Genomic DNA, 49,820 nt, shown 5'->3' on the forward strand with positions numbered 1-49,820 from the left:
GGTTCTAGGTTCTAGGTTCTAGCATTAATCTAACAGCCCTAACCTTTATTACTCATTTATATTTTTAGAATTTCTAAGAATGTGTAAGTGCTGTGGACTATGACTCTTTTCTGATTCCCTGAGAAAATTTATATATCACTTAATTGAAGGGCTAAAGCCCGAACTACAAAATAAAACTTTTTATTCTTTACCGTCAGCGAAGCATTCGCCTCTGCTTTGCCTTTCCTAGTCCCTAGGATCTTTCTTAGCTTTTCCTAGTACCTTCTTCACCATAACAAAAACAATCAGAGGTGTGGTCATTCACCATTCCGACCGCCTGCATAAAGGCATAACAAATTGTTGGCCCTACGAAATTGAAGCCCATCTTTTTAAGTGCTTTAGACATAGCTTCTGATTCAGTGGTTTGTGCTGGAACTTGTTGCACCGACTCAAAGTGGTTCGCCTTGGGACTACCACCAACAAACTCCCACAAGAATTTAGAAAAATCATTGCCCTGCTCGGTATAAACCAAATAAGCTTTAGCATTTTTAATGATTGAATTTACTTTGAGGCGATTACGTACAATTCCAGGATTGAGCATTAGCTCTTCAACTTTCTCATCATCAAAAGTCGCAATAATCTTAGGCTCGAAATTAGCAAATGCGGCCTCATAATTTTGCTGTTTTTTGAGGATAGTAATCCAAGATAATCCCGCTTGTTGGCCATCTAAACACAGCTTTTCAAACAGCTCTCGGCTGTCATAAACCGGCCTGCCCCAAACTTTGTCATGGTACTCTTGATAGATAGGATCTTGTCCTACCCAAGCACAACGTGTCACTTCCATTGCTATTTCCCTAATTTTTTAACCTAACAGATAAAAAATAACCTACATAAGCGTAATTCTACAAGGTATAATCGATACCATTTTCTATTAAAGCTTCCAGGCAGTAGACAAGCGGATATGACGACCAAACACGACGTAAAAACATTCCAGGGTTTTATTATGACCCTACAGGAATACTGGGCGCAGCAAGGTTGCGCAATTGTTCAACCATTAGATATGGAAGTCGGTGCAGGCACATTCCACCCTATGACTTTCCTTAGAGCGCTAGGCCCAGAGCCGATGAGTTGTGCCTATGTACAACCAAGTCGTCGTCCTACCGATGGCCGCTACGGTGACAACCCAAACCGTCTACAGCACTTTTATCAGTATCAAGTAGTACTAAAACCTTCTCCTGATAACATCCAAGAGCTATATCTTGGATCGTTAGAAGCTGCAGGCATCGACATGGACATCCATGATGTTCGCTTTGTTGAAGACAACTGGGAATCACCAACTCTTGGTGCCTGGGGTCTAGGCTGGGAAGTTTGGTTGAACGGCATGGAAGTCTCTCAGTTTACTTACTTCCAGCAAGTCGGTGGACTTGAGTGTAAACCGGTCACGGGTGAAATCACATACGGTCTAGAGCGTCTTGCTATGTATATCCAAGAAGTGGATAACGTTTATGATCTAGTATGGACTGACGGCCCAATGGGCAAAGTTATGTATGGCGATATCTTCCATCAGAATGAAGTTGAGCAATCTGCTTATAACTTTGAACATGCCAATGTTGAAGTCTTATTTAGAGCATTTGATGACTGTGAAGTTGCTTGTCAGCACCTTCTCACATTAGAAAAACCTCTCGCCTTGCCTGCTTATGAGCAGGTAATGAAAGCCTCTCACGCATTCAACCTACTTGATGCTCGCCATGCAATCTCAGTTACTGAGCGCCAGCGTTACATTTTACGCGTTCGCACCATGGCTAAAGGCGTGGCTGAAGCTTACTATCAATCTCGTGAAGCACTTGGCTTCCCTATCGGTAAGTAGAGGATTAACTGATGAATTTTGAAAACTTACTGATTGAAGTCGGTACAGAAGAACTACCTCCAAAGTCACTGCGTAAACTAGCTGAATCATTTCTAGCTAATTTTACTGAAGAGCTAACTAAAGCTGAATTGAGCTTTGAGTCTGCAGTATGGCACGCTGCGCCACGTCGCTTAGCTATTTGTATCAACCAACTTGCGCTAGCACAAGCAGACAAAGTGGTTGAAAAGCGCGGTCCAGCGGTAGCTCAAGCTTTTGATGCTGACGGTAACCCGACTAAAGCCGCTATGGGCTGGGCTCGTGGTAACGGTATTACTGTTGAGCAAGCTGAGCGTTTAAAGACGGATAAAGGCGAATGGCTACTGCACCAAGCTCGCGTTGTTGGTGTTGAAACTAAAAGCCTAATCGCCGATATGGCGCAGCGCTCATTAGACAAGTTACCGATCCCAAAGCCAATGCGCTGGGGTAGCAACACAACTCAGTTTATCCGCCCTGTTCACACTGTAACTATGCTACTGGGTAGTGAAGTGGTTGATGGCGAATTACTAGGTATTAAATCTGACCGCGTTGTTCGTGGCCACCGCTTTATGGGTGAATCTAGCTTTGAGCTAGATCATGCAGACAACTATTTAATCGCACTTAAAGAGAAAGGCAAAGTACTCGCAGATTACGAAGCACGTAAAGCGATTATCAAAACTGATGCTGAAGCGGCTGCCACTAAAATTGGCGGTGTAGCTGATCTAGAAGATGATTTACTGGAAGAAGTGACTTCACTCGTTGAGTGGCCTGTTGTGCTTACAGCAAGCTTCGAAGAAAAGTTCTTAGACGTACCAGCAGAAGCCTTGGTTTACACCATGAAAGGTGATCAAAAGTACTTCCCTGTATTTGATAAGACTGGCCAACTGCTACCTAACTTTATCTTCGTGACTAACATCGAATCTAAAGATCCACAGCAGATTATTGCAGGTAACGAGAAAGTGGTTCGTCCACGTCTTGCCGATGCTGAGTTCTTCTTTGAAACCGATAAGAAAGACACACTAGAAGCTCGCCTTGCTAGCCTAGAAACAGTTATTTTCCAAAAGCAACTTGGCACAATTAAGCAACGCGTTGAGCGTATCTCTGCTATGGCAGGTTACATTGCTACTAGCATTGATGCTAACAGCGAAGAAGCCGCACGTGCAGGTCTATTATCAAAGTCAGATTTGATGACTAACATGGTAATGGAGTTTACTGACCTTCAAGGCACCATGGGTATGCATTACGCACGCCTAAACGGTGAAACTGAAGCGGTAGCTGTAGCACTGTCTGAACAATATAAGCCTAAGTTTTCTGGCGATACCGTACCAACTGCACCAATCTCAATTTGTGTGGCATTAGCTGAAAAGCTAGATACATTAGTAGGTATCTTTGGTATTGGCCAAGCACCAAAAGGTGCTGCGGATCCATTTGCACTGCGTCGTGCTGCAATTGGTGTGCTTCGTATCTGTTTAGAAAACAATTTACCACTAGATCTTGTAGACCTAATTGCTAAGGCACAAGAGCTACACGGTGAAAACCTAACTAACGATGATGTTGCAGAGCAAGTGCTTGAGTTCTTTATGGCTCGCTTCCGTGCTTGGTATCAAGATCAGGGTGTAAGTGTAGATGTGATCTTAGCCGTACTGGCTCGTCGCCCTACTGCTCCTGCAGATTTTGAAAGCCGCATTAAAGCTGTTGCTCACTTCAGAACACTTGAGCAAGCTTCTGCTCTAGCTGCTGCTAACAAGCGTGTATCTAACATTTTAGCTAAAGTTGAAGGTGAGCTACCAGCTGCTATCGATGACAAGCTACTTGTTGAATCTGCTGAAAAAGCACTGGCTGAAAAGCTTGCAGAATTACACCCACAATTGGCGCCGCTATTTGCTGCCGCTAACTACCAAGAAGCATTAGCACTCCTAGCAAGTCTACGTGAAAGTGTTGATACCTTCTTTGAAGATGTGATGGTAATGGCTGATGATGAAGCACTTAAGAACAACCGTTTAGCACTACTTTCTAGCCTACGCGAGCAGTTCTTACATGCCGCGGATATCTCGTTACTTCAATAAGTAATAAGCAGATATAAAAAACGCGCCTAAGGCGCGTTTTTTTATTGTTCTAAGTTACACTATCAAAATAGTACCAGCTTCTCATGCAATAGATTAAATGTATCACTGTCTATACCTGCATCATATAACAACCTATCTAATTGCTCTGGCTGTAACTTACCCGCCTCAATTAACATAGAGCATTCACTAATTAGATTAGCACGCCAAATCACGTCAGCAAGGCCCCCAGCAGGCTTGGTATCAACAACTGCAAGTCGACTAAGCTCTGATTCAAACAACGATGGTAGCTCCCAGTAACGGGCAAGTAAGGCGCTCAAACTTAAAGACTTAGTGGTCATAACCTGTCTAAACAAACTAGAACATGGCTGTTCACCAGGTTCAGCCTGTTTAAAGGCTTCTAACAATAATTTAAAAATAGCTATCTTACCCACATCGTGCAGTAAGCCGAGTAGAAATGCACTATCAGGATCTTCGTCTGTTAACTCACTTGCGAGGTAAGCCACTTGCATTGAATGACGCCAAATTTGGCTACCAAAACGCCTAAAGTATATTGGTTTAACTTCAATAATCTTGCGCATCATAACGCTAGTGACAAAACGGCGGATCTGGTCTCTTCCCAGCTGAACCAATGCTAGTTGCAGGCTAGTGACTTCTTTATCACTGCGTTTAAATAATGGTGAGTTGCACAGTTTAAGCACTTCGACACTTAATACAGGATCTTTCTCTATTAATGCCAATAGCGCTTTAGTATCACAACTTTCATCCGCAAGTTGCTTGTCTAATGCGGCAACCTGAGTTGGCATTTTAAGTACGCGCTCAGCAATTGCCTTAGGCGAGGCTAACGCAGCCTCTACGCGTCTAAAAACGCTTTTTTCAAGCTCATTAGCGGTACCGTTTAACTGTGTGCTTGGAAATAGTAAGCTATAAAACAATGCAGAGAGGTCGATAGCTACAACAGGATTATCAACTTTAGATTGAGCTGCTACTGTTACACGGGGAGTTTCACTCGATATAGGCTGAAAATGCTCCATAGAGCCACTAAAACTCTTTGGCTTTTCTATTACCACCTGCTCTCTGATATTAAATAGTTTTCTGAACGCTTTACTGAACAATTTATTATGACCGGGTACTGGGTTGTTAACAAAAAAATCGGTGCCTATAGCACCGATTTTACTCTATCGTTAAGTTTACCTACAAAAATAAACTTAAACGTCGAGGTTTGCCACATTAAGCGCATTAGCTTCAATAAAGTCGCGACGCGGCTCAACTTGATCACCCATCAAACAAGTAAACAGCTGATCAGCTCCAATCGCATCTTCAATTGTTACTTGCAACATACGGCGAGATTCTGGATCCATTGTAGTTTCCCACAATTGCTCAGGGTTCATTTCACCCAATCCTTTATAACGCTGGATGTATAAGCCACGCTTAGACTCGTTCATCAACCAATCTAATGCTTCGACGAAGCTCACGACATCTTTAGTACGCTCACCACGTTGCACATAACCACCGTCTTCAATTAGGCCATTGATTTCAGCACCCATCTTAACGATGCGCTGGTAATCAGTAGACTGGAAGAAGTCGTATGAGAACATATAGTGGGTATCAATACCATGCTTACGAATCGTAATCTTAGGCAGATAAACTTGACGCTCAGGATCTAGAACTGGCTCAGCACTATATAAAATACCGCCAGTTTCTTTATCTATAAGATCAGCAACAAATACGTCAGCCCAAGCTTTAACTTGTGCTTCATCAGCTAACACTTCATTGGTAATAGCTGGATGATAAAGCATTAGATCAGTGATGTTGGTTGGGTAACGTTGCTCTAAACGAGCAATGATAGCTTCCACTTCACGATACTGATTAACCAAACGCTCTAATGGCTGACCAGACATGCCTGGTGCACCTTGCGATGGGTAGATATTGGCATTATCAAGTGCTTGAGTTGTTAAGTACTCTGTCAATGCAGGATCATCTTTCAGATACTGCTCTTGCTTACCCTTTTTAACCTTATATAGCGGAGGCTGTGCGATATACACATAACCACGCTCAATAAGCTCAGGCATTTGACGGAAGAAGAAGGTCAACAGCAATGTACGAATGTGCGAGCCGTCGACGTCAGCATCGGTCATGATAACGATGTTATGGTAACGAGTCTTATCTGGGTCGTATTCGTCACGGCCAATACCACAACCTAGTGCAGTAATTAGCGTGGCAACTTCTTGAGAAGATAGCATCTTATCAAAACGTGCTTTTTCAACGTTTAAGATCTTACCTTTTAGTGGCAGAATAGCTTGGTTCTTACGGTTACGTCCCTGCTTGGCGCTACCGCCAGCAGAGTCCCCTTCCACTATGTAAATTTCAGAAAGACCAGGATCTTTCTCTTGGCAGTCAGCAAGTTTACCAGGCAAACCACCTAAATCTAATGCACCTTTACGGCGAGTCATTTCACGTGCTTTACGTGCGGCTTCACGAGCACGCGCAGCATCGATAATCTTACCAACAATCATCTTAGCTTCGTTTGGATGTTCCATTAGGTAATCACCCAATTGTTCACCCATTGTCTGCTCAACAGCTGACTTTACTTCACTTGAAACAAGCTTGTCTTTCGTCTGAGAACTGAACTTAGGATCTGGAACTTTAACAGAGATAACAGCAGTTAGACCTTCACGTGCATCGTCACCCGTTGCACCAGTCTTACCTTTCTTGTTATAGCCTTCACGTTCCATGTAGTTGTTCAAGTTACGTGTCAACGCACCACGGAAGCCAGCTAAGTGGGTACCACCATCGCGCTGAGGAATGTTGTTAGTAAAACAGAAGATGTTTTCTTGGAAGCCATCGTTCCACTGCATAGCGACTTCAACAGTAATACCGTCGTCACGCTCTTGGATAAAGTGAAACACTTCTTTGTTTACTGGTGTTTTATTAACGTTTAAGTAGTCAACAAATGCACTGATACCACCTTCATACTTGAAGAATTCATCGCGGTTATCACGCTCATCAACTAAACGAATACCAACACCTGAGTTCAGGAAAGATAATTCACGAACACGTTTAGCTAAAATATCGAAGTGGAACAAGACATCAGAGAAAGTCTCTGCGCTTGGCCAAAAACGGATTTCAGTACCCGTCTTCGTTGCTTCGCCAATAGCAGTAATTGGCGCATCAGGTACACCATGAGTGTAAAACTGCTCATATACCTTGCCGTCACGACGAATAGTCATCTGCAGCTTAGAAGATAGCGCGTTTACAACTGACACACCAACACCGTGCAAACCGCCCGATACTTTATAAGAGTTATCATCGAATTTACCACCGGCGTGAAGTACGGTCATAATAACTTCAGCAGCAGAGATACCTTCCTCTTCGTGGATAGATACCGGAATACCACGACCGTCATCGCGAACCGATACAGAACCATCTGCATGGATTGTGATAATAACGTCGTTACAGTGGCCCGCTAACGCTTCATCGATAGAGTTATCGACTACTTCGAATACCATGTGATGTAGACCTGTACCATCATCAGTATCACCAATGTACATGCCTGGTCTTTTACGTACCGCATCAAGGCCCTTTAGAACCTTAATACTCGAAGAATCATAACTATTCTCTGACATATTATTCTCTCGTCGGTTATTCAATTACCGTTACACAACCGTGTTCCACATGGAACATCTTACTTGGCGGCGTGATTAACGAATCCACTATCGCTGCAGGCTCAATAGCCGTGACAAAAACTTGTGCCCCGGTATCAGCTAATTGCTGTAACAATAGTTTTCTATGCTTTGCATCCAATTCCGATGGAAGGTCATCCACCAGATAAATACTTTTTTTATCTATTTGTTGTTTTAGCAACTTTCCCTGTGCAATGCGTAATGCACAGACTAATAATTTCAGCTGACCACGAGATAAAGCGTCTTGTGCCGGTAGGGTTCCTACCCGCAAACGTAAATCGGCTTTATGTGGCCCACTGACGGTATAGCCTGTGGCTAAATCTCTAGGATATTGCGTCTCGAGTAGCTGTGCATACTCGGTTTTAGCATCCCATCCTCGGGTAAAAGAAACCTTAACATCAACCTGAGGTAAAAACTCTCCGATTATACCCTTAAGTAGCTCATTTAACGAGTCTACATATTGCTTTCTTATGTCAGTTACCAGTTCAGCATAGCGAATAAATTCTTTATCCCAGAATTGTATTGAACTATAGGGTGAACCATCTCTTAGTAGCTGATTTCGCTGTTTTAAAATTCGGCGAACATTGACCCAAGCGGCATAAAAGCGTGGATCAGAATGAAATGCCCCCCAATCAATAAACTGCCGTCTTGATTTTGGCCCTTCAAAAAGTAAAGAAAAGCTTTCAGGGGTGATCACCTGAATAGGTAAAGTTTCAGCTAATGTCGATAAACGTTTTACTTTATCACCATTAATTTTAACTTCAATATCACCACTTCTAAAACGACGTAAGCCAATTTTGCTCAGCTCTTCTCCGCTTTGCATATTAGCAAATAGCGTTAAAGCATCTGAGTCATTATTGATAACCCTTTGCGATAAATGACTGCGAAAAGAACGTCCCATACCAAGAAAGTAAATAGCTTCTAAGATACTGGTCTTGCCACTACCGTTGTGGCCATAAATAAGATTTAAACCATCACTCGGCTCTAGTTTGGCAGAGGTTATATTGCGAAAAGATTCAATATGAAGACGGTTAAGACTCATTAATAACCTTATGACTGCGAGGGGGAAAAGCTAAGGGGAGTAATACAATTAACCAGATAAAGACATTAGAGTCGTTTATCTGGTTAACCATATACGAAGATATAACAGCGTAAGTACTACAAACGCATTGGCATAACAACATACATAGAATCTTGTTCTATGTGATTGTCGATTAATGCACTTGAGTTACCATCAATCAAGGTAATACGCACATCATCAGAAGGCAGGTTATTCAATACGTCGAGTAAATAACTAACGTTAAAACCAATCTCTAATGGTGTGTTTTCATATTCAACATCTAAGATCTCTTCCGCCTCTTCCTGTTCAGGGTTATTAGCAGTGATCTTAATTAAATTGTTTTCCAGCTGGACACGTACACCACGGAACTTCTCATTCGACAGAATAGAAGCACGCAGTAATGCTTGCTTTAGCTGTAGTCGGCTGGCTATCACTATCTTGTCGCCACCTTTGGGTAGCACTCGACGGTAATCAGGAAAACGACCATCAACCAACTTACTGGTAAATACCGCTGTAGCAGTTGTCGCTCTAATCGCATTGTCACCAATTGCAATCGTTACGTCTAGATCGTCAGCTTCAAATGAACGCATTAGTTCTAGCACACCTTTACGCGGCACAATCACTTGCTTTTCAGGCAACGTAGCTTCGATTTGGCGATGGCTTAATGCCAAACGATGACCATCCGTAGCGATTGCACGCAGTACATTACCTTCAGTTTCAAGTAACAAACCATTTAAGTAGTAACGTACGTCTTGGTTAGCCATAGAGAACTGCGTTGAATCAATCAACGACTTCATCGTACCTTGCTTGAGCGTAAACTCAATTTCCGCTTCAAATGCTTCTACATTTGGATATTCTTCAGCAGGCAAAGTCGCTAATGTAAAACGACTACGACCTGAGCGTAATAATAAGCGATTTTCTTGCTGCTCAACCTTAAGCTCAACCTGATCGGGTAAAGACTTAACAATATCCAAAAACTTCTTCGCAGGAACTGTTGTACGACCTTCAACGATGTCGCCTTCAAGTTGTACTTCACCGACTAATTCAACTTCTAAATCAGTACCGGTCAACTTAAGTGAGTGATTACTCACTTCAACTAAAAGGTTTGCCAGGATTGGCAAGTTGTGACGTCTTTCTACCGCACCACTAACAAGTTGTAACGGTTTTAGTAAGGCGTCCCTATCAATTGAAAATTTCATTGGTTCAATATCCCTGATATTAAGAAGATAAAGTTCTTATCAAGTTAGCATAATCTTCTTTAATGTCATGACTTTCTTCACGCAACTGCGCAATTTTACGACAAGCGTGTAATACAGTTGTGTGGTCACGACCACCAAATGCATCACCAATTTCAGGTAAGCTTTGGTTAGTTAACTCTTTAGATAACGCCATTGCCATCTGTCTTGGTCGTGCCACACTACGTGAACGACGCTTAGATAACATGTCAGCCATCTTAATCTTGTAATATTCTGCGACTGTTTTTTGAATATTATCGATAGTAACTAACTTCTCTTGTAGAGCCAGTAAGTCACGTAGTGCTTCACGCACAAAGTCGATAGTAATCGGACGACCAGTAAAGTTAGCGTTGGCAATAACACGATTCAATGCCCCTTCAAGCTCACGTACGTTTGAACGTAAACGCTTAGCAATAAAGAAAGCCACTTCATCAGGTAAGTTAATGCCACTCTCTTGTGCTTTTCGCATCAAGATCGCCACACGGGTTTCTAACTCTGGTGGCTCAATAGCAACCGTTAGACCCCAGCCAAAACGCGATTTAAGACGATCTTCTACACCATCGATCTCTTTCGGGTATTTATCCGACGTCAAAATGATCTGGTGATTACCTTCTAACAATGCGTTAAAGGTATGGAAGAACTCTTCTTGAGATCTATCTTTGTTAGCGAAGAATTGGATGTCATCAATAAAGAGAGCATCAACGCTACGGTAGTAACGCTTAAACTCTTCGATAGCGTTATTTTGTAACGCCTTAACCATGTCTTGCACAAAACGCTCAGAATGCATGTAAACCACTTTTGCATCTGGCTTATTTTTAATAATTCCATTACCAACAGCATGCAATAGGTGAGTCTTACCTAGACCCGTGCCGCCATAAAGGAACAACGGGTTATAAGCACCACCAGGATTTTCAGCCACCTGCAAAGCAGCCGCTTTACCTAATTGGTTTGATTTACCTTCAACAAAGTTATCAAACTGGTAAGTCGGATTAATGTTACTGCGATGATTAGCATTAGCCATTGGCTCTGCGTGCGGAGTATTAAAAGAAGGTTTAGCGACTTCTCTACTAGCAGGTCTGCTAGTTCTTACTGCAGCAGTGGCCTGAACAACTGGTTTAGCCGACGGACGGCTACCGATATCAAAACGCAAACTTGGCGCATCGTTACCCATTTGTTCAGTAAAAAATTGGTTGATGATATTTAGGTATTTATCCCTAACCCAATCCAACACAAAACGATTAGGCGCATAGATGACGAGCGTATCGCCTTCCATTTCTGCTTGTAACGGTCTTATCCACATACTGAATTGCTGAGCAGAAAGCTCATCTTGCAGCCTTGCGATACATTGTTGCCAAAGTGAAACCGCCACTAGTTATCCCCAAAAGATCATACAAAAGAGGCCTATTCTATAATGAGATCACGCTGATCGCTATCCTTTAAATAGATTTATCCCCAGATAGATCAACTATTCATTAAGATCACGATCTTAAAAGATCCATTGCGATCAAAAAATATCAATTTCACAGCAAATCCAGCTTTATAAAGCGATCCAGTTCGATCTATAATAAATAGCTTTCGATCTGCTATTTGATCTACAAAACCACAAGATGTAGTGGTAACTCACAGAGTTATCCACACATTATAGTGGAGTAAAACAGTCGAAGTATTTCCTGAGGAACTAATATTTAATCACTTGCACTGATTGATAGTTGACGTGCATAACTAAAGTGATTACAATTCGGCCTCTTTTTTGCCCTTAGTTCTATTTTATAGGATTTAAGGATTATTAACCTAACAAAGACGGATTGCCATAATGAGTAAACGTACTTTTCAACCTAGCAACCTGAAGCGCAAGCGTTCTCACGGCTTCCGCGCTCGTATGGCTACTGTAGGTGGCCGTAAGGTCATCGCACGTCGCCGTGCTAAAGGTCGCGCTCGTCTTTCTGCGTAATCGTAGAAATGCAAGTGACTAGCTATACCTTTACGCGGGAGTTACGTTTGTTAACTCCCGCGCAATTTAAATCTGTATTTACCAAACCTATCAAAGCGTCCTCCGCTGAAATAACCTTACTTGCAATTCCTAATTCTGAACAACATCCTCGTTTAGGACTAACTGTTGCCAAGCGTTATGTCAAAAAAGCAAATCAACGTAACCGTATTAAACGTGTCATTAGAGATAATTTCCGTTTACACCAGCATGATCTACCCGCTGTGGATATCGTTGTACTTGTCAGAAATGGCGTGCTTGATATGGAAAACGCAGAACTTAAAAACTTAGTAGAAAAGCTATGGCGAAAACTCTCTCGCCGTTACAATGGCTAGCAACTACGATTATTCGTGGTTACCAACTACTCATAAGCCCCATGCTGGGGCCTCGTTGTCGCTTTAATCCAACGTGTTCACATTACGCAATCGAAGCAATTCGTTTGCATGGAGTGGTGAAAGGGTGTTGGTTTGCAGCAAAACGCATATTAAGATGTCACCCTTTACATCCGGGCGGTGAAGACCCCGTCCCTAACAAAAAACATAGGTGCGATAAATAGGTTATGGAATCTCAACGCAATATATTGCTGATCGGTTTGCTGTTTGTCAGCTTTCTACTGTGGCAACAGTGGCAAGCAGATCAAGCGCCTCAACCAGTGGCAGCAGCTCAAACACAATCTTCTATCCCAGCTTCTACTGTAGCTGACGCCCATAGTTCAGACGTACCTGACGCTGATTCAGCAGTGCCTGAAGCGACTCCAGCATCTAAAGAACTAATCACCGTATTTACTGACCAACTAGAAATCAAAATTGATCCAGTTGGCGGTGATATTGTTTATTCTGCACTACTTTCTCATAAACTTGAGGAAAACGGTGACGACCCATTCGTCCTGCTAGAGCAAACAAATGATATCTATTACATCGCGCAAAGTGGCCTTATTGGTCGTGACGGTATCGACAGCAGTGTAAAAGGTCGAGCTCACTTTGATAGCGCTTCACGTGAGTACAAATTGGCTGATGGCCAAGACACTCTTAACGTGCCACTAACTTATGTTAGTGATAAAGGCGTGACTTATACCAAAGTTTTCGTTTTCACTCGTGGTAAGTACAACATCGCTGTTGATTATAAAATCAACAACACTTCTGATGCTCAGCTTCAAGTTCAAATGTATGGACAAATCAAGCACAGCATTAAGAAGAGCGAAAGCAGCATGATGATGCCTACTTATCGTGGTGGTGCATTCTCTACAGCGGATACTCGCTACGAGAAATATAGCTTCGATGATATGGCAGATAAAAACCTCGACAAGTCAACACTTGGCGGCTGGGTTGCGATGCTACAACATTACTTCGTATCTGCATGGGTACCACCTGCGAATGATAAGAACATTATCTTCTCAAGTGTGAGTGCTGGTGGCCTAGCTAACATAGGTTTCCGTGGTGCGCTATATGATATCGCACCGGGTACAGAGCAAAGCATTAAAGCTGAATTCTATGTAGGTCCTAAAGATCAAGAAGCTCTTTCTGCGCTATCAGATTCTTTGAATCTCGTAGTTGATTACGGTTTCCTATGGTGGCTAGCAGTTCCTATTTACAAACTATTGATGTTCTTCCAGTCAATCGTAGGTAACTGGGGTCTTGCAATTATTCTAATCACACTTACAGTTCGCGGTATGTTATACCCGCTAACGAAAGCGCAATACACCTCTATGGCGAAAATGCGTAATCTACAGCCTAAGCTTGCTGAACTGAAAGAGCGTTTTGGTGATGACCGTCAGAAGATGGGTCAAGCTATGATGGAACTGTACAAGAAAGAGAAAGTTAACCCTATGGGTGGCTGTCTTCCAATCTTGCTACAGATGCCAATTTTCATCGCACTGTATTGGGTATTACTAGAAAGTGTTGAATTGCGTCACGCACCGTTCATGCTTTGGATTACTGACTTATCAGTACAAGATCCATACTATGTAATGCCAATCTTAATGGGTATCTCGATGTTCGTTATGCAGAAAATGCAGCCAATGGCACCGACTATGGACCCAATGCAAGTTAAGATGATGCAGTGGATGCCAGTAATCTTTACCGTATTCTTCCTATGGTTCCCAGCAGGTCTGGTTCTATATTGGTTGGTAGGTAACTTAGTAGCGATTACTCAGCAAAAAATTATCTATGCGGGTCTAGAGAAAAAAGGGTTAAAATAACCCTTAGCTCAGACTAACAAAAAGCGGTCAATACTGAGTATTGACCGCTTTTTTGCTTTCTATGTAGACATAATATTTTTATATACTTAGCTGATAAAACCATTATCCAAGATGATACAAACCAATAGTGGCTGCTTAGTATAAGCAAATAACTGAAAATCAGATTAGGAAAACAGTAATGACAACCGATACTATCGTGGCACAAGCAACCGCACCAGGGCGCGGTGGTGTAGGTATTATTCGTGTATCAGGCGACTTAGCCACCAATGTTGCAATGACAGTTTTAGGCCATATACCTAAAACTCGTTATGCTGATTACTGTGACTTTAAAGATGATAACGGTGAAGTCATCGATCAAGGTATCGCGTTATTCTTTAAGGGGCCTAACTCATTCACCGGTGAAGACGTACTGGAGCTACAAGGTCACGGCGGCCAAATAGTTCTCGATATGCTGATTAAGCGTGTTATGGAAGTCGAAGGTTTACGTATCGCCAAGCCAGGTGAGTTCAGTGAACAAGCCTTTATGAATGATAAGCTCGATCTGACTCAAGCCGAAGCGATTGCCGACCTAATTGACGCCACCAGTGAACAAGCAGCTAAGAGCGCGCTTAACTCGCTTCAGGGCGAATTTTCAACTCAGGTACATGACTTAGTCGAAAAGGTCACTAACCTACGTTTATACGTCGAAGCAGCCATTGATTTTCCAGATGAAGAAGTCGACTTCTTATCAGATGGTAAAATTGCCGCTTCTTTAAATGGCATTATTGGCCAATTAGATGGAGTACAGGCCAGCGCTAAGCAAGGTTCAATCATCCGAGAAGGCATGAAAGTCGTGATTGCGGGTCGTCCAAATGCTGGTAAATCAAGCTTATTGAATGCGCTGGCAGGTAAAGAATCGGCAATCGTAACCGAAATAGCCGGTACCACACGTGATGTATTACGTGAACATATCCATTTAGATGGAATGCCATTACACATAATTGATACTGCTGGTTTACGAGATACCATCGACACCGTAGAGAAAATTGGTATCGAGCGTGCTTGGGACGAGATTAAAACCGCCGATCGCGTGCTGTTTATGGTGGATGGCACCACAACCGCAGCCGTAGATCCTCATGAAATTTGGCCAGACTTTATCGATCGTCTGCCAAATAATCTAGGCGTAACCGTTGTTCGCAATAAAGCGGATCTAACAGGTGAAGATCTTGCTGTGACCCAAGAAGCTGGCCATAGCGTTTATCGCATTTCAGCTAAAACAGGTTTGGGCGTTGAAGAACTGAAGCAACACCTCAAATCACTAATGGGTTATCAAAGTAACCTTGAAGGTGGCTTTATCGCCCGTCGTCGTCATTTAGAGGCATTGGATTTAGCAAGCAGCCACTTAATGCTAGGCAAAGAGCAGTTAGAAATTTATCTAGCTGGTGAGTTACTGGCTGAAGAGCTACGCATGTGCCAAATGGCATTATCAGAAATCACTGGTAAGTTCACATCAGATGACCTCCTTGGCAAAATATTCAGTTCATTCTGCATTGGTAAATAAAGCGCACAAAACAAGCACAATATAGCTAAATACTAAGCCACTGTAGCGTTACCTACTGTGGCTTTTTGTTTCACTAAATAGTGATCCTTTGAATTAGTGCGATCAATAATGATCTAAGCCAGAAAATAATGATCGAGATCACCAAATCATAGATAACTATCAACAGAGATATCAACAAGCTAAATAGATCTGTGGATAGATCTATAACCAAACGCCCTCACAACTCTAACCCTTTGTCTAAAAAGGAATATTACTCTAATTAAAAACATGTTCACCTACTTGATAAACTAAAAATATAGATCTTTCAAGATAAGTTATACTCAGAAAAAACGGCAAAAGATCGAACCTCGATATCCACAGGATTTAAAAACAGCAAAAGATAATTTAGACAGCTAAAGTCTGATCAAACTTTTGATTTACTTTACTCAAAAATTGTTGCTCTAAAACTCGACAACAAATCCTCAGAAAAGCGCAGAGGCTTAATCCAAATAAAATAAAAAACCTGTGTCTCATCAGCGAATTAAACGAGCTACTAATAGCCCAAAAAATTAGCGAAGTCTTTTTCGATAAATATCCCTGTAAGTTCCACGTGAAACCTATTACCTATCTCTTATATAAAATTACTATTTACTTTCAATAACATAAACCTATAACAATAAAGTATCTTTGGTAGATAGCCGACACTTTCAATTTTTAATTAACACCCAGAATCGATAATTTCAAATACAGGAGGAATTGTGGGACTCTTCGCCTCTGTGTATTTAAGGTAACAATTATCACCTACAAACTTCTTGGATTGAGTCATAAATTGAATGAAATCATCATTGCCGTTATTTTGAAAATACCAATCAGCAGGTCGTTCAGGGTTAAATTGCGAGTCTTCAAACTTAGCCAATATAAGCTTACTCCAACTATTAGCTGAATCAGCCGCAGGGTAGCCATAAACCAAATCAACTTTTACCCCATCAATAACGATATAGTTTTCTTCACCTTTATTCTTATCAGCTTTAGGTTTATCAGCTAGCCCTTGTATAACCGACTTTGGATAGAGTACATTCATCACTCCGTGCATTTCAGCTTTTAAACCTTTTAGTGACGAAGCTCGAGCATCTGCTTGTAAATCCATAAAACGAGGGGCTGCAACCACTCCAAGAATGGCCAAAATAATAATAGTTACAACTAACTCTATAAGAGTAAAACCATTTTTAAGCATTTAAGTGACAATTTTGTTTAACAGTAGTGGAGCAATAATTATATAAAATAGCGTGTTTTTATAAACTAATTAACGCTTCTATTTCACACTTACTTGCGCCAAAACAAAAAATGATATGAGAATCTAGCAAAGTCAGGCAATCAATTTAGAGTATTTGACCTAGCGTAAACAAAGCCTGCCAATTTAGTCCCCGCTTTTACAAGCTGTATCACTTTCATTCCAATTCGATCAATGTAGAATCCGCGCCTTGTTTCAATCGCAAATTTTGACCCTATATATTTATGATGATCGACTTAGCCTTATTACCACTTTACCTAACAACAGTTGTTGCGCTACTACTTATCCCTGGGCCAGACATGCTGTTAATAGCCAGCTCAAGTTTAAGCTATGGTAAGAAAGTCGGTATTTATGCCAGCTTTGGCAATGCCACGTCAGGGTTGATATTGACATTAGCGGCTGCAATGGGAGTTTCAGCCGTAATAGCAATGAACCCCATAGCATTAGAGATATTAAGAGTCTTAGGTGGAGCCTATCTATTAAAAATGGGCTGGGACTGCATGCGCAGCTCTGCGGCCGAAGCGCCTGAAATAACGCAACAAAAAGATCTCGCTAAGCTATTATACCGACGCGCGGTGTTTAGCAATTTACTTAATCCAAAGGCGTTAATATTCTTCGTATTATTTTTGCCTCAGTTTGTTTCAACTCAGCTCACAGCCAGCTCTGGTGAACAAATGCTGGCACTCGGTTTATTGTTAAACGTAATGGGCTTATTATTTAATTTATTGCTAGTAGCATTGGTGGGTTCAGTAGGAAAACCACTACTGAAAAATGAAAAGTTTAGAACTTATCAAAATAAGTTTATGGGCATAATATTTTTTGTTTTAGCAATATGGCTACTGGCATCACAAGTACAAAATATTAGCTGATTAACGCAAATTATTGACATAAAAAAGCGAGGATAATCCTCGCTTTTTTATTGTCTGCAAACTAAGTCGATCAATGACTAAATAGTCCCATAATCGACAATTGTGTCACGGTAAAGCTTTAGCAACTCTTGATCTCTAACAGCCACACCAACTTGCTGAGCACGCTTTGATTCCCAATCATCGTGTAAGTGCTTACGCCCATCAAACTTTTGAATAGTTAGCCCTTCTGCTGGTCCATCAGTAACAACCCGAATAGGTCCTTCACGAAGGGTAAATAGAGTCGGATCGATAACATAAGCAATAGCAGATGGATCATGAACATGACAACCTTCTAAGCCTACTTTCTCAGAATAAAATTTAAGATAATAGCGGCTAATATCCCAAATAAACTGGCCCACTTCACCCGCATCATCTCGTAACTGATCAAGATAATCTTTGGTAAAGAAGCTCTCTTCCGTAACATCTAGACCAATAACAACAACAGGCCAAGACCCAGTAAAAACGATATCAGCAGCATGAGGATCATCGTGAATATTGGCTTCAGCAAACGGTGTTACGTTACCACGGTGACCGTTCATACCAAATGCGCCCCCCATAATAACCACTTCTTTAACCAAATCAGCAATTTCAGGGGCAGCCTCAAGTGCTAACGCTAAGTTTGTTAACGGGCCAACTGCAACTAAAGTAATCTCACCAGGCTCAGCTTTTACTGCATCAATAATATATTGGTAAGCAGAACGCGAGTCCGCTTGTAAATCTGTAACCTTTGGTGCATGAACATCACCAAATCCGGTTTCACCATGTACAACCACAGTAGCACCGACAGGCTCACGAACCAGAGGCTGGCTAGCACCTTGAGCAACATCAGCTTTAAAATTATATTTCTGTTTTAAAAACAGAGCATTATTAGTTCCATTTTCTATCGTAGCATTACCGTAAACGGTAGTTATAGCCTTCAAATCAATAGCTGGGTGAGCTTCAGCAAACAAGATAGCCATTGCATCATCTATTCCAGGGTCAGTATCCAGAATTATTTTATTTATCATTTTCCAAATCCTATCAGTACATTACTTTTTGTATGGGTAGCAGACTAAAATACCTTTATCACCGATTTATAAACGTGATGCAGGGTTTAAGCTAATAAAAGCCATATATAGAGGTAGCTTATTTGCTGAAAAAACAACCTCCAAAAGGGGCGGTTTAAATGCTTATATAATCTAACTAAGCCTCAAATTAACAATACTTCAGGCATTCATACACCGATATTAATGCATGTAAATCAGCGTAAGTGACAAGATTAGCAATCCAATTTCACTTATGATGCACACAAACGCTAAGCTCTATATGACACTATTTTGAAATATAGTGAGCCAATTTAGCGTTATTTAATATCAATAATTAGGATAGAAAATGGCAAAAGTAGAGATTTTAGTGGGTACGACACTCGGCAGTGCGGAATATGTTGCTGATGAAATATCCGATCAATTAAGTGATTTAGGCCATCAAACCATGGTGCATTTGGCACCAAATTTAAGCGATCTTAGCTTAAATTCATTATGGATTGTCGTTTCATCAACCCATGGTGCAGGAGATCTTCCAGACAATATAGTGCCTTTTTTCGACGAAATAAGTCTAAATAGCCCCGATCTAAGTGACGTAAAATTCGCATTATGTGCAATTGGTGATTCAAGCTACGACACTTTCTGCCAAGGTCCAGAAAAGCTCATTGAGCAGCTAAGTCAGTGCGGCGCAAAAGTCTATGTGGATAAGATCCAAATAGATGTTCAATATACTCCGATCCCAGAAGAACCTGCATTATCATGGCTTAGCGGCTGGCAAGAACAACTTTAAGATCCGATAAAAATCGATCATTATTGCGGTTCTTAGTAATAACACACAGATTAGATCATACTTATCCACATAAAACTTATTAATTTAATAAATATGTGGATAAGCTATTATTTAGATCTGATCAACTTCTGCATTAATTCACATCCGATCTGCTCAATGATCCACCTTGTGGATAACTAGGCGATCTACCCACAAGCTTAAGTCAGTTAGATCGCGATCAGATCACAAGATCTTTTTAACGCTAACTACTGATTTTAATAGCTTTATAGAGTTATCCACCGAAAACAGCGATCCTAATAGTAAACATAATAAGAGATCTATATAAAGATCTTAAGATCTATTAAGGCGATCCACCCTGATCAAAACAAGCGAAATAGATCGTTCACCTTCAGCGAAGCAAATGCTAAAATGATCTGCTCAGAAACAATTTATCCTTTTAAAAATCGAAGGCTGTCGAAATGCAATTTCATGAACGGTTTGATGTAATCGTTGTTGGTGGTGGTCATGCTGGTACTGAAGCAGCTTTAGCTTCTGCTAGAATGGGCTCGAAAACACTTTTACTGACCCATAACATAGACACTTTAGGACAAATGTCCTGTAACCCTGCTATCGGCGGCATTGGTAAAGGACATTTAGTTAAAGAAATTGATGCACTTGGTGGAGCAATGGCTGTTGCTACCGATTTTGCAGGTATTCAATTTCGTACATTAAATTCAAGTAAAGGCCCAGCTGTTCGTGCTACTCGTGCACAAGCGGACAGAACCTTGTATCGCAATAAGATCCAAGCGATCTTACAAAACCAACCTAACTTACGTATTTTTCAACAAGCTGTAGACGATCTTGTTGTTGAAAATGAAAAAGTTGTTGGAGTAGTAACCCAAATGGGTTTAGCGTTTGAAGCACCAGCTGTTGTACTAACTGCAGGTACTTTTCTAGGCGGTAAGATCCACATTGGTCTAGAAAACTACAGTGGTGGTCGTGCCGGTGATCCACCAGCTATCGCCTTAGCTCACAGACTAAGAGAACTACCAATCCGTGTTGGCCGTTTGAAAACGGGAACTCCACCACGTATCGATGCTAACACCATTGATTTTTCATTGATGACAGAGCAAAAAGGTGATGATCCATTGCCTGTTATGTCTTTCATCGGGGATGTAAACGATCATCCTGAACAAGTTTCTTGTCATATCACGCATACCAACGAGCGTACTCACGATATTATTCGTGGTGGATTAGACAGAAGCCCTATGTATTCAGGGGTTATCGAAGGTATTGGTCCACGCTACTGCCCTTCTATCGAAGATAAAGTTAATCGTTTTGCCGATAAAACATCGCATCAGATCTTTATTGAGCCTGAAGGTCTAAATACCACTGAAATTTATCCAAATGGTATTTCTACCAGTTTGCCATTTGATGTGCAGTTGAATTTAGTTCGTTCAATCAAAGGTATGGAGCATGCAGAGATCATGCGTCCTGGCTATGCGATTGAGTATGATTATTTTGATCCGCGCGATCTTAAAAACTCACTAGAAACTAAAACCATTGCAGGTTTATTCTTTGCTGGACAGATCAACGGTACTACTGGCTACGAAGAAGCTGGCGCGCAAGGCTTATTGGCCGGTATGAATGCTTCACTACAAGTGCAAGGTAAAGATGCTTGGTGTCCACGTCGTGATCAAGCGTACCTTGGTGTATTGGTTGATGATTTATCGACATTAGGTACCAAAGAACCGTACCGTATGTTTACTAGTCGTGCTGAATATCGTTTGTTACTGCGTGAAGATAACGCTGATTTACGCTTAACTGAGAAGGGTCGTGAATTAGGCTTGGTTGATGACAAGCGCTGGGCAATGTTCAGTGAAAAAATGGAATCAATTGAGACTGAATTACAACGTCTTCGTGGTCAATGGATCCATCCGAACTCACCTTTGGTCGAAGCATTAAATCCACATTTGAATACGCCTATCACTCGTGAAGCGACGTTTGAAGATCTGTTACGTCGTCCAGAAATGGATTATCCAAAACTGATGTCAATCGAAGGCTTTGGTCCTTCACTTGAAGATCAGCGCGCAGCAGAGCAGGTTCAAATTCAAGTTAAATATTCGGGTTATATTCAACGTCAGCAAGGTGAAATCGACAAAGCTATTCGTCATGAAACCACCTTACTGCCGCTAGATCTGGATTACCAAGAAGTACCTGGGTTATCTAACGAAGTGATTGCCAAGATGAACGAACATAAACCGGAAACAATTGGACAAGCCTCACGTATTTCAGGTATGACGCCAGCGGCGATTTCTATTTTGCTGGTTCATCTTAAAAAACGTGGTTTATTACGTAAAAGCGCATAGTTCGCCACATATTCGGTAGTTTTGCATGATAAAGGGAAGTCTCAAGACTTCCTTTCATCTTTTCAGCACTTCATAATACCTATTGATTTCTGATTCGCTTTATTTTGAGGATACACTGTGTTATCTGCCCAATTAAATGATTATTTAGCCGAAGTCGGCTTAACTGCTACAGAGCAGCAAAAACAGCAGCTGGTAGATTTTGTTGGCATGCTCAATAAATGGAATAAAGCGTTTAACTTAACGTCAGTGCGCGATCCAGAGCAAATGTTGATCCGTCATATTATGGATAGCTTAGTGGTATCACCGCACCTAAAAGGATCGCGCTTTATCGACGTTGGTACAGGTCCAGGTTTACCGGGGATCCCGTTAGCGATCTTAAATCCTGATAAGGAATTTGTATTGCTAGATAGCTTAGGTAAGCGTATTCGTTTTCAAAAGCAGGTACAGTTTGAGTTGGGGATCAACAATATTTCTTCAGTAGAAAGCCGTGTAGAGGCTTACCAACCAGAAGAGTTGTTTGACGGTGTGTTGAGCCGTGCGTTTGCGTCAATTCAAGATATGTTGCATTGGTGCCATCACTTACCAAAAAACGATGGTTGCTTCTATGCACTAAAGGGGCAATTGAGCGAAGATGAGATGTCACAGTTACCTGCAGGCTTTGTGGTAACTGACACTATTGAACTTAACGTGCCAAAGCTTGATGAGCAGCGCCATTTATTGCGCGTTATAAAGCAAGACTAAGTCATTAAAATGCAGCCCTATCTAATTTTGGGTTGTAAGCTTGTTTGTCTTCGCCGCTATTAATCGTGGCTAGATAGAGTAAGCTATTGTGATTAAAGCGCTTAGGAAGTTGCAATCTTTCGGTGCTTAAAGCAACTTATTACTAATAACCGTTAGATTTGTGCGCTAATTTTCTAAGCGAAGGCTTGTTTAGAAATATAATAAAAGTGACTTACAGGGTGATATTGTGGGTAAAGTAATTGCCGTGGCCAACCAGAAAGGTGGCGTCGGAAAAACAACAACTTGTGTAAATTTAGCTGCTTCCTTGGCTGCAACTAAACGCCGTGTTTTGTTGATCGATCTTGATCCACAAGGCAATGCAACTATGGGTAGTGGTATTGATAAATATACTGTCGAAAACACAGCTTATGAGTTGTTAGTTGAAGAAAAGCCATTTGAAGATGTTGTCTGCCGAGATACGAACGGCAAATACGATCTGATTGCCGGTAACGGTGATGTGACGGCAGCTGAAATCAAGTTAATGGAGTTTTTTGCTCGCGAGATCCGACTGCGCAATGCCCTCGCCCCAATTAAAGATGACTACGATTTTATTTTCATCGATTGTCCACCATCATTAAACATGCTTACCGTAAATGCAATGTCGGCTGCTGACTCGGTATTAGTGCCTATGCAATGCGAATATTACGCATTGGAAGGTTTAACAGCATTGATGGATACCATTAGCAAACTAGGTGCTATGGTTAACCCTGGTCTACATATCGAAGGAATCTTACGTACCATGTATGATCCTCGTAACCGACTTTCTAATGATGTTTCTGATCAATTGAAACAGCATTTTGGTGAAAAAGTTTACCGTACCGTGATCCCAAGGAATGTTCGTTTAGCTGAAGCGCCAAGTTTTGGAGCTCCAGCAATGTATTATGATAAATCGAGCGCAGGGGCCAAAGCCTATCTAGCACTCGCAGGCGAAATTATTCGTCGTGCAGAGCAGCTCACTCAGGCTGAGCAAGTTTAAGGATTAGAAATGACATTGAAAAAAAGAGGCTTGGGTAAAGGGCTTGATGCACTGTTAAGTACCAGCCAAGCTGCAAGTAAGCGCGCAGATCCTATTGCTGCCAATGAAGAACAAGATATCAAGAATGATGATCTAATTACTTTAGATATAGATAGACTGCAGCCTGGTAAATATCAACCGCGTAAAGATATGTCGTCTGAAGCGCTGGAAGAGCTGGCTGAGTCAATTCGTGCCCAAGGTGTTATACAGCCAATCGTCGTGCGTAAAGTCTCTCCTGAAAGCTATGAAATTATTGCTGGTGAGCGTCGTTGGCGTGCATCGCAATTGGCTGGGTTATCATCGATTCCTTGTATTGTTAAGCAAGTGCCTGATGAAGCCGCTGTTGCTATCGCGCTAATCGAAAATATTCAGCGTGAAGACTTAAATGCAATGGAAGAAGCGATTGCATTGAACCGTCTTATTGAAGAGTTCGAGTTAACTCATCAGCAAATTGCTGATGCTGTTGGTAAATCTCGTGCAACTGTCTCAAATTTACTACGACTCAATGGATTAAATGAGCCTGTTAAGCGTATGCTTGAATATGGTGATATCGACATGGGACACGGTCGCGCACTACTAGCAATTAGCGGTGATGAGCAGACAAATCTAGCTCGATTGGTTGTTTCTAAAGAATTAACAGTTCGCGAAACAGAACGAATAGTCAACAAAACCTTAAACGAAACTGAAATCGTCGAAAAACCAGCTAAAGATCATGATGTAGTGCGTTTAGAGACCCAACTAATTGAAAGACTTGGTGCCAAGGTTACGTTAACCCATAACAAGAAGGGTAAAGGTAAAATGGTAATAAACTACCAAGATCTGGCTGAATTAGAGGGTATTATCAGCAAAATTCGTTAAATAAACAAAGTTAACACTATATTATGTAATTTTGTGACATTCGTTAATCTTACCTTTTTAGACTTTTGGCGTAGATCACGCTAAAAGTCTCCTTTTTCTAACACTTAAACTTGCTTTGAAAGCCTGAAACGGTATACTTTCGCAAGCTTTTTGTACCTCGAGTTTTTACGGATATTTGTAATCCGGTCATCGAAACAAGAAGTTATAATGCGGAGAAGTTAAATTGAGCAAGGTTTTAGCACGTCGTGGCCGGTGGACAGCCTATAAATTAGTGTTGCTACAGGCAGCGATGACTGGATGTGTTTCAGTTTTCTTTTTCGCTATGTGGGGGGGACCGTATGGCTTATCTGCTTTGGCAGGTGGTGCTATTGCTGTACTCCCTAATTTTGTGTTCGCAACCCTAGCTTTTTCCCATGCGGGAGCACAAGCATCAGGAAAAGTCGTACGGTCTTTTTTCCTGGGGGAAGCGGTAAAGTTGCTGTTAACCATTGTGTTATTTTCGCTTGCATTTGGTTTGATGAAATCGTCATTTATGCCGTTATTCACCAGTTATTTGCTTGTGTTAATCGTACCTTGGACAGCCCCTTTATACTTCAAACAAAATTAAGTGAGATTAATCATGGCGACAACTGGGGATGACACGTTAACCATAACGGCTTCCGACTATATCCAGCATCACCTGACTAATGCGAAAATGTGTTCCGCTGATGGCGGGATTGCTTTTAACTATGCATGTCAAGATGCTGGATTTTGGACTTGGCACATTGACTCACTTTTGTTTTCAGTTGGTCTAGGGGTTCTATTTTTGTGGTTATTCTACAAAGTAGGACAGAAGGCAACAATTGGCGTTCCAGGCAAGCTTCAATGTTTCGTTGAAATGTGCGTGGAAGGTGTAGATAAAATTGTAAAAGACTCATTCCATGGGAAAAATGCAGTTATCGCACCATTAGGTCTTACTATTTTCGTCTGGGTTTTCCTGATGAACTTAATGGACTTGATCCCTGTTGACTTTGTACCTGAGGCCGCAAACAGATTATTAGGCGTACCTTACCTAAAGATTGTACCTACAACTGACTTGAACGTTACTTTGGGCTTAGCTCTAAGTGTATTCGCGTTAATTGTTTTCTACAGTATCAAGGTTAAAGGTGTTGGTGGGTTCACTAAAGAACTGACTATGCAGCCTTTCAATCATTGGGCACTAATTCCAATCAACTTTGTTTTGGAAACAGTAACCTTGGTTGCGAAGCCGATTTCATTATCGCTTCGTCTGTTTGGTAACCTGTATGCAGGTGAGTTGATCTTTATTCTGATAGCACTGATGCCTTGGTGGGCTCAGTTTGCATTATCAGTGCCTTGGGCCATTTTCCATATTTTGGTGATTGTGCTACAGGCGTTTATCTTCATGATGCTTACGATTGTATATCTAAGCATGGCACATGAAGACCATTAATTTATTAAAATTAGATACTTATCGGAGATAAAATGGAAACTGTAATTAGCTTTACAGCAATCGCTGTTGCAATTATGATCGGCTTAGCAGCGCTAGGTACTGGTATTGGCTTTGCTATTCTAGGTGGTAAATTCCTAGAAGCTTCTGCTCGTCAACCAGAGCTTGCTCCTGCACTTCAAACTAAAATGTTCATCGTAGCTGGTCTACTTGATGCGATCTCTATGATTGCAGTTGGTGTTGCATTATTCTTCGTATTCGCTAACCCGTTCTTAGGTCAATTGGCAGGCTAATCGTCCCCCTTAGAAGGAGTTGTCGTTATGAGTATTAACGCTACCCTGCTAGGCCAAGCGATTTCTTTTCTTCTCTTTGTGTGGTTTTGCATGAAGTTTGTATGGCCGCCATTGATGAACGCTATCGAAGAACGCCAGAAGAAAATTGCTGATGGGCTAGCTGATGCAGGACGTGCTGCAAAAGATTTAGAGCTAGCTCAGGTGAAAGCCACAGAGCAGCTGAAAGACGCTAAAGCAACAGCAAACGAAATTATTGAGCAAGCAAATAAACGCAAAGCTCAAATCGTTGATGAAGCAAAAATTGAAGCTGATACCGAGCGTGCGAAAATCATCGCTCAGGGACATGCTGAAATTGAAAACGAACGTAATCGCGTGAAAGAAGATCTACGTAAGCAAGTAGCTGTATTAGCTATTGCTGGCGCAGAGAAGATTCTTGAACGTTCGATTGATGAAGCCGCACACAGTGACATAGTTAATAAACTTGTTGCTGAACTTTAAATAAGGAGCTTGAGTTATGGCTGAAATAACCACCATCGCTCGTCCTTACGCAAAGGCAGCTTTTGAGTTCGCTCTTGAACAGAAAGCAGTAGAAAGTTGGGCAGAAATGCTTAACTTTGCCGCATTAGTTAGTGAAAACGAAGCTATGCAGCCATTACTGTCTGGCGCTATGGCCAGCAATAAGCTTGCAGAACTCTTTATTGGAGTTTGTGGCGAGCAAATCAACGAGCAAGCTCAGAACCTGTTAAAGGTAATGGCTGAAAACGGTCGTTTAGTTGCGCTACCTGCTGTTGCTCAACAATTTGTTGAGATGCAACGTGAGTACGCGAAAGAAGTTGAAGCGCAAATCGTTTCAGCGACTGAGCTAAACTCAGAGCAACTACAAGAGCTGAGCGCTTCTCTAGAGAAACGTCTAGCACGCAAAGTTAAGCTGAATTGCAGCATAGATACCAGCCTTATTGCTGGTGTAATTATCACGGCAGGAGACTTAGTCATTGATGGCTCGGTCCGCGGAAAAATTTCGCGTCTGTCTGATACGCTGCAGTCGTAATTGGGAGTTTGAGCATGCAACTGAATTCCACTGAAATCAGCGATCTGATTAAACAGCGGATCGAGCAGTTCGAAGTCGTTAGTGAAGCTCGCAACGAAGGTACTATCGTTGCAGTAAGTGACGGCATCATCCGCATCCACGGCCTAGCCGACGTGATGCAGGGTGAAATGATCGAGCTGCCTGGCAACCGTTTTGCAATCGCGTTGAACTTAGAACGTGATTCTGTCGGTGCCGTAGTAATGGGCCCTTATGCCACTTTGGCAGAAGGCGACAAAGTTAAAACAACAGGCCGTATTTTGGAAGTACCTGTTGGCCGTGGTCTATTAGGCCGCGTAGTCAACACGCTAGGTGAACCAATTGACGGTAAAGGACCTATCGATAGCGATGGTTTCTCTCCTGTTGAAGTAATTGCACCTGGTGTAATTGAGCGTAAATCAGTCGATCAGCCAGTGCAAACTGGTTATAAAGCTGTTGACTCTATGATCCCAATCGGTCGTGGACAACGTGAATTGATCATTGGTGACCGCCAGATCGGTAAAACCGCTCTAGCGATTGACGCGATTATCAACCAAAAAGATTCTGGCATTAAGTGTGTATACGTAGCGGTAGGCCAAAAGGCTTCTACCATCGCTAACGTTGTACGTAAGCTAGAAGAGCACGGCGCTTTGGCGAACACCATTGTTGTTGTTGCTACAGCTTCTGAAGCTGCTGCACTGCAATACTTGGCTCCATACTCTGGTTGTACAATGGGTGAATACTTCCGCGACCGCGGTGAAGACTCACTAATCGTATATGATGATTTGTCTAAGCAAGCAGTTGCTTACCGTCAAATCTCATTGCTTCTTAAGCGTCCACCAGGACGTGAAGCATACCCAGGTGATGTATTCTATCTTCACTCTCGTCTGTTGGAACGTGCTTCACGTGTTAACGCCGAGTATGTTGAGAAGTTCACTAAAGGTGAAGTTAAAGGCCAAACTGGTTCTTTGACTGCTCTACCAATTATTGAAACTCAAGCTGGTGACGTTTCTGCATTCGTACCGACTAACGTAATTTCGATTACCGATGGTCAGATCTTCCTTGAAACAGATCTATTTAACTCTGGCTTACGTCCAGCTGTTAACCCAGGTATCTCTGTTTCTCGTGTTGGTGGTGCTGCGCAGACTAAGATCATCAAGAAACTGTCTGGTGGTATCCGTACCGCACTTGCACAGTATCGAGAGCTTGCAGCGTTCTCACAGTTTGCATCTGACTTAGATGATGCAACTCGTGCTCAGCTTGAGCATGGTGAGCGTGTTACCGAACTAATGAAGCAAAAGCAATATGCTCCAATGAGTATCGCTGATCAGTCTGTGTCTATTTTCGCAGCTGAAAAAGGTTACTTGAAGAGCGTTGAGCTAAGCAAAGTTGGTAACTTCGAAGCGTCTCTGCTCTCTTTCATGAACAGTGAACATGCTGACCTAATGAAGACCATCAACGATACTGGCGATTATAACGCTGACATCGAAGGTGAGTTGAAGGCTAGCTTGGACAAGTTCGTAGAAACCCAAACCTGGTAAATTTTAGAGGTGCCTCTGGCACCTCAGGTCCAGAATTGGAGAGTAAAGATGGCCAACGCTAAAGAGATTAAAACCAAGATCGCGAGTGTTCAAAACACTCAGAAGATCACGTCTGCAATGGAAATGGTTGCTGCGAGCAAAATGCGTAAAGCACAAGATCGCATGTCAGCTAGTCGTCCGTATGCAGAAAATATGCGTAAGGTGATCGGTCACGTGGCGCAAGGTTCTCTCGAATATAAGCATCCATATTTGGAAGTGCGAGAAGCTAAGCGTGTTGGTTACATTGTTGTGTCAACCGACCGTGGTCTTTGTGGTGGTCTGAACGTCAACCTTTTCAAGAAGGTTGTCGCAGACGTGAAGAAACAGCGTGATGCTGGTGCAGAAGTTGAATTCTGTACAATTGGTGCACGTAGTGCCCAGTTCTTCAATAGCTTTGGCGGACAAGTATCTGCTTCTGCTTCAGGTTTAGGCGATGCTCCAAAGCTAGCCGACTTGATCGGAACAGTACGTGTGATGCTAGAAGCATACAACGAAGGCAAGCTGGACCGTTTGTACGTAGTATTCAACAAGTTTGTAAATACTATGACTCAAACCCCGGTGATCGAGCAGCTGCTACCTTTGCCTAAGTCAGAAGAAGATGAGTTTACTCATCAGTGGGATTACATCTACGAGCCAGATCCAAAGTTATTGTTAGATACTTTGTTGGTTCGCTTTGTGGAATCTCAAGTTTATCAAGGTGTTGTTGAAAACATCGCATCTGAGCAAGCAGCCCGTATGGTTGCTATGAAAGCTGCGACAGACAACGCTGGTGAACTTATCGGTGACTTGCAGTTGGTCTATAACAAAGCCCGTCAGGCTGCGATTACGCAAGAACTTTCGGAAATTGTTTCAGGTGCTGCCGCCGTTTAGGCTAGGTAACGAATACAAGTTTTAGAGGATTAATCATGAGCACAGGTACTGTTGTCCAAGTAATTGGCGCGGTTGTGGACGTAGAGTTTCCACATGATGCCGTACCTCAGGTATATGACGCTCTAGAGATCAAAAGTGAAGGCTTGGTGCTGGAAGTTCAGCAGCAACTTGGTGGTGGTGTAGTTCGTACCATCGCTATGGGTTCTTCAGATGGTCTGCGTCGTGGCCTAGAGGTTGTAAACTCTGGTTCACCAATTACTGTTCCGGTTGGGTCTGCGACCCTAGGCCGTATTATGAACGTATTGGGTGAGCCTGTTGATGAAGCGGGCCCTATCGGTGAAGAAGATCGCTATGTGATCCACCGTGAAGCTCCTTCATACGAAGATCAGTCAAACACAACTGAACTTTTAGAGACTGGTATCAAGGTTATCGACCTTGTATGTCCATTCGCTAAGGGTGGTAAAGTTGGTCTGTTTGGTGGTGCTGGTGTTGGTAAGACCGTTAACATGATGGAACTTATTAACAACATCGCTAAAGCACACTCAGGTTTATCAGTTTTCGCTGGTGTAGGTGAGCGTACTCGTGAGGGTAACGACTTCTACTACGAGATGGAAGATTCTGGCGTTCTAGATAAAGTGGCCATGGTATATGGTCAGATGAACGAGCCTCCAGGAAACCGTCTACGTGTTGCACTGACTGGTCTAACAATGGCTGAGAAGTTCCGTGACGAAGGTAAAGACGTTCTTTTCTTCGTAGATAACATCTATCGTTACACCTTGGCGGGTACTGAAGTATCTGCACTGCTAGGCCGTATGCCATCAGCAGTAGGTTACCAGCCAACATTGGCTGAAGAGATGGGTGTTCTTCAGGAGCGTATTACATCGACTAAGACAGGGTCTATTACCTCTGTTCAAGCCGTATACGTACCTGCGGATGACTTAACGGATCCATCACCAGCTACAACCTTCGCTCACTTAGATGCGACTGTTGTATTGTCTCGTAACATTGCTTCGCTAGGTATTTACCCAGCGGTTGACCCATTGGATTCGACTTCACGTCAGCTAGATCCACAGGTTGTTGGCCAAGAGCATTACGATGTTGCTAACGGTGTTCAAACCGTACTTCAGCGCTACAAAGAGCTGAAAGATATCATTGCGATCCTAGGTATGGATGAATTATCTGATGAAGATAAGACAACTGTATTCCGTGCTCGTAAGATTGAAAAATATCTTTCACAGCCATTCTTCGTAGCTGAAGTATTCACCGGTTCTCCAGGTAAGTACGTTTCTCTTAAAGACACAATTCGTGGCTTCAAGGGCATTCTAGATGGTGAGTTCGATCACCTTCCAGAGCAAGCGTTCTACATGGTTGGTTCAATCGACGAAGCCGTTGAGAAAGCTAACAAAAAATAACTAAGTCTTTGATTTAGTTTAAGGAGAACGGATGGCAGCCATGACAGTACAGCTTGATATGGTAAGTGCAGAGAATCATATCTTTTCCGGTCGCGTAGCTCAGCTACAAGTATCAGGAACAGAGGGTGAGTTAGGTATTATGCCTGGTCACGCGGCTCTGCTTACAAGTATCAAGCCTGGCATGGCGCGCATCGTCAAGCAAGATGGAAGCGAAGAAGTGTTTTACCTTTCGGGTGGTATCCTGGAAGTACAACCTTCTTCAATTTCAGTATTGGCTGACGTCGTTATGCGTGCCGATGAGATTGACGAGCAAGCAGCTGCAGAAGCTAAGAGCCGTGCCGAAGCCTCAATGGCGGGTGCTGGCGCTGACTTCAACTATGCAGCAGCAGCGGTTGAGCTAGCTCAAGCAGTTGCTCAGTTACGCGTTGTCGAGACCATCAAGAAGAACATTGCCAGATAAGGTTATTGTTTGATGAAAAAAGGCGTTCACTTAGGTGAGCGCTTTTTTGTTTTTAGGGCTTTATTATCATTTTCGCTTTTATCTTTTTACCACCAGCTAAAGCTTCTTCGGCTATCGGCTTTGGTTTTACTTCCTCACTTCAAATGCATCTACACTAGTTTTGTGCTTCAACGTGATCAGTATGTCGCTTTAAATCAAGCTTGAGTGTTACTCTCTGGCGATAATCAATTGCAAGAGTCTCACTATGCAACACGTACTTATTATCGTTAATGACGCGCCTTATGGCTCAGAAAAGCTGTTTAATGCACTTCGTTTAGCTATACAGCTTAATGAGCAAGATTACTCACCTGTAAGAGTGAGTCTATTTCTATTGTCTGATGCGGTAACCGCTGTACTGCCTAAACAGAATCCAATAGAGGGTTATAACATCCAGCAAATGCTAGAGATTGTGATAGCTCAAAAAGCCCAAGTGAAGTTTTGCGGATCATGCATGTCAGCTCGTGGACTTACCGAACTCAATATGATTGAAGGCTGTGAAATGGCGACAATGGATGATTTGGCACAATGGGTGTTGGTGGCCGATAAAACAATTACCTTTTAAAAAAGCTTGCCGAGTCGCTTTTAATTATCCTATCGCTTAAAATCGGTAACCAAATAACGACCTCATTTTTAGCTTAACTATTCGCTAATTCAAGCATTAGCTCAAGGATATAAACCAATGGCACTAAATGTAGTGATTTTGGCCGCAGGCAAGGGAACCCGCATGCGCTCAGATCTTCCTAAAGTTCTTCACCCTATCGCCCATAAAAGCATGGTGCAGCACGTTATCGATACAGCGCATCAAGTCGGTAGTGACGCTATTCAGTTAGTTTACGGTTATGGGGCTGAGCAGCTACAAACAAGATTGGGTGAACAGCAACTTAATTGGGTGCTACAAGCAGAGCAGTTAGGTACAGGTCATGCGGTAGCGCAAGCCAATGACAACATTGCTGACGATGATACTGTATTGATCCTTTATGGTGATGTGCCATTAATCCAAGCGGCTACGCTTGAGTCTTTATTAACAGCTCGTGAAGCAAACGGCTTAGCTATTTTAACTGTAAACCTACCTAACCCGGCTGGTTACGGCCGTATCGTACGTGAGCAAGGTAACGTTGTTGGTATTATTGAGCAAAAAGATGCCAATGCTGAGCAACTTGCAATTAATGAGATTAATACCGGCATTATGGCGGCACCTGGTAAGCAATTAAAAGCTTGGTTAGGTCAATTGTCATCAGATAATGCACAAGGTGAGTATTACTTAACTGATATCGTTGCTATGGCACATCGAGATGGTGTGGCTATTACCACTGCACAGCCTGAGTCGGCAATTGAAGTTGAAGGGGCTAACAACCGTGTACAGCTTGCGCAGCTAGAACGTGCTTACCAAGTGCGAGCGGCTGAAAAGCTCATGCTTGAAGGGGCTAACCTGCGCGATCCTGCACGCATCGATATCCGCGGTGACGTCACAGTAGGTATGGACGTGATGATCGACGTTAACGTGATTATAGAAGGCACAGTGACTATCGGTAATAACGTGACTATTGGTGCGGGCGCGATTCTTATTGATTGTGACATCGCGGATAACGCAGTAATTAAGCCATATTCGATTATTGAAAGCGCTAAAGTCGGTGTCTCGGCTAGTGCTGGCCCATTTGCGCGTTTACGCCCAGGTGCTGAGTTACAAGAAGATGCGCATATTGGTAACTTCGTTGAAATGAAGAAAGCCGTATTAGGTAAGGGCTCAAAAGCGGGTCACTTAGCCTATATTGGCGATGCGACTATTGGCAGTGGTGTTAATATTGGTGCAGGTACTATTACTTGTAACTACGATGGTGCCAATAAGTTCCAAACTATTATTGAAGATAACGTATTCGTTGGTAGTGATACACAATTAGTGGCGCCAGTTACTATTGGTAAAGGCGCTACACTAGGCGCGGGTTCAACTATTACCAAAGATGTGGCTGCAGATGAGCTAGTCATTACTCGTGTTAAGCAACGTCATTTAACTGGTTGGGCAAGACCTGTTAAGTTGAAAAAGTAACTAATAAAGATATAGAAAAGGCGACCAATTGGTCGCCTTTTTGTTTGTTCGCTGGCTTAAGCTTTTAGTTAAATTTGCTTGAAAAAAAACTCATAAAACCTGATACGTATTGATACTTTTGTGTTTGTTTATGTTGCGTTATTCGTGTTTATTAGAGGTACGTCACTGCCCATTGTAAAGAACTGTAAAGAAGCTTAAATAAAAATAGTTCTCATTTATATTGCGACTCAAATATTACATTCATGTTTCATTGTTGGGGTTGGATATGTCTGTTGGGACGTCATTTAAGTTTTCTCGCGTAGGATTAGCAATTGTTGCTGCACTAGCTTCATCATCTGTTTTAGCTGAAGAAGCTGCAACAGAATCTCAGGTTACAGTTGATAGCAATATTGAACGTATCGTGGTGACAGGTCGTAGCTTTAACGACTATAAAGTAGGTTCATCATCTGGTGCTATGCGCGGTGACATCGATATTATGGACACGCCACAGTCTGTAACCGTTATCCCAGACTTCGTAACTGATGAGCAGTTAGCGACTAACCTTTCTGAAGTATTGGTGAATGATTCGAGTGTTACTGGTGGATCTGAAAAGTGGAACCGCCAAGTGTTCAACATTCGTGGTTTTGAGCTTTCATCTGGTTCTGGTTACCTGATCAATGGTCAGCAGCAATGGTCTCACTACGTACAGCCAATTGAAACTCTGCAGCAAGTAGAAGTATTAAAAGGCCCATCAAGCATGCTTTACGGTCAGTCAGGCCCTGGTGGCTTGATCAACATGGTGACCAAGAAGCCTACTTATGAAAACATGTTCGAATTTGGTTTTGATACCGACGAGCATGGTTCTACTCGTTTCCAACTAGATGCTGGTGGCAGCCTGAATGACTCTGAAACGATTCGTTACCGTACAGTTCTTGTAAAGCAAGACACACAATACTGGCGTGAATACCAAGACGGTACTAACCAAGAGCGTGATCGCTGGTTAGGCTACTTAAACCTAGAATTCGATATTACCGATGACTTAATGTTGTCACTTAAATATGACCACACTGAAGACAAAACCGGTATTGACCGTGGTGGCTGGTTAGACAGCAGTGGTGAACTAATTGGTGGTCGCGATATCATTTGGGATCAGCCATGGGCGTTTACTGATAACACTATTTCTAATATGGGTGCAGAGCTTACTTATCACCTAACTGATGATTGGAAAGTGAAAGCGGGATATAACGACCAACAATTTAATCGTCAACGCTTAGAGTCTTCTCCATCATTAATTAATGGTTCAGAAGATCCATTTACTGATGGTTACTACGTAAGTGCTTTTGACCGTTATGATGATTGGCAGCACAAAACAGGCTATGTTGATTTTACTGGTAGTTTATATACTGGTGGAATTGAGCATCAATTACTGATTGGTGCAAACATGCTTGATTACTACTATGGTCAATTAAAAGATTCTGCACCGAAAAATCAACTTGTTATGCCTGGGCAACCAATGCCTAAGCCAGATCTTGATTACAACCGTGATGAAACTTTATATGAAAGTGAATACAAGCACTACGGTTTCTACCTTCAAGACTTAATGACTATTAATGATCAGTGGCAAATGCTTGCTGGTGTGCGTTACGACGAACAGAAAAAAGATGGTGCTGGTAATAACAGCTATGCAGTATCACCTAAGTTTGGTGTGATTTACTCACCAGCAGATAACGGCAGTATCTATGTTAACTACTCTAAGAGTTTTACACCACAAGGTATTGTTAACGATGAAGATGATTTAAATAACGGCAAGAACCTAGATCCTGAATATGGTGAGCAGTATGAGATTGGTACTAAGTGGGAGTTATTTGATGGAAGCTTACTATTAACTGGTGCTGTATTTGATATCACTGTATCAAACGTAACTGTGACTGAAGAAATTGAAGGTTCTTCTCAAACTATTACTACTCAGTCTGGTGAGCAACGCCATAAAGGTTTCGAAATGGGTGCTCAAGGTCAGGTAAGTGATAGCTGGTTTATGACGGGTTCTATGATGTACCTAGATGCAGAATATCTACGTCCTGAAACTGATAGCTTAAATGGTAAGACTCCTGTCGATGCGCCTGAGTGGTCTGCAAACGTTTGGACTCGTTACGAAATGACTGATGATTTAGCATTAAACTTTGGTGCTATCTATGTAGGTGAGCGTTTTGCCAATACTAGCAACACCATTAGTAAAGATGGTTATGTTCGTTTTGACATGGGCGCGGCATACACTATGGACGTAATGGGTAGCGATGTAAGTGTACGTGTAAACGTGAAAAACCTATTTGATACTGATTATCTAGCTGGTGGTACTAACACCGATGTTACTGTAGGTGAAGGTCGTCACTTCAGCCTAGCGTTAGAAGCTAAGTTCTAGCTCTTAGTCTTAACCTTGTACCGTAAAAGCCTCAACCTTTGGTTGGGGCTTTTTTGTGTCTGCACTCCCGCTTTTTGCTATTTATCGCATAACAAAACTGGTAATTAAGTTTCGTTTTACTATAATGTATCTTTCGAATCGAAACTTAGCGAAAGGTTTTATGAACAAACGAAACACTCAACAGCGACGTCACAGCATTATTAGCCTGCTTAATCAGCAAGGCGAAGTGAGTGTTGAAGAGTTATCTCTCCGTTTTGAAACTTCTGAAGTCACTATTCGCAAAGATCTCGCTACGCTGGAAAAAACCGGCCTGCTGCTGCGTCGTTATGGTGGAGCTGTAGCTGTGCCAGATGAAGTTACTCAGCAGTTTTCTGCCAAGGTTGCGCCTAATAAGCTATCTATCGCTAAAGCCGCTGCTGAGCTGATTAAAGATCACAACCGTATCATTATCGATAGTGGCAGTACCACATCAGGTCTAATTGGTGAGCTGAATAATAAACGTGGCTTGCTAGTGATGACCAACTCATTGGCATTGGCTAATTCGATTCACGAGCTTGAAAACGAGCCAACGCTATTAATGACTGGCGGTACTTGGGATCCTCACTCTGAGTCTTTCCAAGGGCAAATAGCCGAGCAAGTACTGCGATCATATAACTTCGATCAATTATTTATCGGTGCTGATGGTATCGACCTTGAGCGCGGTACAACTACCTTTAATGAGCTTACAGGCTTAAGCAAGGTAATGGCAGAGGTGTCGCGTGAAGTGGTCGTTATGCTTGAATCAGAAAAGCTTGGCCGTCGTATCCCTAACCTTGAGCTGCCTTGGAGCAAGGTTAGTGTGTTGGTTACCGACGATAGATTACCAAGCGAAGCACTAGATAGTATTACTCAACATGGGGTGCGCGTCATTCTCGCACCTTATGCCGGATAACTCTTAAGAGCTGATCCAAATTAAATTCAAATATTAACTTCAATTTTATCTCTCGTATCGAGAGTCTAGGTATTAAATATGTGTGGAATCGTAGGTGCAGTAGCACAAAGGGATGTGGCTGAAATTCTTGTTGAAGGACTAAGACGTTTAGAATACCGCGGTTATGACTCTGCTGGTGTTGCAGTTCTTAATGGTGGTGAGTTAAATCGCACTCGTCGCGTTGGCAAAGTACAAGAGTTATCTGCTGCGCTAGAAGCGGCTCCACTAGCTGGTGGTACAGGTATCGCTCACACTCGCTGGGCTACTCATGGTGAGCCAAGCGAGCGTAATGCTCACCCTCATCAGTCAAATGGTGATATTGCAGTTGTTCACAACGGTATTATCGAAAACCATAACAAGCTACGCTCTATGCTTAAAGGCTTAGGCTATGTGTTTGAGTCTGATACTGACACTGAGGTTATTTGTCACTTAGTTCACCACGAGTTAAAGACTCATGACACGCTACTTGCTGCAGTTCAAGCAACAGTTAAGCAGCTTGAAGGTGCATACGGCACTGTAGTTATCGACCGCACTGACAGCGATCGCATGATTGTCGCTCGCTCTGGTAGCCCATTAGTTATCGGTTTTGGTCTTGGTGAAAACTTCGTTGCTTCTGATCAACTTGCATTATTACCAGTCACTCGTTCATTCGCTTTCTTAGAAGAAGGTGATGTGGCAGAAGTGACTCGCCGTGAAGTCAACATTTTTGACATTGATGGCAATGCCGTTGAGCGTGAAGTTAAAGAATCTGAAGTCACTCATGACGCTGGTGATAAAGGTGAATACCGTCACTATATGCTAAAAGAGATTTACGAGCAGCCAACAGCTATCGCTCGCACGCTTGAAGGCCGTATTGCTGGTGGCAAGGTGCTTGATACTGCATTTGGCGACAATGCTGCCGAATTCTTAAAAGATATCAAACACGTGCAGATCATTGCTTGTGGTACTAGCTACCATGCAGGTATGGCAGCGCGTTACTGGCTAGAAGATTGGGCTGGTGTATCGTGTAATGTTGAAATCGCGTCTGAGTTCCGTTACCGCAAGTCGCACTTATTCCCAAATAGCTTGTTAGTAACGATTTCACAGTCTGGTGAAACCGCTGACACGTTAGCAGCTATGCGTTTAGCGAAAGAGATGGGCTACAAAGCTACGCTGACAATTTGTAATGCGCCAGGTTCATCACTAGTGCGTGAATCAGATATGGCTTACATGATGAAAGCGGGCGCAGAAATCGGTGTTGCATCAACTAAAGCCTTTACTGTGCAGCTAGCAGGTTTATTAATGCTGACGTCGGCTATTGGTCGTTATAATGGTATGTCAGATGAAATGCAGGCTGAAATCAGCCAGAGCCTACTTTCAATGCCAGCGAAAGTTGAGCAAGCACTAGGTTTAGATGATGCGATTGCTGCATTGGCTGAAGATTTTGCCGATAAGCACCATGCACTATTCTTAGGTCGTGGTGATCAATACCCTATCGCGATGGAAGGTGCGCTTAAGCTTAAAGAGATCTCTTATATTCACGCTGAAGCGTATGCATCGGGTGAATTGAAGCACGGTCCATTAGCACTGATTGATGCTGATATGCCGGTTATCGTGGTTGCACCAAACAACGAACTATTAGAGAAGCTTAAATCTAACGTTGAAGAAGTGCGTGCGCGTGGTGGCTTGATGTATGTGTTTGCAGATAAAGATGCTGAGTTTGAGTCTGATGACACGATGAAGGTGATCCCAGTTCCTCATTGTGATGAGTTTATGGCACCACTTATCTACACTATTCCATTACAGCTACTGTCTTACCATGTTGCCTTAATTAAAGGTACAGACGTAGACCAACCACGTAATTTGGCTAAATCGGTTACAGTGGAATAAATATAAATTCTTTATATTTATAAAAAAAACGGCTACTTAGGTAGCCATTTTTATTTATATTACTAAATGGATTATATAAATAACCAATGTAACTACACTTAATTAACTCATAAATCTCATCGAGTTATAAATTAATTAGAGTTAAATATTTACTCTTTACCGTAAACGTTATTTTCTTGCTCTTGAACACGAATAAACGTCGTACGCTTAGTTAATTCTTTTAGCGACGCAGCACCCACATAAGTACAAGTCGAACGTACACCACCCATGATGTCGTTAATGGTGTTATCCACGCTACCTTTAAACGGCAGTAATACCGTCTTACCTTCTGCGGCGCGGTACTTAGCTACGCCACCTGAGTGCTTATCCATTGCTGACTGTGACGACATACCGTAGAACTTAACCATGGTTTTACCGTCTTGCTCAATGACTTCTCCGCCGCTCTCTTCGTGGCCAGCTAACATGCCGCCAAGCATGACAAAATCAGCTCCGCCGCCAAAGGCTTTAGCAACGTCACCAGCACAGCTACAACCACCGTCACCGATGATTTGACCGCCAAGGCCATGGGCTGCGTCAGCACACTCGATAATGGCTGAAAGTTGTGGGTAGCCTACGCCTGTTTTTACGCGGGTAGTACATACAGAACCAGGGCCAATGCCGACTTTTACGATATCTGCACCAGCAATAATCAGTTCTTCAACCATGTCGCCAGTGACTACGTTACCTGCACTAATCACTTTCATCGGGTGTGCTTGTCTGACTTTGCGAACGTAATCAACTAGGTGTTCAGAGTAGCCATTAGCAATATCGATACAGATAAAGTTAAGGTCGTCAGAAAGGGCTAAAATTTCGCTTAACTTAACAAAGTCAGTGTCAGAAGTACCGCTAGACACCATAACGTGCTGCAGTACGTCAGCTGTTTGGCTCGATACAAATTCACTCCATTGTTCGACACTGTAGTGCTTGTGTACGGCTGTCATTACATTGTGTTTTGCCAAGCTACTAGCCATTTCAAAGCTAGCGACTGAATCCATGTTAGCGGCAATAATCGGTACACCAGTCCATGTTTTACCACTGTGTTTAAAGGTAAATTGGCGATTTAAATCGACTTGAGAACGACTCTTTAACGTTGAACGCTTAGGTCTAATTAATACATCTTTAAAGCCTAACTTTAGATCTTGTTCAATACGCATGATTTATTCCTCACATGGATTTTGCGCGCAGCAAAACCGCCGATAAAAATGTTTTTATCGGGCATTAAATTAATTCCTGAGCTTATTTCAGGCACAAAAAAACCGGAGCGTTTTGGGGCGCTCCGGTTTTAGGCATTATAGGAACAGATTTTTTATAAGCAAGTTCTTAAAATAGAATAGACATTCCTTAAAATAGGAAGGTTAATTATTTGTTGGTGTTAAGTTTTTTATTAAAAAAATATTAACACCAATAATTGCTTAAATAATGCTTATATTTATGAAAACTATATTTATTAGTTACTTCTCTGATGCGCCTTTCTCTTTAGAGAGTTTTATATCAAAGTTATCTAGTAGTAGGAGTGTATCTGCAATGGCTGATTTCAGTTTAGCCGCTGGGGGAGAGCTGAGTTTTTTAGCTTGCTTTAACGATTCGCGGCGAGTGACAAACTCTAGCATGGTCTCTAGGTTTTCAGGACAGTCAATATCAATGGGGGGCAGTTTCTTTGCCGATGCATTGTTATAGATTTCAAACTCTTTTACTAAGTGTGCTTGAGCTTCTCTAATTCTTTCCATATAGGCGCGCCTCTTTATTCACTAAACCTATTATCCGAAGCTATCTTAATTATGCGGCTTTAACAAGTTGACTTGGTTAAGTTAACGCTTTTAGGCTAGCTATTTATTGTTATCTGCTACTTTCCTATTAGGTTCGGCAGAGTTTAGTCTTTGAAAAAGATTGGTTTTTATGTTTTCAATAGGTGAAAATATACCTATTTAAGTATAGCGCAGTTAACAAAAAACGCGCTTACCAAGTGGTAAGTGCGTTTCTAGTGGACTTAGCTGCAAAGGTTAACCAAATTCACCACTTACATAACCTCGGGTGCGCTGGTCGACAGGTTTGTTGAAGATCTGCGTCGTTTCGCCATGTTCAACCAATTCACCCATCCAGAAAAATGCGGTTTTATCTGAGATACGCTTAGCTTGGTTCATAGAGTGAGTCACAATAACAATAGTGAACTGTTTACGTAGTTCATCCATCAGAGCCTCAATTTTATGGGTCGCAATAGGGTCGAGTGCGCTGGTGGGCTCGTCCATTAAAATGACTTCCGGCTTCATTGCTATGGTGCGCGCAATGCAAAGGCGTTGCTGCTGGCCGCCCGATAATCCAAATGCTGGAGTATTAAGTCTTTCTTTTACTTCATCCCACAGAGCTGCGCTACGCAATGATTCTTCCACTGCTGCATCGAGGACCTGTTTATCTTTAATACCTTGGGCTTTTAAACCAAAGGCAACGTTCTCATAGATGCTCATAGGGAAAGGATTTGGCTTTTGAAACACCATACCTACGCGCATTCTTAGATGCTTTACGTCGACATCTTGATAGATGTTGTTACCTTCAAACATCACGTCGCCATTGATCTTCACTCCTGACACTAAATCATTCATACGATTCAATGTGCGTAATAACGTTGACTTGCCACAGCCAGATGGACCAATCAGCGCCGTTACTTGGCGAGCTGGAATGCTTAAGCAGATATCTTTTAGCGCATGGTTGTCGCCGTAAAATAGGTTTAAGTTGTTCACTTCTAGCTTATTCATGGAGATAACCTTACTTAGATGATTTATTTAAACGTGAGGCAATCACTTTGGTTGCCATGTTTAATACAAGTACTAATACAATGAGTACTGTTGCGGTTGCGTAAGCTTGATCCCATTCGTGTTGGGTAAACAGCTCTTGGGTAAGTTTGTATAGATGTACAGTTAGCGTGCGGCCAGATTCTAGTACTGATTCAGGGATTTGAGTAACCATGCCTGCTGTTAAGAATACTGGTGCTGATTCGCCAATTACGCGGCCAGTGCTTAAGATAATTGAGGTCACAATGCCTGGCAGAGCACTAGGTAGGACTAAGCGACAGATGGTATAGATTTTAGAGCTACCTAATGCGTAACCGCCTTCTCTATAGCTCATAGGTACAGATAGTAAGGCTTCTTCTGTTGTGCGAATTATCACTGGCAAGATAAGCATTGCTAGTGTTAGCGCGCCAGATAGAATTGAAAAGCCTAAACCTAAAGTGGTGACAAAGAACGTCATACCAAACAGGCCGTAAACAATAGAAGGAATGCCTGCGAGTGACTCGGTGCAAAAACGGATAACTTTAACCACTTGGCTGCCAGGGGCTGCGTATTCAGTCAGGTAAATCGCCGTCATAATGCCGATTGGTGCGGCAAAGGCGAGCGATAAGCCCACCATATACACGGTCGAGACTATCATTGCCCAAATACCCGATGCTTCACCTATGCGGGTATAAGCGCCAGTAATAAACTCCCAGCTTACATGGGCTAGGCCGTTACTTAAGATGTGCCATACCACCCAAAGTAAAAATAGTAGAGTGGTTGCTGCTGCGCCCCATATGGCGGCGAGTAGCAATTTATCTTGATTATCTCGTGAAAGTTTTAGCATTAGTGAGCTCGCTTTCTATTTAGATAAAGTAGTGAACCGTTAAGGATGACAATAAAGGCGAGTAGCACAATGCCTGTAGAGTAAAGCGCGCTTGCATGAATCCCGGTAGCGTATGACATCTCCATCGCAATATTGGCAGTTAGGGTTCTAGCGGGTTCTAATATTGACCCTGGCATAGCTGGGGCGTTGCCCATCACCATAATAATCGCCATGGTCTCGCCCACCGCTCGGGCTACACCAAGTGCGATACCTGTGTATATGCCGCTTCTTGCTGCAGGAATAAGCACTTTAAAGATGCTGTAAATGTGTGAAGCACCTAAAGCCAGTGCACCTTCTTTATATGTTGGTGGCAATGCTCTAAGAGAGGTTTCTGAAATAGTAATCACTGTTGGTAAAATCATTATGGCAAGCACGATGATTCCAGCCAATATGGTGTTACCTGCGGGGATGTTAAATAGGGTTTCAATGGCTGGAACGATAATGACTAGACCAAAAAAACCATAAACTACAGACGGAATGCCGGCGAGTAGTTCAACCGCTGGACGAATGATATTAGCCAGCCAGTTTGGAGCCAGTTCAGCAAGAAACACAGCAGTAAGGATCGCGATAGGCATACCAATGATGACCGCACCAGCTGTTGAAATTAATGATGCCACCATCATAGGTAGTAGGCCGAATAATGCAGGCGGTAACCAGTCTTTACCTAATAGCATTTCTGACACACCCGCTTCTTTAAAGGCGGGTAGACCTTCACTAAAAACAAACCATCCAATGGTCGCAACTGAAAGTACTCCCACCATGGCGCTACATAAGAAAAGTAGATGAAAACTCATCTCTTTCCAGTCATAGGACTTAGCGGGGGCAAGTTGCAATCCTTGAGGTTGGGCTTTACTGGCTGTCGTCATGATTTACCTATACATCTATTTAAAACTGAATTAATCGATACAGAGGAACCGCAGTTCCTCTGTATCTTTGACTTAATTAATACGGATATAACCTTCTTCAGCAACAATGTTCTGCCCATCTTCAGAGAGGATGTATTCAATGAAGCTATTGGCGTTATCTGGTGCATTTTTATCAATCAACACAATAAATGGACGCGCAATTTGGTAGTCGCCAGTGGCGATGTTGGCATCTGTCGCCTCGACACCGTTTACATCAATAGCGCGTAAGCTATTATCGACACTGCCTAAAGAGATATAACCAATGGCATAAGGGTTGTTTGCGACGATGGTCTTGATCATACCGTTGCCATTACCCACCTGAGCGGTTGGTGAGATAGCGGTAACCTTGTGACCGTTGATGGTGCGTTGTAGTTTCATGATTTCTTCAAATGCACCGCGAGTGCCAGAACCATTTTCACGAGTGACCACTACGATAGGGCGAGCTTCGCCACCTACTTCGCTCCAGTTTTTAATCTCACCGCGGTAAATCTTAGAGATCTGCTCTTGGGTTAGGTTTTTTACTGGGTTGGCATTGTTTACTGCTGCGGCAATACCGTCACGAGCGATAACAATCTCTTTGGTGTCGCTATTTAACTCATTGTCTTTTACGTTACGTGATGACATACCAATCATGCTGGTGCCATCTTTGGCAGCTCTGATCCCGGCTGATGAGCCAGTACTTTGCACTTCAACACTGGTTTGAGTGTTGTTTTGATAATTCTCTGCTAGCACTTCCATTACGTGGGCCACAGATGTTGAACCTGATACTGTTACTGTGCTTGCCTGAGCAAGTGGTGCTGTCATTAGACCTACTGCAGTTAACAAGCCAAATACTTTTTTCATTACGATTTCCACTCTTATTGTTTGGTCGCTTAGATACGAGTTATTTACAAAACCAAGTTAGTGCCTCACTGGAGGCAAGCGCATTAAGACAGAGTTATATGACAGTTATGTGACTACTAATCTGAGTGACTCCCATAGAGAAGCTGACTAATTGTTTATTAGTTTTCTCTGTTTTAATCGAGCTAATGGTTTTTTGTTACATGAACAAAATTTCAGGTAGAAATTATTAACTGATATGGGATGTTGTCGGAGTGAGCTACAGCAGGGATTTACAGGGGAGTCTTGCGATATAGAGTATGTCGAGCAGAGTCTAAGTTCACTTCGGATTAAGCTAAATTTAACAATCGGCGAGGCTAAATATGTTATGTTTCGGTTATTAGAACGCAGGATAAATTTATTATTAAACTTTTATGACAATATGTGTTTGCCACATATTTGTACTAATCATCAGTAACAATAATAGATGTATTCAAACAAATCTCGTTTTATTACGGCTATCCTCAATGCGTAAGCATGACTTAATCTTACTTAAATACTAAATAAAGGTGCTTTTATGACGACTGAAATGGTCATGATTGGTATGTCTATTCTGGTCTTAGTTGGCATTTTGCTGCACCACCCTTCCCGGACCTTAGGTATCCCCTCGTTACTGATCTTTATGGGGGTAGGACTCATGCTGGGTAATGGTGAGTTTAACTTCGTCTATGATGATTTAGATAAAACCGCATGGATAGGTGGGTTAGCGCTAAACATGATTGTGTTTGTCGGCGGTATTAATACTTCAACCGATAAAATTAAAGTCGCTTATAAAGAAGGTGGTGTGCTGGCTTCATTTGGAGTGTTGTTTACCACGCTGTTTTTTGCCGTCATTCTATATTGGTTGTTGGACTTTAATTTTGTTACCTGTCTTTTATTTGCAGCCATTGTTTCATCAACTGATGCTGCCGCTGTTTTTTCAATTCTGGAATCTAAAAAGCTTAAGCTAAAAGAGCAAACCGATACCGTATTAGAGTTTGAATCGGCTACTAACGACCCAGTGGCGATGTTATTAGTGATCTTCTTAACCGATATGGCGCTTTCCAGCAGTAAGAGTGTGGTGCCTGCTGAAATAGCTATCGAATTAGTGACCCAAATTGGTGTGGCTATGGTAGTCGGTTGGTTGGTGGCTAAAGCAGCCGTATCACTACTTAATCGCATTCACCTGTCTGAGTTTGGTCTTATTCCGGTATTTGTTTTAGCCAGCTTTGTCGTGGCTACGTATGGTGCTGAAATGCTTGGCGGTAATATTTTATTGGCGTCTTATATTGCCGGTGTGGTGATAGGTAACGGTATTAAGCGAGGCCAAGCTGTTAATCAGCACTTCTTTAATAGCTTATCTTGGTTGGCTCAAGCTTTGATGTTTATTGTGCTCGGTTTGCAAATTTTCCCACAATCGTTAGCTGCCGTATTTGTCAGTTCATTAGTTCCGGCGCTATTACTGATGCTGGTGGCTAGGCCGTTGGCAGTACAGCTGTGTTATCTGCCATTTACTAAAGCCAGCTGGAAGAAGCGTCTATTTATCTCTGCGATTGGATTAAAAGGCGCAACACCTATTGTGTTTGCACTGATCCCTGCCGCCGCTGGCGTACCTGGCTCGCTGGATATTGTGCATATGGTGTTCTTTATTGTCTTGTTCTCGGTATTTATCCAAGGCGGGGCAATTGCTCCACTGGCGAATAAACTCGGCTTAAATAACCAAGACAAACATTAAGCCGATACAGGCTGCATGGCATTTTTAGATTCAATGCCTTTCCATACTTTTTCATGGAAGTAGAATACAACAGTATTAACTGCGGGTTCGATTAAGGCCACTGCACCACCAATAACAACGCTTCCGGTTAATAGGTAAGTAATAGTGAAAGCTACGCTAAAGTGCAAAATGGCAAAGGTCATGGTCTTAATCATAATAAGTGCTCCTATTTAAGTTGCTTTAAATGATAATGGTTATCATTTGCAATTAAAAGAGGCTTATATAGATTAGTTTGATAGGATTTGTAGATTGGAAATAAGCTTTGGTTATAAACCCATCAATATACTCAACGTATTGATGGGTTTACATTAACTAGCAGACTAACTGTAAATTAGTAATGCCAAGGGAATGAAGAGAAGTCTTGGTCGCGCTTTTCTAAGAAAGCATCACGGCCTTCGCGAGCTTCTTCAGTACCATAAGCCAAGCGCGTTGCTTCACCTGCAAATAACTGCTGCCCAACAAGACCATCATCCGGCAAGTTAAAGCCATACTTCAACATACGCATTGCCGTAGGTGACTTAGAGTTAATTTCTTTAGCCCACTTTAATGCTTCAACCTCTAATTCTTGATGCGGGATAGCGCGGTTAACCATGCCCATTTCAAAGGCTTCTTCGGCTGTGTAGTTAAAACCTAAGAAGAAGATTTCACGCGCGCGTTTCTGACCAATCATCTTCGCTAAGTATGCGCTGCCGTAGCCAGAATCAAAGCTGCCTACATCTGGATCTGTTTGCTTAAATACCGCGTGTTCTTTTGACGCAAGGGTTAAATCACAAACCACATGTAAACTATGGCCACCGCCTACTGCCCAGCCCGGAACCACTGCAATAACTACTTTTGGCATAAAGCGGATTAAGCGTTGTACTTCTAAGATATGTAAACGTCCCATACGCGCAACATCGGGGGTACCTTCTTCTGCACCTTCATATTTGTAGCCATCTTTGCCACGAATACGTTGGTCACCGCCAGCGCTGAAAGACCATTGGCCTTTAGCTGAAGGGCCATTACCTGTTAATAGCACACAACCAACATCTGACCATTGGCGTGCATGGTCAAGCGCTGTATATAGCTCATCAACAGTTTTAGGGCGAAATGAGTTTAAGCAATCAGGACGACTAATTGCGATACGCACAGTGCCCTGATCTTTGGCTCTGTGGTAGGTAACATCTTCAAAATTAAATCCAGGAACTACATCCCATAATTCGGGATCAAAAATGTCAGATACTTGTTGTGTCATGAGCCTATAGCCTTTTACTTGGTTGAAATACCGTAATAGCTAAAGGCTAGGCTGAATCAGATCTCAGGTCAATCTAGTTTATAGTTGAATCCACTAACTGAGATCTGCTGCATTATATAGAAAGCAATATTAAAGCTGATCGCAGATATAAGTTTGGTTATCTTTGCTAAAGACAGAGTGCTTCTGAGCATGACTGCCACAAAAGTCTTGTTTAAACTCACTTAATGTTTGTTTTGATTGGCTGATGGCTTGCAGTGCTTGATTCTCGGTTGCTGAGAGTCGGTCGGCAATATCGCTCTTTAGTATATCGAGCGTATGGTCTACGCGCTGGATTTGGGTGCCCGTCATACTATCAAGTTTGTTCTCGGCTTGTTGAAATATCCCCTCTACTTCAGCAATTGGTTCATCCAAAGTATCCGTTTCGGTATAAAGGTAGTAAAGAATGCCACCGATTATCGCTAATATGATCCAGCCCTTCATCTTTTAGTCCTATCTAGGTGAATAACTTGTAGTATAAGCGTTATAATAAGCTAGTTTTCTAGCAATATTAAAGCTGTAAGGCTGCAAAATGAACGCAGAACAAAATAAAAAAGACTTCTCCAAAGCTGAAAGAATCAAAATCCATCAACCCGATGCTAATAAAGCAGACCGCTTTAATCCGCGTAATCGTATCTATGTAAGAGCGGTTGAAGGCCTGTGGAGCACATTGCGCCGACGCATAGGTTGGATAGCCATGTTGTTCTTTTTGGTTCTGCCGTGGATCCCTTGGGGCGACCGTCAAGCCGTTTGGTTTAATCTTGCTGAACAAAAATTCCATGTCTTTGGCTTAACTATCTGGCCGCAGGATTTAACCTTACTCGCCGCACTATTAATGATTGCAGCCTTTGGCTTATTCTTTATTACCACTTATTTAGGACGAGTGTGGTGTGGTTATACTTGTCCGCAAACTGTGTGGACCTTTATCTTCATTTGGTTTGAAGAGAAGTTAGAAGGGGCCCGCAACAAGCGTATTAAGCTGGACCAAATGCCATGGAGCTTTAATAAACTGTGGCGAAAAACAGCTAAGCATGGTGCGTGGCTATTGGTTTCTTTGCTAACAGCAATGACCTTTGTTTCCTATTTTGTACCAACCAGTGAAGTATATATAGATGTATTCACACTTAATGCGAGTGGTGCTATCTACTTTTGGGTTATCTTTTTTACCTTTGCTACTTACGGTAATGCAGGTTGGATGCGAGAGATCATGTGTATCCACATGTGCCCTTATGCTCGCTTTCAAGCAGCAATGTTCGATAAGAATACATATATAGTGGGATATGACACAAAGCGTGGCGAAACTCGTGGCCCACGCTCACGTAAAGCAGACCCAAAAGCAATGGGGCTAGGTGACTGTATTGATTGCGACCTATGTGTACAGGTTTGCCCTACAGGTATAGATATCCGTAATGGTTTGCAGTACGAGTGTATTAACTGCGGCGCTTGTATCGATGCATGCGATACAACCATGACACGAATGGGGTATGAAAAAGGTCTAATTAGCTACACCACAGAAAACAAACTCGAAGGGATTAAAGAAAAAGTACTTAGGCCTAAGCTGGTGGGCTACGGCGTGGTCCTTTCGGTGATGATCCTCATCTTTATCTATGCTACTGCGACAATAGCGCCAATCCGTATCGATATCATTCGCGATCGTAACCAACTATATAGAGAAACCGATGCAGGTTTGATTGAGAACACCTTCACTCTGAAGATCCTCAATAAGACCGACAACACCCATCTATATAATATGAGTGTTGAAGGTTTGCCTAATTATGACTGGATAGGACCGCAGCAAGTCAGTATTAAGGCTGGTGAGGTACTAACCTTACCAATAAGTATTGCTGTAGACCCTGTTGACCTCTCAAGAACCATGACTCACATTAATTTTGAGGTCGAAACAGATGATGGTTTGATAGAAGCTAAGCAAGAGTCGCGCTTCTTTGGTAATTAGGTTTAGCGATAAACGGTTTAAAAAGGGGCTTCTAGCCCCTTTTTTGTACGTATCGTTTGATAACCATTCGTTTGATTCGAAAAAGCTAATTTTATTGAAAACAGCCCTTGCGCTACTCTGAGATATCCCTATAATGCGCATCCACTGACACGGCACAGCAGGCCACCTACCAAGCGTTAAGCTAGATAGAATGGGACTTGCAGCAGAGTTAGAGAGATTAACTTCTTCGGAATTAACCTCAGGTGACAATCGCTTTAAGAGCTTCGGGTTTTGACTTCTGATTAAGAAATCATCGCTTGAAAAACTT

At 42.3% G+C, this 49,820-nt stretch carries 46 protein-coding genes; 29 read left to right on the forward strand and 17 right to left on the reverse strand.

Annotated features, from left to right (window positions below; genetic code table 11):
* Window positions 1–244: 244 nt before the first annotated feature.
* Window positions 245–823, reverse strand: a complete 579-nt coding sequence (locus AB4298_RS18630) for a DNA-3-methyladenine glycosylase I (RefSeq protein ID WP_371987877.1) — start codon at window positions 821–823, stop codon at window positions 245–247.
* 117 nt (window positions 824–940) lie between these two features.
* Between AB4298_RS18630 and glyQ the strand changes: the two genes are divergently transcribed.
* Window positions 941–1,846 carry a glycine--tRNA ligase subunit alpha gene (glyQ, locus tag AB4298_RS18635; RefSeq protein WP_249000579.1) on the forward strand — a complete coding sequence of 302 codons (906 nt, stop codon included), beginning with the start codon at window positions 941–943 and terminating at the stop codon, window positions 1,844–1,846.
* Between the two features lie 11 nt (window positions 1,847–1,857).
* Complete coding sequence (gene glyS, locus AB4298_RS18640) at window positions 1,858–3,927, forward strand: glycine--tRNA ligase subunit beta (protein ID WP_249000580.1); 2,070 nt, start codon at window positions 1,858–1,860, stop codon at window positions 3,925–3,927.
* Window positions 3,928–3,989: 62 nt separating this feature from the next.
* On the opposite strand, the gene AB4298_RS18645 is transcribed toward glyS, so the two are convergent.
* The 5 genes from AB4298_RS18645 to dnaA form a co-directional block, all read right to left on the reverse strand.
* Window positions 3,990–5,039, reverse strand: a complete 1,050-nt coding sequence (locus tag AB4298_RS18645; RefSeq protein WP_371987879.1) for an HDOD domain-containing protein — start codon at window positions 5,037–5,039, stop codon at window positions 3,990–3,992.
* A gap of 93 nt (window positions 5,040–5,132) precedes the next feature.
* Entirely contained in the window at window positions 5,133–7,550 is a 2,418-nt protein-coding gene (gene gyrB, locus AB4298_RS18650) for a DNA topoisomerase (ATP-hydrolyzing) subunit B (protein ID WP_249000582.1), read from the reverse strand.
* Between the two features lie 16 nt (window positions 7,551–7,566).
* A complete protein-coding gene (gene recF / locus AB4298_RS18655) occupies window positions 7,567–8,649 on the reverse strand; it encodes a DNA replication/repair protein RecF (protein ID WP_249000583.1) in 1,083 nt (360 codons plus the stop codon).
* Window positions 8,650–8,765: 116 nt separating this feature from the next.
* Window positions 8,766–9,866, reverse strand: a complete 1,101-nt coding sequence (gene dnaN, locus AB4298_RS18660) for a DNA polymerase III subunit beta (protein ID WP_371987880.1) — start codon at window positions 9,864–9,866, stop codon at window positions 8,766–8,768.
* A gap of 19 nt (window positions 9,867–9,885) precedes the next feature.
* Window positions 9,886–11,271, reverse strand: coding sequence for a chromosomal replication initiator protein DnaA (gene dnaA, locus AB4298_RS18665; protein WP_202723631.1), 1,386 nt, complete (start codon window positions 11,269–11,271; stop codon window positions 9,886–9,888).
* A 444-nt stretch (window positions 11,272–11,715) separates the two neighbouring features.
* On the opposite strand from dnaA, the gene rpmH reads away from it, so the two are divergent.
* The 5 genes from rpmH (at window position 11,716) to mnmE (ending at window position 15,626) form a co-directional block, all read left to right on the forward strand.
* Window positions 11,716–11,853, forward strand: a complete 138-nt coding sequence (gene rpmH / locus AB4298_RS18670; protein ID WP_011867659.1) for a 50S ribosomal protein L34 — start codon at window positions 11,716–11,718, stop codon at window positions 11,851–11,853.
* 14 nt (window positions 11,854–11,867) lie between these two features.
* Window positions 11,868–12,224: a ribonuclease P protein component gene (gene rnpA, locus AB4298_RS18675; RefSeq protein ID WP_249000585.1), complete on the forward strand. Its 357-nt coding sequence runs from the start codon at window positions 11,868–11,870 to the stop codon at window positions 12,222–12,224.
* A complete protein-coding gene (gene yidD / locus AB4298_RS18680; RefSeq protein ID WP_249000586.1) occupies window positions 12,191–12,445 on the forward strand; it encodes a membrane protein insertion efficiency factor YidD in 255 nt (84 codons plus the stop codon). Before rnpA ends, yidD begins: the two co-directional genes overlap by 34 nt.
* Window positions 12,446–12,448: 3 nt before the next feature.
* Window positions 12,449–14,086 (forward strand): membrane protein insertase YidC, encoded by a 1,638-nt coding sequence (gene yidC, locus AB4298_RS18685; RefSeq protein WP_249000587.1) that lies wholly within the window; start codon window positions 12,449–12,451, stop codon window positions 14,084–14,086.
* 178 nt (window positions 14,087–14,264) lie between these two features.
* Window positions 14,265–15,626 (forward strand): tRNA uridine-5-carboxymethylaminomethyl(34) synthesis GTPase MnmE, encoded by a 1,362-nt coding sequence (mnmE, locus tag AB4298_RS18690; protein ID WP_371987883.1) that lies wholly within the window; start codon window positions 14,265–14,267, stop codon window positions 15,624–15,626.
* 697 nt (window positions 15,627–16,323) lie between these two features.
* Here the strand turns inward: mnmE and AB4298_RS18695 are convergent.
* Complete coding sequence (locus AB4298_RS18695; RefSeq protein ID WP_371987885.1) at window positions 16,324–16,839, reverse strand: type II secretion system protein; 516 nt, start codon at window positions 16,837–16,839, stop codon at window positions 16,324–16,326.
* Between the two features lie 281 nt (window positions 16,840–17,120).
* Between AB4298_RS18695 and AB4298_RS18700 the strand changes: the two genes are divergently transcribed.
* Window positions 17,121–17,765: a LysE family translocator gene (locus tag AB4298_RS18700; RefSeq protein ID WP_371987887.1), complete on the forward strand. Its 645-nt coding sequence runs from the start codon at window positions 17,121–17,123 to the stop codon at window positions 17,763–17,765.
* A 77-nt stretch (window positions 17,766–17,842) separates the two neighbouring features.
* Here AB4298_RS18700 and AB4298_RS18705 read toward each other — a convergent pair whose 3' ends face one another.
* On the reverse strand, window positions 17,843–18,811 hold the full coding sequence (locus tag AB4298_RS18705; RefSeq protein ID WP_249000590.1) for a nucleoside hydrolase: 969 nt from the start codon (window positions 18,809–18,811) through the stop codon (window positions 17,843–17,845).
* 364 nt (window positions 18,812–19,175) lie between these two features.
* Between AB4298_RS18705 and mioC the strand changes: the two genes are divergently transcribed.
* From mioC to glmS, 19 genes are all read left to right on the forward strand, one after another.
* Window positions 19,176–19,616: an FMN-binding protein MioC gene (gene mioC, locus AB4298_RS18710; RefSeq protein WP_249000591.1), complete on the forward strand. Its 441-nt coding sequence runs from the start codon at window positions 19,176–19,178 to the stop codon at window positions 19,614–19,616.
* A gap of 458 nt (window positions 19,617–20,074) precedes the next feature.
* A complete protein-coding gene (mnmG, locus tag AB4298_RS18715; protein WP_371987889.1) occupies window positions 20,075–21,964 on the forward strand; it encodes a tRNA uridine-5-carboxymethylaminomethyl(34) synthesis enzyme MnmG in 1,890 nt (629 codons plus the stop codon).
* A 117-nt stretch (window positions 21,965–22,081) separates the two neighbouring features.
* The gene (gene rsmG, locus AB4298_RS18720) at window positions 22,082–22,705 is read left to right on the forward strand and encodes a 16S rRNA (guanine(527)-N(7))-methyltransferase RsmG (protein ID WP_249000593.1); all 624 of its coding nucleotides are present in this window, start codon (window positions 22,082–22,084) and stop codon (window positions 22,703–22,705) included.
* A 226-nt stretch (window positions 22,706–22,931) separates the two neighbouring features.
* Complete coding sequence (locus AB4298_RS18725; RefSeq protein ID WP_249000594.1) at window positions 22,932–23,720, forward strand: ParA family protein; 789 nt, start codon at window positions 22,932–22,934, stop codon at window positions 23,718–23,720.
* Between the two features lie 9 nt (window positions 23,721–23,729).
* Window positions 23,730–24,617: a ParB/RepB/Spo0J family partition protein gene (locus tag AB4298_RS18730; RefSeq protein ID WP_371987892.1), complete on the forward strand. Its 888-nt coding sequence runs from the start codon at window positions 23,730–23,732 to the stop codon at window positions 24,615–24,617.
* Between the two features lie 223 nt (window positions 24,618–24,840).
* On the forward strand, window positions 24,841–25,224 hold the full coding sequence (locus tag AB4298_RS18735) for an ATP synthase subunit I (protein ID WP_249000596.1): 384 nt from the start codon (window positions 24,841–24,843) through the stop codon (window positions 25,222–25,224).
* A 12-nt stretch (window positions 25,225–25,236) separates the two neighbouring features.
* Window positions 25,237–26,067, forward strand: coding sequence for a F0F1 ATP synthase subunit A (gene atpB / locus AB4298_RS18740; RefSeq protein WP_220764198.1), 831 nt, complete (start codon window positions 25,237–25,239; stop codon window positions 26,065–26,067).
* A 32-nt stretch (window positions 26,068–26,099) separates the two neighbouring features.
* The gene (atpE, locus tag AB4298_RS18745) at window positions 26,100–26,357 is read left to right on the forward strand and encodes a F0F1 ATP synthase subunit C (protein WP_012157432.1); all 258 of its coding nucleotides are present in this window, start codon (window positions 26,100–26,102) and stop codon (window positions 26,355–26,357) included.
* 27 nt (window positions 26,358–26,384) lie between these two features.
* Window positions 26,385–26,855: a F0F1 ATP synthase subunit B gene (gene atpF, locus AB4298_RS18750; RefSeq protein ID WP_220764201.1), complete on the forward strand. Its 471-nt coding sequence runs from the start codon at window positions 26,385–26,387 to the stop codon at window positions 26,853–26,855.
* Between the two features lie 16 nt (window positions 26,856–26,871).
* Complete coding sequence (gene atpH / locus AB4298_RS18755; protein ID WP_220782134.1) at window positions 26,872–27,405, forward strand: F0F1 ATP synthase subunit delta; 534 nt, start codon at window positions 26,872–26,874, stop codon at window positions 27,403–27,405.
* A 14-nt stretch (window positions 27,406–27,419) separates the two neighbouring features.
* On the forward strand, window positions 27,420–28,961 hold the full coding sequence (gene atpA, locus AB4298_RS18760; protein ID WP_220782133.1) for a F0F1 ATP synthase subunit alpha: 1,542 nt from the start codon (window positions 27,420–27,422) through the stop codon (window positions 28,959–28,961).
* Window positions 28,962–29,009: 48 nt separating this feature from the next.
* Window positions 29,010–29,870, forward strand: coding sequence for a F0F1 ATP synthase subunit gamma (gene atpG, locus AB4298_RS18765; RefSeq protein ID WP_220764214.1), 861 nt, complete (start codon window positions 29,010–29,012; stop codon window positions 29,868–29,870).
* A 35-nt stretch (window positions 29,871–29,905) separates the two neighbouring features.
* The gene (gene atpD, locus AB4298_RS18770) at window positions 29,906–31,282 is read left to right on the forward strand and encodes a F0F1 ATP synthase subunit beta (protein ID WP_220782131.1); all 1,377 of its coding nucleotides are present in this window, start codon (window positions 29,906–29,908) and stop codon (window positions 31,280–31,282) included.
* A gap of 31 nt (window positions 31,283–31,313) precedes the next feature.
* The gene (locus tag AB4298_RS18775) at window positions 31,314–31,742 is read left to right on the forward strand and encodes a F0F1 ATP synthase subunit epsilon (RefSeq protein WP_220764215.1); all 429 of its coding nucleotides are present in this window, start codon (window positions 31,314–31,316) and stop codon (window positions 31,740–31,742) included.
* 244 nt (window positions 31,743–31,986) lie between these two features.
* Window positions 31,987–32,343 (forward strand): DsrE/DsrF/TusD sulfur relay family protein, encoded by a 357-nt coding sequence (locus AB4298_RS18780; protein ID WP_371987895.1) that lies wholly within the window; start codon window positions 31,987–31,989, stop codon window positions 32,341–32,343.
* 117 nt (window positions 32,344–32,460) lie between these two features.
* Window positions 32,461–33,825 carry a bifunctional UDP-N-acetylglucosamine diphosphorylase/glucosamine-1-phosphate N-acetyltransferase GlmU gene (gene glmU / locus AB4298_RS18785; protein ID WP_371987896.1) on the forward strand — a complete coding sequence of 455 codons (1,365 nt, stop codon included), beginning with the start codon at window positions 32,461–32,463 and terminating at the stop codon, window positions 33,823–33,825.
* Window positions 33,826–34,090: 265 nt separating this feature from the next.
* Window positions 34,091–36,223, forward strand: coding sequence for a TonB-dependent siderophore receptor (locus AB4298_RS18790; RefSeq protein ID WP_371987898.1), 2,133 nt, complete (start codon window positions 34,091–34,093; stop codon window positions 36,221–36,223).
* 160 nt (window positions 36,224–36,383) lie between these two features.
* Complete coding sequence (locus AB4298_RS18795) at window positions 36,384–37,154, forward strand: DeoR/GlpR family DNA-binding transcription regulator (protein WP_220782127.1); 771 nt, start codon at window positions 36,384–36,386, stop codon at window positions 37,152–37,154.
* 78 nt (window positions 37,155–37,232) lie between these two features.
* The gene (glmS, locus tag AB4298_RS18800) at window positions 37,233–39,062 is read left to right on the forward strand and encodes a glutamine--fructose-6-phosphate transaminase (isomerizing) (protein WP_249000600.1); all 1,830 of its coding nucleotides are present in this window, start codon (window positions 37,233–37,235) and stop codon (window positions 39,060–39,062) included.
* Between the two features lie 149 nt (window positions 39,063–39,211).
* Here the strand turns inward: glmS and AB4298_RS18805 are convergent, their stop codons facing one another.
* From AB4298_RS18805 to AB4298_RS18830, 6 genes are all read right to left on the reverse strand, one after another.
* On the reverse strand, window positions 39,212–40,255 hold the full coding sequence (locus AB4298_RS18805) for a GMP reductase (RefSeq protein WP_371987900.1): 1,044 nt from the start codon (window positions 40,253–40,255) through the stop codon (window positions 39,212–39,214).
* 297 nt (window positions 40,256–40,552) lie between these two features.
* On the reverse strand, window positions 40,553–40,828 hold the full coding sequence (locus AB4298_RS18810; protein WP_371987901.1) for a hypothetical protein: 276 nt from the start codon (window positions 40,826–40,828) through the stop codon (window positions 40,553–40,555).
* A 273-nt stretch (window positions 40,829–41,101) separates the two neighbouring features.
* Window positions 41,102–41,851, reverse strand: a complete 750-nt coding sequence (gene pstB, locus AB4298_RS18815; RefSeq protein WP_371987902.1) for a phosphate ABC transporter ATP-binding protein PstB — start codon at window positions 41,849–41,851, stop codon at window positions 41,102–41,104.
* Window positions 41,852–41,861: 10 nt separating this feature from the next.
* A complete protein-coding gene (gene pstA / locus AB4298_RS18820) occupies window positions 41,862–42,713 on the reverse strand; it encodes a phosphate ABC transporter permease PstA (RefSeq protein ID WP_220782122.1) in 852 nt (283 codons plus the stop codon).
* Window positions 42,713–43,618 carry a phosphate ABC transporter permease subunit PstC gene (gene pstC, locus AB4298_RS18825; protein WP_371987904.1) on the reverse strand — a complete coding sequence of 302 codons (906 nt, stop codon included), beginning with the start codon at window positions 43,616–43,618 and terminating at the stop codon, window positions 42,713–42,715. Before pstC ends, pstA begins: the two co-directional genes overlap by 1 nt.
* Window positions 43,619–43,690: 72 nt before the next feature.
* The gene (locus AB4298_RS18830) at window positions 43,691–44,500 is read right to left on the reverse strand and encodes a phosphate ABC transporter substrate-binding protein (RefSeq protein ID WP_220782120.1); all 810 of its coding nucleotides are present in this window, start codon (window positions 44,498–44,500) and stop codon (window positions 43,691–43,693) included.
* Window positions 44,501–45,053: 553 nt separating this feature from the next.
* Between AB4298_RS18830 and AB4298_RS18835 the strand changes: the two genes are divergently transcribed.
* On the forward strand, window positions 45,054–46,250 hold the full coding sequence (locus AB4298_RS18835) for a potassium/proton antiporter (RefSeq protein ID WP_371987905.1): 1,197 nt from the start codon (window positions 45,054–45,056) through the stop codon (window positions 46,248–46,250).
* On the opposite strand, the gene AB4298_RS18840 is transcribed toward AB4298_RS18835, so the two are convergent.
* The 3 genes from AB4298_RS18840 to AB4298_RS18850 all read right to left on the reverse strand — a co-directional run bounded on the left by AB4298_RS18840 (window position 46,247) and on the right by AB4298_RS18850 (window position 48,003).
* A complete protein-coding gene (locus AB4298_RS18840; RefSeq protein WP_371987907.1) occupies window positions 46,247–46,444 on the reverse strand; it encodes a DUF2061 domain-containing protein in 198 nt (65 codons plus the stop codon). The two genes, AB4298_RS18835 and AB4298_RS18840, sit on opposite strands and share 4 nt — an antisense overlap.
* A gap of 176 nt (window positions 46,445–46,620) precedes the next feature.
* The gene (locus tag AB4298_RS18845) at window positions 46,621–47,523 is read right to left on the reverse strand and encodes a 1,4-dihydroxy-2-naphthoyl-CoA synthase (protein WP_371987908.1); all 903 of its coding nucleotides are present in this window, start codon (window positions 47,521–47,523) and stop codon (window positions 46,621–46,623) included.
* Between the two features lie 129 nt (window positions 47,524–47,652).
* Window positions 47,653–48,003 (reverse strand): hypothetical protein, encoded by a 351-nt coding sequence (locus AB4298_RS18850; RefSeq protein WP_371987909.1) that lies wholly within the window; start codon window positions 48,001–48,003, stop codon window positions 47,653–47,655.
* 88 nt (window positions 48,004–48,091) lie between these two features.
* Here AB4298_RS18850 and ccoG point away from each other — a divergent pair, with 88 nt between their 5' ends.
* On the forward strand, window positions 48,092–49,513 hold the full coding sequence (gene ccoG / locus AB4298_RS18855) for a cytochrome c oxidase accessory protein CcoG (protein ID WP_249000609.1): 1,422 nt from the start codon (window positions 48,092–48,094) through the stop codon (window positions 49,511–49,513).
* Window positions 49,514–49,820 lie beyond the last annotated feature (307 nt).

The organism is Shewanella sp. 10N.261.52.F9 (assembly GCF_041471165.1).
GTDB lineage: Bacteria > Pseudomonadota > Gammaproteobacteria > Enterobacterales > Shewanellaceae > Shewanella > Shewanella marinintestina.

What these genes read in the sequence shown, in the direction of transcription:
- atpD (WP_220782131.1), top strand. Translation starts at nt 29,906, where the DNA reads ATGAGCACAGGTACTGTTGTCCAAGTAATTGGCGCGGTTGTGGACGTA.
- AB4298_RS18835 (WP_371987905.1), top strand. Translation starts at nt 45,054, where the DNA reads ATGACGACTGAAATGGTCATGATTGGTATGTCTATTCTGGTCTTAGTT.
- AB4298_RS18630 (WP_371987877.1), bottom strand. Translation starts at nt 823, where the DNA reads ATGGAAGTGACACGTTGTGCTTGGGTAGGACAAGATCCTATCTATCAA.
- atpG (WP_220764214.1), top strand. Translation starts at nt 29,010, where the DNA reads ATGGCCAACGCTAAAGAGATTAAAACCAAGATCGCGAGTGTTCAAAAC.
- atpE (WP_012157432.1), top strand. Translation starts at nt 26,100, where the DNA reads ATGGAAACTGTAATTAGCTTTACAGCAATCGCTGTTGCAATTATGATC.
- AB4298_RS18830 (WP_220782120.1), bottom strand. Translation starts at nt 44,500, where the DNA reads ATGAAAAAAGTATTTGGCTTGTTAACTGCAGTAGGTCTAATGACAGCA.
- mnmE (WP_371987883.1), top strand. Translation starts at nt 14,265, where the DNA reads ATGACAACCGATACTATCGTGGCACAAGCAACCGCACCAGGGCGCGGT.
- AB4298_RS18700 (WP_371987887.1), top strand. Translation starts at nt 17,121, where the DNA reads ATGATGATCGACTTAGCCTTATTACCACTTTACCTAACAACAGTTGTT.
- pstA (WP_220782122.1), bottom strand. Translation starts at nt 42,713, where the DNA reads ATGCTAAAACTTTCACGAGATAATCAAGATAAATTGCTACTCGCCGCC.
- recF (WP_249000583.1), bottom strand. Translation starts at nt 8,649, where the DNA reads ATGAGTCTTAACCGTCTTCATATTGAATCTTTTCGCAATATAACCTCT.
- yidD (WP_249000586.1), top strand. Translation starts at nt 12,191, where the DNA reads ATGGCGAAAACTCTCTCGCCGTTACAATGGCTAGCAACTACGATTATT.
- gyrB (WP_249000582.1), bottom strand. Translation starts at nt 7,550, where the DNA reads ATGTCAGAGAATAGTTATGATTCTTCGAGTATTAAGGTTCTAAAGGGC.
- pstB (WP_371987902.1), bottom strand. Translation starts at nt 41,851, where the DNA reads ATGAATAAGCTAGAAGTGAACAACTTAAACCTATTTTACGGCGACAAC.
- AB4298_RS18695 (WP_371987885.1), bottom strand. Translation starts at nt 16,839, where the DNA reads ATGCTTAAAAATGGTTTTACTCTTATAGAGTTAGTTGTAACTATTATT.
- yidC (WP_249000587.1), top strand. Translation starts at nt 12,449, where the DNA reads ATGGAATCTCAACGCAATATATTGCTGATCGGTTTGCTGTTTGTCAGC.
- AB4298_RS18840 (WP_371987907.1), bottom strand. Translation starts at nt 46,444, where the DNA reads ATGATTAAGACCATGACCTTTGCCATTTTGCACTTTAGCGTAGCTTTC.
- dnaN (WP_371987880.1), bottom strand. Translation starts at nt 9,866, where the DNA reads ATGAAATTTTCAATTGATAGGGACGCCTTACTAAAACCGTTACAACTT.
- ccoG (WP_249000609.1), top strand. Translation starts at nt 48,092, where the DNA reads ATGAACGCAGAACAAAATAAAAAAGACTTCTCCAAAGCTGAAAGAATC.
- pstC (WP_371987904.1), bottom strand. Translation starts at nt 43,618, where the DNA reads ATGACGACAGCCAGTAAAGCCCAACCTCAAGGATTGCAACTTGCCCCC.
- atpA (WP_220782133.1), top strand. Translation starts at nt 27,420, where the DNA reads ATGCAACTGAATTCCACTGAAATCAGCGATCTGATTAAACAGCGGATC.
- mioC (WP_249000591.1), top strand. Translation starts at nt 19,176, where the DNA reads ATGGCAAAAGTAGAGATTTTAGTGGGTACGACACTCGGCAGTGCGGAA.
- AB4298_RS18795 (WP_220782127.1), top strand. Translation starts at nt 36,384, where the DNA reads ATGAACAAACGAAACACTCAACAGCGACGTCACAGCATTATTAGCCTG.
- atpF (WP_220764201.1), top strand. Translation starts at nt 26,385, where the DNA reads ATGAGTATTAACGCTACCCTGCTAGGCCAAGCGATTTCTTTTCTTCTC.
- glmU (WP_371987896.1), top strand. Translation starts at nt 32,461, where the DNA reads ATGGCACTAAATGTAGTGATTTTGGCCGCAGGCAAGGGAACCCGCATG.
- AB4298_RS18775 (WP_220764215.1), top strand. Translation starts at nt 31,314, where the DNA reads ATGGCAGCCATGACAGTACAGCTTGATATGGTAAGTGCAGAGAATCAT.
- AB4298_RS18730 (WP_371987892.1), top strand. Translation starts at nt 23,730, where the DNA reads ATGACATTGAAAAAAAGAGGCTTGGGTAAAGGGCTTGATGCACTGTTA.
- mnmG (WP_371987889.1), top strand. Translation starts at nt 20,075, where the DNA reads ATGCAATTTCATGAACGGTTTGATGTAATCGTTGTTGGTGGTGGTCAT.
- AB4298_RS18845 (WP_371987908.1), bottom strand. Translation starts at nt 47,523, where the DNA reads ATGACACAACAAGTATCTGACATTTTTGATCCCGAATTATGGGATGTA.
- AB4298_RS18705 (WP_249000590.1), bottom strand. Translation starts at nt 18,811, where the DNA reads ATGATAAATAAAATAATTCTGGATACTGACCCTGGAATAGATGATGCA.
- AB4298_RS18810 (WP_371987901.1), bottom strand. Translation starts at nt 40,828, where the DNA reads ATGGAAAGAATTAGAGAAGCTCAAGCACACTTAGTAAAAGAGTTTGAA.
- AB4298_RS18790 (WP_371987898.1), top strand. Translation starts at nt 34,091, where the DNA reads ATGTCTGTTGGGACGTCATTTAAGTTTTCTCGCGTAGGATTAGCAATT.
- rpmH (WP_011867659.1), top strand. Translation starts at nt 11,716, where the DNA reads ATGAGTAAACGTACTTTTCAACCTAGCAACCTGAAGCGCAAGCGTTCT.
- glyS (WP_249000580.1), top strand. Translation starts at nt 1,858, where the DNA reads ATGAATTTTGAAAACTTACTGATTGAAGTCGGTACAGAAGAACTACCT.
- atpH (WP_220782134.1), top strand. Translation starts at nt 26,872, where the DNA reads ATGGCTGAAATAACCACCATCGCTCGTCCTTACGCAAAGGCAGCTTTT.
- AB4298_RS18780 (WP_371987895.1), top strand. Translation starts at nt 31,987, where the DNA reads ATGCAACACGTACTTATTATCGTTAATGACGCGCCTTATGGCTCAGAA.
- AB4298_RS18850 (WP_371987909.1), bottom strand. Translation starts at nt 48,003, where the DNA reads ATGAAGGGCTGGATCATATTAGCGATAATCGGTGGCATTCTTTACTAC.
- glyQ (WP_249000579.1), top strand. Translation starts at nt 941, where the DNA reads ATGACGACCAAACACGACGTAAAAACATTCCAGGGTTTTATTATGACC.
- AB4298_RS18805 (WP_371987900.1), bottom strand. Translation starts at nt 40,255, where the DNA reads ATGCGTATTGAACAAGATCTAAAGTTAGGCTTTAAAGATGTATTAATT.
- atpB (WP_220764198.1), top strand. Translation starts at nt 25,237, where the DNA reads ATGGCGACAACTGGGGATGACACGTTAACCATAACGGCTTCCGACTAT.
- glmS (WP_249000600.1), top strand. Translation starts at nt 37,233, where the DNA reads ATGTGTGGAATCGTAGGTGCAGTAGCACAAAGGGATGTGGCTGAAATT.